The organism is Acinetobacter sp. CIP 102529 (assembly GCF_000368325.1).
Classification (GTDB): domain Bacteria; phylum Pseudomonadota; class Gammaproteobacteria; order Pseudomonadales; family Moraxellaceae; genus Acinetobacter; species Acinetobacter parvus.
Window position 1 is genome coordinate 1,368,989 of record NZ_KB849355.1, and the last position, 57,671, is coordinate 1,426,659.

The following is a 57,671-nucleotide window of genomic DNA, read 5'->3' on the forward strand; positions in this document are numbered from 1 at the left end:
GCTTCTTGATATAGGTCGTGAGGTGTGTAGTCTTCACGCTCTAGAAAGCGATTTACACTATCATGCGAGATATTATAAGTCTCGGCAAGTTGTGTGCAGCTAATAGAGTTCGGTTCTGTCATGAGAAAGCCCATATAAATGGGTAGAGTACAAGTTGCTGTAGAAGCATGTTTAGTTCGTCTGATCACAGATACTTTATAAACTATTTTAATACTTTTTTGAATCCGTCAATGCGTAAGTCCTACTATATTATTCTCGCTATATTCCAAACACCTTAAAGCGTAAAAACATATTTGTCAAATTATGATAATTCAAAATAATAGCCATACACAATCACCCAAACTATTAGAAAAAGTTGCTTATACAGCACGATACAGACATTTAAGCCTATCAACAGAAAGAGCTTATATCCAATGGATTAAACGCTATATCCTTTATCATAACAAACAACACCCGTGCACCTTAAATGAAACACATATAAAAAGTTATCTGGCATTTTTAGTGAATAATAACGGCATAAGCAAATCAACCCACAAACAAGCACTCAGTGCATTACTTTTTCTTTACCACGATGTATTAAATATTACCCTGCCATATATTGATGATATAGAAAGACCTCGGGTCACCGCTAGGCTTCCAGTCGTGCTCTCAAAAGAAGAAATAACATTAATTTTTAGTTATCTCAATACAGAAGATCTATTTAAATGTCAGCTACTATATGGCACAGGTATGCGGCTATTAGAAATGTATCAACTTCGCATCAAAGATATAGATTTTGGTTTGAATCAAATTACCGTGCGTGCGGCAAAAGGCGATAAAGATCGAATCACCGTTTTACCGCAAAAATTGCTCGTACCCTTGCAACAACACATCCAAACTGCAACAGCTATATATCAAACAGATCGGCACTTAAACCGTAACGGTGTGTATCTTCCCGATGCTTTAGAGAAAAAATATCCAACTTATGCAACGCAACTATCATGGTTTTGGTTATTTCCCGCAGCAAAAGAATCGACTGATCCGCGCTCAAAAATCATCCGCCGGCATCATCAACACGAACAAGCATTTTAACGCAGTTTTAAAAAAGCAGTGTCCTTATCTGGCATCAATAAACCCGCAACATTGCATACCTTGCGCCACAGCTTCGCTACACATTTACTACAAAATGGGCAAGACATCCGCACCATACAATCCCTACTAGGTCATAGCAGTGTACAAACCACAATGATTTACACCCATGTACTCAAGATCAACCGACTTGGCATAATTAGCCCATTAGACTTTTAATTTTTAGCACCGAAATAAAAAAACCTCCCAAGGTTAGTTGGGAGGTTTAGTATTTAAAAGCTGGCGATGACTTACTCTCACATGGCAAACGCCACACTACCATCAGCGCGAAGAGGTTTCACTTCTGAGTTCGGGAAGGGATCAGGTGGTTCACTCTTGCTATTGTCGCCAGCAAACTGTTTATGGATACTTGCTTTGGTCTTATCTATGCCAAGGCTTTTTCCAAATGAGTTTAACGGATTAGTTAATTGAGTCGTATTGTAACTAGTTTTGACACTAAATCAAGTTATGTATTGAATTTATCTTGAATACAACAACTGTTTGGGTGTTGTATAGTCAAGCCTCACGAGCAATTAGTATTGGTCAGCTTCACACGTCACCGTGCTTCCACACCCAACCTATCAACGTCCTGGTCTCGAACGGCTCTTTAGAGGACATGAAGTCCTGGGGAAATCTTATCTTGAGGTAGGCTTCCCGCTTAGATGCTTTCAGCGGTTATCCCTTCCGAACATAGCTACCCGGCGATGCCACTGGCGTGACAACCGGTACACCAGAGGTTCGTCCACTCTGGTCCTCTCGTACTAGGAGCAGATCCTCTCAAATTTCCAGCGCCCACGGTAGATAGGGACCGAACTGTCTCACGACGTTCTAAACCCAGCTCGCGTACCTCTTTAAATGGCGAACAGCCATACCCTTGGGACCTGCTTCAGCCCCAGGATGAGATGAGCCGACATCGAGGTGCCAAACACCGCCGTCGATATGAACTCTTGGGCGGTATCAGCCTGTTATCCCCAGAGTACCTTTTATCCGTTGAGCGATGGCCCTTCCATACAGAACCACCGGATCACTAAGACCTACTTTCGTACCTGCTCGACTTGTGGGTCTCGCAGTTAAGCGCGCTTTTGCCTTTATACTCTACGCGTGATTTCCGACCACGCTGAGCGCACCTTCGTACTCCTCCGTTACTCTTTAGGAGGAGACCGCCCCAGTCAAACTACCCACCAGACATGGTCCTCGCCCCGGATTACGGGGCAGAGTTAGAACCTCAACATTACCAGGGTGGTATTTCAAGGACGGCTCCATTGGAACTAGCGTTCCAACTTCAAAGCCTCCCACCTATCCTACACAAGTAAGGTCAAAGTTCAATGTCAAGCTGCAGTAAAGGTTCACGGGGTCTTTCCGTCTAGCCGCGGGTACACTGCATCTTCACAGCGATTTCGATTTCACTGAGCCTCTGCTGGAGACAGCGCCGCCATCATTATGCCATTCGTGCAGGTCGGAACTTACCCGACAAGGAATTTCGCTACCTTAGGACCGTTATAGTTACGGCCGCCGTTTACTGGGGCTTCGATCAAGAGCTTCGCTTACGCTAACCCCATCAATTAACCTTCCAGCACCGGGCAGGCATCACACCCTATACGTCCACTTTCGTGTTTGCAGAGTGCTATGTTTTTAATAAACAGTTGCAGCGGCCTGGTTTCTGCGGCTGCCAACCGCTCAGGGAGCAAGTCCCATCACCGTCAGCAGCGTACCTTCTCCCGAAGTTACGGTACCATTTTGCCTAGTTCCTTCAGCAGAGTTCTCTCAAGCGCTTTGGTCTACTCGACCTGACCACCTGTGTCGGTTTCGGGTACGATTCCTGTGTAACTGAAGCTTAGAGACTTTTCCTGGAAGCATGGTATCAGCCACTTCACTGTACAAGTACAGCTTGCTATCGACTCTCAGCATAGAGTACCCCGGATTTGCCTAAGATGCATGCCTACTGTCTTCCACCTGGACAACCAACGCCAGGCTGACTTAACCTTCTCCGTCCTCTCATCGCATTACACAGAAGTATTGGAATATTAACCCATTTCCCATCGACTACGCCTCTCGGCCTCGCCTTAGGGGTCGACTCACCCAGCCCCGATTAACGTTGGACTGGAACCCTTGGTCTTTCAGCGAACGGGTTTTTCACCCGTTTTGTCGTTACTCACGTCAGCATTCGCACTTCTGATACCTCCAGCATACTTCTCAATACACCTTCTTCGGCTTACAGAACGCTCCCCTACCACGTAACTTAAAAGTTACATCCGCAGCTTCGGCACATAGTTTTAGCCCCGTTACATCTTCCGCGCAGGCCGACTCGACTAGTGAGCTATTACGCTTTCTTTAAAGGGTGGCTGCTTCTAAGCCAACCTCCTAGCTGTCTATGCCTTCCCACATCGTTTCCCACTTAACTATGATTTTGGGGCCTTAGCTGGCGGTCTGGATTGTTTTCCTCTTGACTACGGACGTTAGCACCCGCAGTCTGTCTCCCGGATAGTACTCATTGGTATTCGGAGTTTGCATCGGTTTGGTAAGTCGGGATGACCCCCTAGCCGAAACAGTGCTCTACCCCCAATGGTATTCGTCCGAGGCGCTACCTAAATAGCTTTCGGGGAGAACCAGCTATCACCAGGCTTGATTAGCCTTTCACCCCTATCCACAAGTCATCCCCTGGCTTTTCAACGACAGTGGGTTCGGTCCTCCAGTTAGTGTTACCCAACCTTCAACCTGCTCATGGATAGATCGCCTGGTTTCGGGTCTATACCCAGCAACTAAACGCCCTATTAAGACTCGATTTCTCTACGGCTCCCCTATTCGGTTAACCTCGCTACTGAATATAAGTCGCTGACCCATTATACAAAAGGTACGCAGTCACCGAACATGTCGGCTCCCACTGCTTGTATGCATGCGGTTTCAGGATCTATTTCACTCCCCTCACAGGGGTTCTTTTCGCCTTTCCCTCACGGTACTGGTTCACTATCGGTCAGTCAGGAGTATTTAGCCTTGGAGGATGGTCCCCCCATATTCAGACAAGGTTTCACGTGCCTCGCCCTACTCGTCATCATTATGTGTGCCCTTTCGTGTACGGGAATATCACCCTCTACGTTCGCACTTCCCAGAGCGTTCCACTAAAACACACATAACTTAATGGGCTACTCCCCGTTCGCTCGCCGCTACTAAGGGAATCTCAATTGATTTCTTTTCCTAAGGGTACTGAGATGTTTCACTTCCCCTCGTTCGCCTTGCAACACTATGTATTCATGTTGCAATACCTACCTTATGGTAAGTGGGTTCCCCCATTCAGATATCTCCGGATCACAGGATATTTGCCGCCTCCCCGGAGCTTTTCGCAGGCTATCACGTCTTTCTTCGCCTCTGACTGCCAAGGCATCCACCACATGCACTTAATTACTTGACTATACAACCCCAAACAGTCGCTAACCCTTACAAGTAAGGTTAGGACAGATTGCTATGCTCGTTTTTCAACTTACATCGCTCTCATCCAGTTTGTTGCTTCGTGAATTTAATCACCGTACAGCTTCAATCTAAATTCATATACCAAAACGCTTGATTCAGTGTTTTTGCTAGTTCTCATTTCTAACAACTCAGCTTAAAGAATTAATTCTTCTTGCTTTGTTATTGAATGAGTGAACAATTTATTTCAGACTCAAATTCTAATCTGTTAATGATTAACTACAGCCTCGTCAGCTTGCAGTAAACTGTGATAAATCACAGAAGTTAATAAATCTAAATCAATCTCTTGATTCACCTTATTTATTAAGTTCTATAATTTAAAAATATCTTTCACTACCATATTAGATCAGATACTACGCGCAGCATAGCTGCTTGTCTTGCGCTTCGGCAAAGCGTTGCTTTGCTGATCGAAGCTCTGGTGGAGACTAGGAGAGTCGAACTCCTGACCTCCTGCGTGCAAAGCAGGCGCTCTACCAACTAAGCTAAGTCCCCAGCTTACAATCATAATGAACGATATATCTTCTCATCTAGTAGCTTGTGATTATTCATCACTTCGTCAGTAGTGGTGGGTCTGACAAGACTTGAACTTGTGACCCCACGCTTATCAAGCGTGTGCTCTAACCAACTGAGCTACAGACCCTGAGAAATAAAAGAAGAGATCGTTGATCTCTTCTTTTATTTCGCAAGACAAGCGCAGCGCGTAGTGCACGACTTATCTCTAAAATTAAAAAAGAGAAACAATACTTTTTCTATCTTTCATTCGATATATCTCGAAGAACAACTTGTTGTGGATTCTTACCGATCGTCAATCTTTCGTTAAGGAGGTGATCCAGCCGCAGGTTCCCCTACGGCTACCTTGTTACGACTTCACCCCAGTCATCGGCCACACCGTGGTAAGCGTCCCCCCTAAGGTTAGACTACCTACTTCTGGTGCAACAAACTCCCATGGTGTGACGGGCGGTGTGTACAAGGCCCGGGAACGTATTCACCGCGGCATTCTGATCCGCGATTACTAGCGATTCCGACTTCATGGAGTCGAGTTGCAGACTCCAATCCGGACTACGATCGGCTTTTTGAGATTAGCATCCTATCGCTAGGTAGCAACCCTTTGTACCGACCATTGTAGCACGTGTGTAGCCCTGGCCGTAAGGGCCATGATGACTTGACGTCGTCCCCGCCTTCCTCCAGTTTGTCACTGGCAGTATCCTTAAAGTTCCCATCCGAAATGCTGGCAAGTAAGGAAAAGGGTTGCGCTCGTTGCGGGACTTAACCCAACATCTCACGACACGAGCTGACGACAGCCATGCAGCACCTGTATGTAGATTCCCGAAGGCACCAATCCATCTCTGGAAAGTTTCTACTATGTCAAGGCCAGGTAAGGTTCTTCGCGTTGCATCGAATTAAACCACATGCTCCACCGCTTGTGCGGGCCCCCGTCAATTCATTTGAGTTTTAGTCTTGCGACCGTACTCCCCAGGCGGTCTACTTATCGCGTTAGCTGCGCCACTAAAGCCTCAAAGGCCCCAACGGCTAGTAGACATCGTTTACGGCATGGACTACCAGGGTATCTAATCCTGTTTGCTCCCCATGCTTTCGTACCTCAGCGTCAGTATTAGGCCAGATGGCTGCCTTCGCCATCGGTATTCCTCCAGATCTCTACGCATTTCACCGCTACACCTGGAATTCTACCATCCTCTCCCATACTCTAGCTGACCAGTATCGAATGCAATTCCTAAGTTAAGCTCAGGGATTTCACATCCGACTTAATCAGCCGCCTACGCACGCTTTACGCCCAGTAAATCCGATTAACGCTCGCACCCTCTGTATTACCGCGGCTGCTGGCACAGAGTTAGCCGGTGCTTATTCTGCGAGTAACGTCCACTATCCTAGAGTATTAATCCAGGTAGCCTCCTCCTCGCTTAAAGTGCTTTACAACCAAAAGGCCTTCTTCACACACGCGGCATGGCTGGATCAGGGTTCCCCCCATTGTCCAATATTCCCCACTGCTGCCTCCCGTAGGAGTCTGGGCCGTGTCTCAGTCCCAGTGTGGCGGATCATCCTCTCAGACCCGCTACAGATCGTCGCCTTGGTAGGCCTTTACCCCACCAACTAGCTAATCCGACTTAGGCTCATCATTTAGCGCAAGGTCCGAAGATCCCCTGCTTTCCCCCGTAGGGCGTATGCGGTATTAGCATCCCTTTCGGAATGTTGTCCCCCACTAAATGGCAGATTCCTAAGCATTACTCACCCGTCCGCCGCTAAGATTAGGTGCAAGCACCCAATCCCCGCTCGACTTGCATGTGTTAAGCCTGCCGCCAGCGTTCAATCTGAGCCATGATCAAACTCTTCAGTTTAATATCATTAGTAGCTTATGGCTACAAATCTTGGCTCATCAATTTTCTGACTAAAAATTCGCTCAAATAAACTTCGAGTAATTTTTACCTTCAATCAATGATAATATATCGATCAATCAATCAGTAAAAATCCACACAAGTTGTTCTTCTATTCTCTTAATGATCTTCTCGATGATTCGTCATCATCAAGCTAGGTCGGCTATGTTACCCTAAATCTCTTTAAAGTCAACAGGTAATTTCAACTTTATTTTAAACCACTTTAAGCAACTGATTTAAAAAAACTTTCAATCAACAACACCGACGATGGAGTCGCATTATAGGCAGTTTTATTTCCCACGCAAGCGGTTTTTGGGTTTTAATATTTAATTGGCTATTTTTAAGCCACTTCCTGTCATTTTCACATATTTTTTAGCATAATTCAATAATATCAATGGTGGGTGGCACACGAAACCGAAATGGAACACCCACCATCCCCGTCCCCACCGTCACAAATACATCTGCATGTTCATGTGAGTAAAAGCCTTTTTTGTGCCCCAAAATCGAAACCCGTTTCATAATGTAGCTGGTGACCCACGGCAGTTCAATTTGTCCGCCATGTGTATGTCCAGATAGCATCAGAGGATGGCTTGGCAATTCTGGCACCATATCCACCGTATCAGGATTATGGGATAAAATCAGCCACGGCTTATCCTGTGGCAACTCGGGTAAAAAACGCATATTGGCTTTTCCTGCCCACAAATCCCCGATGCCAACCAGACGGAACTCATCAAATTCAATAATCTTGCCCTCAATATCCATCACATTGTTTTCAGACAGCGCTTTTGCCAATAGTTCCTGAATTGGTGGTCCTGGATACTGTTCATCATGGTTACCTGACACAGAATAAACTGGCATTTGTATTTCCCTTAATACTGCCAGTTCCTGCACCAAACGATTTTCAGGTTCATAGGTCCAGTCTCCAGCCACCACAACAAAATCGGGCTGCTCCTGATTTAATTTTTTGACAATGGTTTTGAGTTGGCGTTCATGTCCTGAAAATAACCCTACATGCATGTCTGCAACCAATGCCACTTTTACAGGTTTGGTAAATTCACGCTGTGGATTTAAACGATATTGATGGTATTTCACATGAATTTGGTGTGGCTCAATAAAACGTGCATAGACCAACACACTGCTTAACAGGAATACAAAAATGGTTTGGTGGGGGGTGTAGTAACCTGACCAACCTGCATAGAGGCTAAAAAACCAAAGGGGCACTAGCAAATAAGACAGATAAAAAGCCAGCAAATGCACGAACGCCTTAAACGGATGGATGGTTTCGGTGCGAGCCTGATGTATCCAGGCCTGAATCAGTGCCCACAGTGCCAGTACCGCAAACAGGAGATAGAAAACTAAAATAACTATATCTGAATTTAACAGTGCAGAGCTCATTCACCTCACCTCAGGGGCAGTTATCACATCTCATATTTATATTTTTCGATGAAATGCTATACTCAAGCCGAACTTTTAATCAGTAATAATTATGACGCAATCTGCCCGTATAAATAACAAACATACAAAAATAAGTACAACTACTTACAATAAAAGTATGCTTGCGATTTATTGCAGTATTGCGATCACTGTAACAGGTTGCAGCACCTTACCCAAACATACAATAGAATCCATTCCTGAAACCGCCTTGCAGGTTGACACCGCCCAGACCACACTGGCACAAATCATTCAACCCTTACAAGAACAGCACCCTGAGCTGACAGGTTATCTGGTGCTGTTTGAGCCGCTGGAGGCCCTGGCGACCCGCCTAAGCCTGATTGACAAGGCGGAGAAAAGGCTGGATTTACAGTATTACATCTGGGATAACGACAAGGTTGGCTCACTGGCCCTGCATGCGCTGATCCGTGCCGCAGACCGTGGCGTCAAGATTCGCCTGCTGATTGATGATAACAATGCCAAATCAACCGAGGGAATTTTTCTGGCATTGGCACAGCACCCCAATATTGAAGTCAAGCTGTTTAACCCCTATCGCTTTCGGAAATATCGTGCGTTCGACATGATTCTGGACCTGAAGCGCATCAACCGACGCATGCACAACAAGAGCTTCATCGCAGACCACCAGGTTGCCCTAATTGGCGGGCGCAACATGACCAATCAATATTACAATGTCAGTGACAACTACCAGTTCTCTGATGTTGATGTGATGCTGGTCGGCACGGCGGTGAAAGATATTTCACATTCCTTTGATGAATACTGGAACCATGAATATGCCTACAAGGTGCAGGAAGTGGTCAAGCAAAGTGCCCATCATCTCAGCTATGAAAGTTTAAAACGGCAGCTTGATGAGCACTACAAGCGGGTTACCGTACAAAACTATCTGGATTTAACCAGCAACTCTCAGGCCATTGACTCACTGATGAGTCGGGATATTCAATTGGATTGGGTCAAGGCGGAAGTAGTCAAGGATTCACCCGACAAGATCAAGTCCAAGGCAAAAAAGAAAGAACACCTCAATTTCCAGCTTATTCAGCATCTCGAACAACCTGAAAAAAACGTTGACCTGATTTCAGCCTATTTTGTTCCTGAAAAAAAAGGGGCAAAAATGCTGACCGATTTGGCAAAGGATGGCGTTAAGGTACGGGTTCTGACCAACTCGTTCAAGGCCAATGATGTCGCGGTGGTCCATGCGTTTTATGGCAAGTATCGGCAGAACTTATTGGAACATGGTGTACAGCTCTATGAATTTTTACCTGCGCTGAATAAAAATGATCTGGACAAAAACACCGAGGATTTGGCGAAAAAGGCCAAGGTCAGCATAAAGGGCTTAAGCCGTTCAAGCCTGCATGCCAAATTGATGGCACTGGATGAAAAACAGGTTTTTATTGGTTCGTTTAATTTTGACCCACGCTCGGCCTATCTCAATACTGAGATTGGTGTACTGCTCAACAGCCCACCACTTGCCCAGGCGGTTCACACCACAATGGATGAGAACCTCAGCAAATATGCCTATAAACTGGTGCTGGATGCCAACAAGAAAATTACCTGGCAGCGTCAGACACCTCAAGGCCCTGTTATTTATACCAAAGAACCACGCATGAAATGGTGGCAAAGGGCTGGCATCAAGATGCTTTCATGGCTACCAATCGAGGGATTTATGTAGCCTCAGTGCCATCTGGCATCACCCTAAGCACCTTGCGCTGCAACTCCAGCAAACCTGCACGCATTTGCTGCTCAACTTCCCTGGTCAAGGTCTCCACGGTATGCCCTGTTACAGGAACTGCGGGCAATGTCAGTAGGTGGGCCGTGACTTTGGGCATTTCCAGAACGCGCTGCACATGCTCCGCAAAAGTCATTTCACCAATAAATGGGGCCACCATGTCCAGCTCACCATTCTGGTTGACATAGCAAATCACGCAGATCTGGACGGGTCGCTGGGCCTCAATAGCGGCTCCAAGCAATCTGCCATGTACTTTTTTAACCTTTGTGCCATCTGTGGTGGTGGCCTCAGGGAAAAACAGCACGGGAATATCCTGTTTTAAAAACTCGGTAATTTGCTCACGAATCCGAATGGAGTCACCTGAACCACGTTTAATGAACAGGGTTCCACCGCCCTTTGCCAGATTTCCCAAAATGGGCCATTTTTCCACTTCGGCTTTCGCCAGAAAGAAAATACGGGCACCTGAACCCAGTACCGCCACATCCAGCCATGAAATATGATTGCTGACCCAAAGTGCAGGTTCACGGGGAATGGCACCATGAACCTGTACCTCAATATTGAAGACTTCACATAAACGACGGCAAAAATACTGCACATAACGGGTATTTACAGGATTATTGGGATCTTTATAGAGGCCATGACGATAGATGAGATAAAAGCCTTCACCAATCGTTTCCAGGCCTGCGGCCAATTTCTTGCTATATAGACTGAACTTAGAGAATAAACTAAATGGCGGGTTGTTTAGCGCTGGTGTTTCTTGTGTCATAAATCATCAAAACCGTATGCATGTATGCATTAAATTAGCAAAGTTATATCATGCCCATATCCACTTATAAATGTAGCATTGATATTAAAAAACGAATGTAAGGATAAATTTTTTCAATTTTAAATGATTTATCAGATCAATTACCATAAATAAATCGAATTTACAGATTTATAGGTGATAAGATGAATCCACATACCAACACATCAGAATCACAGACCACCATTCCTTATGGCTATGCCCTCAGGATGTTTTTGGGCTGGTCAATCCTGTATCTGGCAACATTGATTGGTTTTATTGATCTTTTGCGCCGAAATGTCATCTAGCGACACTTAGTCTTTGCCCTTTGCTTTAAGTTTATTCTAGAATAAGGCTTCAACAACGAAGATATGAGATCGCGTGGAAAATTTTGAGCAGCATCAAGGTGGTGAACGGGCAATTTTAGTCAGTGTGGCTGTACAACTGCTTGACGATCTGGATGCTGAAGAGTTCCGATTGCTCGCTCAATCTGCTGGTGCTGAAATCCTTGAACATATTTCTGTGCAACGCAACAAGCCTGATCCAAAGTTCTTTATTGGCTCAGGCAAGGTTGATGAAATTGCCGAACAGGTCAAAGACCTTGAAGCGGAACTGGTGATTTTTGACCACTCACTCTCCCCTGCCCAGGAACGCAACCTGGAGAAAGTGCTGAAATGTCGGGTGATTGACCGTACAGGTTTGATTCTGGATATTTTCGCCTTACGTGCCCGCACCCATGAGGGGAAGCTACAGGTCGAACTGGCACAGCTTAAACATTTGTCCACCCGTCTGATTCGTGGCTTTACGGGTAATCTGGAACAGCAAAAAGGGGGCATTGGTCTACGTGGGCCAGGTGAATCACAACTGGAAACAGACCGCCGACTGATTCGGGTACGCATTACCCAACTCAAGGAAAAACTGGTTAAGGTTCAACAAACCCGTCTGCAAGGCCGCGCCGCGCGTCAAAAAGCGGCGATTCCAACCATTTCACTGGTGGGATATACCAATGCGGGAAAATCAACCTTATTTAACATCTTGGCAAAAAGTGACGTTTATGCTGCCGACCAACTGTTCGCAACCCTAGACCCCACCTTACGCCGTTTGGACTGGGATGGCATAGGTACAGTTGTTCTGGCGGATACGGTTGGATTCGTTCGAAACTTGCAGCACGATCTAGTCGAGTCATTCAAGGCCACTTTGGAAGAAACGCTGGAAGCAACCTTGCTGCTGCATGTGATTGACAGCAGCAGTCCCAACATGACTGAGCAGATTGAAGCGGTGGATTCGGTACTTAAGGAAATTGGTGCAGATGCCCCAGTTTTGCATGTCTATAATAAAATCGACCTGAGCGGTGATGCCGCAAAAATTATTTATAAGGCACCTGACCAGCCTGACCGTGTCTATGTTTCGGCACATTCTGGGCAGGGTCTGGAACTGCTCAGTCAGGCGGTACAACAATGTCTGATGGGCCAGTTACAACACTTTGATTTAGTGCTGAAACCAGCCTACGGTAAACTGCGTACTCAGCTCTATACCCTGAACGTGATTCAGTCTGAACACCATGATGATCATGGTGACCTGCACCTGTCGGTCTGTATCGCCCCTCATAAACTGGAGCAACTCATTAAACAGGCACATTTACCATTAGACGAAATTCTTGGAAAAAAAGCTTCCTTATTCGAGCGGGCTTTGGAAGAATTCGAACGGAATGACAATTCATCACTATAATGATGATTACACATCGTTCAGATAGACGAGAGTAAAAAAGCACATGAAAGATATTGATTGGTCAGCCTGGTTTTGCACGATTTTATTGATTGTCGTATTTCGTGAGGGTGCCGTCCTGATCACCAAAGTCTTTCATCACCCTGAACTGGGTAATCTGGTGGGGTTGATTGCGCTACTCACCACCCTGCTGATCTGGAGGCGGTTTAAAAAAATCTCCAACCGCCTGATTGATACCAACAATAAAATCATGAAAGAAAGCGCATTTGCGTTTCTGCCGATTTGTGCAGGCTCGCTGATCATGCTGATTCATCTGGGCAAGGAAATTCCTGTGTTTCTGTTTGTGCTCACCCTAAGTACCTTATTGCCCTTATGGATTTACGCCAAAATGGCAAAACGCTGGTTATAGAGGCCTTTATTTATGTTGATGGTTATTTATGGCTTTGTGATCACCCTGATCAGCTATCTGCTTGCAAAACCTTTGAATAAAAAGGTTCCTCAGATTCCGCTGATTGTGTTTGCCATGTTTATCGTGATTGGATTACTGGCAATCCTCGGCATTCCCTATGAACACTACATGAACAACGTCAATGATGTGTTTAACCATCTACTTGGTTATGTCACGGTTGCGCTGGCCATTCCCCTCGCAGCGATGCGCTACGATGACTTGCCCATCAAGTCCATGATCGGGATTTTATGTTTTGCCAGCATCAGTGCGGTTGCCCTGCCAATGGGACTTGCTTATTTACTGCACATGTCTGAACCGACCATCATGGCCTTTGCCACACGTGCGGTGACCACACCGATTGCACTTAACATTGCCACACTGCTACATGCCCCGTTGATGATGGTTTCTCTAATTGTGATCTTATCAGGTGTGATTGGAGCGGCCTTTTCACCGTGGATCTTAAAACATATCCATGATGAACGTGCCTCTGGCCTGGCGCTGGGTCTGGCGGCCCATGCCATTGGCACGGCACAGGCATGGCAGCGTGGTCCTGTCACGGGTCGTTATGCCGCATTTGGCATGGCGGTGAATGGGGTCTTCACAGCCATCTGGCTACCCACTTTTATTTTATCTTTGTCTTAAAATTTGCAGCAAATATCACATAAAGATTGAACTAGTTGTCAAATATCCTACATAATGGAGTTTCAAACGTTAAAAGGATTTTAATGATGGCCAAACAACTCATAGGTGTATTACTCTTATCAGCAGTCAGTAGCTTTTCTTTTGCGGAAGACATTACGGGTCTTTGGCAAAGTATTGATGACAAAACGGGTGCACCTAAAGCGTTAGTCGAGATTCGTAAAGAAGCTGACAATACTTATGCAGGAAAAGTAGTCAAACTTACTCCTCGTGCGGGCTATACTCCAAAGGAAACCTGTGTAGACTGTCCACCACCTTATACCAACAAACCTATTATTGGCATGGATGTGGTGACAGGCTTAAAATACAAGGATGGTCTTAACTATACTAGTGGCCGTATTCTTGATCCAAATACAGGCAAGCTCTACAGCATGAAAGCCAAGTTAAGCTCAAATGGTAAACGCCTGCACTTGCGCGGCTATCTGGGTGTATCTGCATTAGGTCGTAACCAGATCTGGATTCGCGCCGAATAAGCTATGATGCTGTATGCACCCACCATCTTATATTTGATCATTTTTGATCACGGTTTCATCAAAAAAAGCCGCTTCGTTGTCATTCAAACCGAAGTGGTTTTTTCTTAAATCCTCAAAAATTCATTGAAATTTCAATTATTAAAAAAAAGCAAACAATTGTAAAATAATGATTGAATCTTATTAGAAATCCGAAATAATAGAAAGACAATGATAGGCAGCAAGGAGGCTTAAGCATGTACTCAAAACTCATTACCTTTTTTGTGTTATTTGGTCTTGGCCAACTGACCTTTGCTCAAGATATTACGGGTATTTGGCAAAGTATTGATGACGTCACAGGTGCACCTAAAGGCCAGGTCGAAATTACCCAGGAAGCGGATGGCACCTATACAGGCAAAATAACCAAAATCACCCCACGTACAGGTTACACACCGAAAGAGTTCTGTACGGGCTGCCCTGCCCCTTATACCAACAAACCGATTGTCGGTTTAAATGTAATTACCAAGCTTAAGCACAAGAGAGACCTCACCTATACAGGTGGACGAATTCTCGACCCCAATAGTGGCCGTGTATATAGTCTGGCAGCAAAACTCAGCTCAAATGGACAACGCCTACATCTACGGGGCTATGTCGGGGTTTCTGTATTGGGACGCAGCCAGATCTGGATTCGAGTCAATTAAACCTTGAACAATAAAGACTTGGACAATAAAAAAATAGCCCTGCATGACAGGGCTATTTTTTTTAACGGCAAAATCTAAAATTTAACGGCCTTGCAATGCTGCATAGTCCAGTAGCACATTTGCCGCTTCGGTAATAAATGCCTCTTCCTCTGGTAAAGGTGGGCGCAGATGAGCTTTCATCTTGGCACGTGACTCAACTAGAGCGTCAATAGAAGCCTGGTAGCTTTCCCAGTTTGCATAAGGCGGCTGGCCTGTTGCAGCTCGGCGTTGATTTTCAGCATCCAGCGTTTGCTTTTCCAGATCAACCAGTTCAGCACGACGCTGGTCGATATCCAGTACCACCTTTTTCTCATCAGCGCTTTTCTTGGCAAGCGTTTTGCGTGTCTCCAAATACTTAAACTGCGGGTCTGTCGCAACACGCTGTTCAGAGGTCTGGTTCAATTTAGCCAGATAAGGCTGTACTGAACCTTCACGTTTGAATGGCGCTGTTGGAATGGTGTCCCACTTCAATGCATTTTTAGCCTTACGCTCACCAAACTCCTCATTGTAGATATCCACCAGTCTAATGTCGGGAATCACCCCTTTATTCTGGGTACTGCCGCCTGTAACACGATAGAACTTACGCTGTGTCAGCGTTGCCTGACCATGTGCCAAAGAATCCAGTTGAACCTGAGCGGTTCCCTTGCCTGTGGTGGTACTACCAATGATGATGCCGCGTTCATAATCCTGAATTGCCGCAGAATAGATTTCACTTGCCGAAGCAGAGGCCAGGTTCACCAATACCGCCATTGGCCCAGCATAAATCTGTTCACCGCCATCGGTGTCTTCAAACACATTGACATTACCATTGCCATCACGGATCTGAACCACTGGGCCTGACTTAATCACCTGCCCCAGCATACGGGCAACCTCTTCCAGAGAGCCACCTGGGTTATTACGCAAATCAACCATAATGCCTTCGACTTTCTTGGCTTTCAGTTCTTCAAATGCTTTTGCAGTGTCTTCAGACACTGAACGGTACTCAGTACCAGCACGGCGTGAACGATAATCAAAGTAGAATGATGGAATCTCAATCACACCGAAGACATGCTTCTTGCCATCACGCGTGATTTCAACGGTACGTGAACGAACACCCGCATCCTCTTCCTGAATCACATCGCGTGTCAGTGTGACATTACGCGCCTGACTCATGGCTGCGCCAGCACCCAGCAAGCGTACCGTGACTTTGGTACCACGTTTACCACGAATCAGCCCCACAATCTCAGAACTAGGCCAGCCGATGACATCCACCATTTTATCGCCATCCTGGGCAACTCCAATAATGCGATCTCCCGACTTTACTTGACCAGACTTACTGGCTGGACCACCCTCAACGATGGTTTCGATCTTGGTGTAGTCCTCATTACCACGTTCAGGACGAATTGAAACGCCAATCCCTTCAAGCTGCAAGGTGGTCTGACGGTTCAGCTCCATCGCATCAATTGGTGGATAATAATTACTGTGTGGATCATAGGTTGCCAACATTGCATTCAATGTTTTATCCAGCACATCATCACTTTTTACCCGACCAATACGCTCTAGCTGACGTGTATAGCGCTTGGTCAGTGTCTGAACAGGCGTTAAGTCTTCAGGCCCTGTCAAATCTTGACCATTGGCGAGAGAAGGATTTTCCTTTAATGCCTTTTGCTTGGCCTGCTCTTCTTCTTTGCTGATCGTCAAATTGATCAACTGTGAAACTAGCATTTTCTGCCAATGACGCTGTTGCTCGGCAGTCGTTTTGAAATACGGCGCTTTTTCACGATCAATCTCAAGATACACACCTTTCTGATGCAGATTCTGTGGTTTCTTGAGTTCAGCTAGCATGTATTCGTAAAACTGTTTCAAACGCTCACGATATTGCGCATGAATGGCAAAAGGCCCAGTTAAGTTGCCCGCTTTCAATGAGCTACCAAAGGTTGAGCCGTACTTATTCTTATATTCTTCAACTTCACTGCTTAAAAATAAAGAATGATCTGGATCTAAACTATCCAAATACATATCCAGAATACGATTTGAGGTGGCCGCATCTAAACGCATATTTAAATAATGCTGGCGATCAACGAGTGTTGCTAACTGGCGTGCGACTAATGCTTGTTCTTGTGATGGCTTGATCGTTGTTGAAACTACTGGAGCTTCTGTCGCCGCAAATGCCTCATTTATGGTATGAGAGAAAAATAAACCACCAGTCGCAATTGCAACCGCACACGCTATCGTTTGAAGTTTCATAAAATTTTGGTGCTTCCTTGGATATGGCAATTATTACACAGGGACAATGTCAATATGAATGCTATTCAGTCAGCATCTTGGCAACCCGTATAACTTATTCATCAATATCATGTCGTTTTATCATATTCTGTACTGACAAAATGTAGCAAATCATTGCACAATTTATCTATCGTTTTTTTCATCAAATTTTTTATCAAAATTCAAACGGAATCACTATGATCGGCGCATTGATGCTGGATATTGCTGGCACAGAACTTACCCAAGAAGATATTGAACTATTACAGGCTCCGCAAGTCGGCGGCATGATTTTATTTGCCCGCAATATTGAATCCCCTCAACAGGTCCGTGCATTGACAGACCATATGCGGCAGGTGCGCCCTGACATCCTGATTGCTGTTGATCAGGAAGGTGGTCGTGTACAGCGTTTAAGACAGGGTTTTACCTTGCTTCCAGCGATGGGACGACTTGGAGAGCATTATCTGCACAGCCCGCAGCAGGCAATTGAACTGGCTGAACAATGTGGCTGGTTAATGGCAACTGAAGTACTTGCGGTGGGGATTGATTTTAGCTTTGCGCCTGTTTTGGACTTGAATGATATTAGCGATGTGATTGGTGACCGTGGTTTTGCCAAAAATATGCAGGACATCGTGCCACTGGCAGGTGCATTTATGCAGGGCATGAAAAAAGCAGGCATGGCAACCACTGGCAAGCATTTTCCAGGTCATGGTTCAGTCAAGGCAGACTCGCATGTGGCGGCGGCAATTGACAGCCGTCGCTATCAGGAAATTTATGATAAGGATATGCAAAGCTTTATCCAGTTGATGCCTCAGTTGGATGCATTGATGCCAGCCCATGTGATCTATGATCAGGTTGATCCCAACCCAGCAGGCTTCTCTCCTTTCTGGCTGCAAAATGTCTTACGCCAGCAGCTCAGGTTTGATGGGGTTTTGTTTTCGGATGACCTGAGTATGCAGGCTGCATGTGTGGCAGGCGGTGCGGATGCGAGGATTCAGGCTGCATTAAACGCGGGATGTGATATGGGCTTGGTCTGCAATGACCGTGCAGCCGCATGTACCGCGCTGGATGGCATTCAAAACCTTGCCTTGCCAAACCAGCAACGATTGGAGCGTATGCGCGGTAAAATTCCAGAGATTCAGATCGGCACTACCCTCACTTTGGACGAAACTTGGCAAAACGTCAGAAAAGTCATTGAAGACTTTAAGAATTCGTTTTAAGTTGTATCTACGAATAAGTTGGCGCTGCCTTAGAAGCTATATCTAATCAGATACTTTTTATTATAGGTAATGCCTTGCTTTTCAGGGATGAAAAGTAACGAAAATCCTTTTTTGATCAGCTTTGTGTTGTTTTTAAAACAGTTCAGACTGGTCAACGAGGGCATCCATGTCGCTTCATGAGAGTAAATAACAAACTTAAAGTCTTATTTAAATGAAAGGAATCTTCAATTTAAAAAAAGATTTATTTCATTTCGCTAAAATAAGATAAAAACAGAGTCTAGGACAGATGACACAACAACTTTCAAAACATCGCCATATTTCATTTACTGCACATTACACAGGCTATATCTGGTATCAAATGGGAATTTCTCATCCAGCATTGGCAACGGCAAAAGGGAAAACGCTTGCCGCCCTGGTTCATCCGATTGAAAGCTGGGCAGAAAAATATGTGGGTGGCAGTATGCGCACCACGCTAAAACAGCGCCACACTATGCTTGACACTCACTTACAGACATTAATTCAACAGCATCCTGATTTACAGGTGCTTGAGATTGCCTGTGGACTCTCCCCGCGTGGATGGTGGTTTAGACAGCATTATCCAGACATCACTTACCGTGAACTTGACTTACCTGATATGGCTGCGACCAAACAGGCGGCACTACAACAAATTGAAAGCGAAACTGATGAGGTGCTTTCAGTCGATTTATTCACGGACGCTTTTGCTTCTGCCTTTGAGGTATTTGATCCTCAACGTCCATTGGTGGTGATTAGCGAAGGCTTGATTAACTATTTTGAGAAACCATTATTGCAACAACTGATTAAAGCCATTGCTACCTATGGTAAAGACTTTAAAGAACTGCATTATTTAACTGACCTTTATCCAGAACCGACCCAAAATAAACTCGCCACCATCATCTGGAACAGCAGCCGTTTATTGAAGTGGATGTCCCGTAGTGCCTTTAGTTTCCACTTTCAGACTCCTGTTGAAGTCGAACAGTTTTTTCATGAAGCTGGCTTTAAACAGGTAGAGGTTCTACAGCCCAAACAGTTTTTCGATCAAATTTCCCTGCAAAACAGACATCAGCACTTGGGTGATCTGGTCTGGACAATCCAGGCAAGCAATAAATAATCCCTACAAAAAAAGAGAGGTGGTCATACACCACTTCTCTTTTTTAACTTTCCTACACGTTTTTACGAATTAATTAGCCAGTTTCTGACGCTCAATAAAACGGGTTAAACGGTCAGCAATCTCAAAACTACCATGTTTAAACAAGATACGTAGACCTTGCTCGGTGGCATCAAAGATTAAACATTCAATTTTAAATTCGCCCTCTTCATCAACCAAATGCAAGGCTAAATCACGTGGATGCTGGCTAACAAAATCAAGCTGCTCAAGTTGGTGAAGTTTCAGGTACACTCCAAAGAACGTGATATCAACAATCGTGACTGACACTTCGCCATCCAGATGACGGTGGCTAAGCTTGCTTTCTGGCTGTAAAACAGGAATACGCTCTTCACCACGGCGTTCGATCTGCTTCATTTGCTCGCGCGTCATGCTAATGATGCCATCAAGGTTATCGATGGATTCACCTTTCAGGAATGTCGTAAACAGATTCATGGTTTCTTTACGGCGCTGCAGCTGTGGCACATGATCGGCATTGGCGATCAAGGCAAACTGCATGTCTTCACACTGCAAGGCAAAGTCGGCGTTTTCATGCGGCAGGGTGAAACTGTCATACTGCCCAGCAGCAACCAATGTCTTACACTGTGCGACAGGCACATCACTTAGGCGCAGTAAACGGTTGCAATTGATTTCATAGCGCTCGCGCTCAGTTGTGGTGAAATCAGCCATCTGTCTAAAAAACAGACGCTTGGCTGTGGGTGACATACGTGTCTTGTCCAGCTTGGCGTGGTTGACCAGATACAAAATAACCGCCTGCCCAAACTCCTCCATGCGGTCTTCACGCATCAGGTGTAGTGACTCCTCAAGCAGCATGCGCCAGCTTTTACGGGTCTTTTGCATCACACCCATCAGCACCATACGGTCCACCAGTTCTGGACGTTGATATGCAAATGAAGAAGCGACCACTGAACCCAATGACATTCCCATCACTGAAACCTTGTCGATTCCAACAATATCAAGCCATTGACCCAGCATTTTTGATAAATCAGGCAATTCCAGCACTGCTGCGGATTCACCAGTATCCACATTGCGAATCTGTTGATTTGCGCCCATTGAAGGTAAATCAATCAAAATGACAGGACCACTCTCAAAGAGTTGCTCAACACAATACTTATAAGAGTTAAAGTTCTGAAATGCGCCTCCGACAATTACAATTGGCGTGTTGTAGATCGTTTTGGGATCAGCAATTGCCATATATTCAATTTTCCAACCATCTATCCATGTAGTACGCGCTGGTTGTTTAAAACTGTTTTTATTGTAAATGTCGAAAAAACCAAACCCAGTGTAGGTGTGGTTTAAATCCGAGTCCATTTGGATAATGGAATTCATATCCTTCCTCCATCCTTGTTTATTTTTTTGATGCAAGAGTCTCATTTTTTACGATTTCAACTTGCAAGTTAACAAATTTACAAAATTTGTATTACATTTGTCCTATACATTTTCATTCTATACAAATGCATGTTTTATACGCAACGATTTCCTTAACCATTTATCTTGTTTAGTTCAACAATCTTTTGCAAAATATGTAGTCATGTCTTTAAATTCAACAGATTCATTGCATTTCAGCAAAAACACCCACGCAACATAACAGTTTACAATTTGTGAATTAGTCAGTTCAGGCTATTCATTGTTCCGCATTTGACTGTTACTATCTTTATAAATACATGCAATCATCAAAATGCTATGCAAGACTCTATTCAAACTTATATGCAACAGGTCGGGATACAGGCGCGTAAAGCGTCTCGTGTTTTAGTCAGTGCATCGACACATTTGAAAAATCATGCCTTGTCTGCAATTTATACTGCCCTGGAAAATAATCAGGCACAAATTTTAGCAGCCAATCAAATTGATATGGAAAATGGCCGTCAACGCCAACTGGACAGTGCCCTGCTTGACCGTCTGGAACTGACCCCTGCCCGTTTCAAGGGCATGCTACAGGGCTTGAAAGATGTCATCGCATTGGTTGACCCGATTGGCGAAATCACTGATATGACCTACCGTCCGTCTGGTATCCAGTTGGGTAAAATGCGCGTGCCGCTTGGCGTGATTGGAATGATTTATGAGTCACGTCCCAATGTGACGCTTGAGGCGGCATCGCTGGCGCTAAAATCAGGTAACGCGATTATCTTGCGTGGGGGTTCTGAGGCGCTGGAATCGAACAAGGCAATTGCAGCCGCCATTCAACATGGCCTACAGGTTTCAGGCCTGCCTGAACATGCCGTGCAGGTGATTGACACATCTGACCGCGCCGCTGTTGGACATCTGATCACCATGACTGAATATGTTGACGTGATTGTGCCACGTGGTGGAAAAAGCCTGATTGAACGCATCAGCAATGAAGCGCGTATTCCTGTGATCAAGCATCTGGATGGCAATTGCCATATCTTTGTTGAGGCACAGGCTGACCTGCAAAAAGCCTTGCCAATCGCATTGAATGCAAAAACACACCGTTATGGAGTGTGTAATGCCATGGAAAGCCTCTTGGTTGATGAAACGATTGCTGAAGAATTCCTGCCCCGCATTGCTGAACTTTATGCGGAAAAACAGGTTGAGCTTCGTGGCTGTCCAGAAACCCAGCGCATTCTGGGTGAATCTGTCAAAACTGCGACCGAGGAAGACTGGTATACAGAGTATCTGGGGCCGATCCTTGCAGTTAAGGTGGTGAGTGGTATGGATGAGGCGATTGACCATATCAACCAATATGGCTCACACCATACCGATGCGATTATTACCGAAAACTTTAGTCTGGCACGTGAGTTTCTGGCACGTGTTGACTCCAGCTCGGTGATGATCAATGCCTCAACCCGTTTTGCCGATGGCTTTGAATATGGTCTCGGTGCAGAAATCGGGATTTCAACCGATAAAATCCATGCCCGTGGTCCAGTCGGTCTGGAAGGCCTGACCTCACAGAAATGGATTGTTTTCGGTGATGGTCAAATTCGCCAGTAACTGGTTCTATTGGTTTGCTTTTTGGCACGATAAAGCTCATTTATTTGATCTTTATCGTGTTTTTATATATTTTCATACAAAAAACTGTAGCAAAACAAACAGATCACCCAAAATAACTTTTTATTTACACACTATACTGAAATATAAATTTGTTTTACTTATAAATCAGTCGTATAGGCTAAAGTCTATTTTTGTCAATACGGCTTCCCATGTTAAAACATTGCGCTTGATTCTACTGCTCCATGTATTGCAGCAAAATCAAAAGTATTGGTTTATAAAATTTAAAACCTGTTAGGGGTTCAAACGTGGCTATATCTATTCTTGTAATTAACTGTGGTTCGTCATCCATCAAATACGCACTGATCTCTGAACGCCGTGAAGATCGTATCTACGGTCTGGCAGAAAATTTAGGTTCTGCTGATGCACGTATTAAAGGGGTAACAGTGGGTGGCGAACCATTGGAACTTTCAATCCCTCATGCAGATCATGCTAAAGCGCTCGAAACCCTTTTAGCTCGTTTAGCAAATTACAATCCTCAGGCGATTGGTCATCGAGTAGTACACGGTGGAAACTTAACCAAAGCTGAACTATTAACACCCGAAATTGTAAGTCGCATCGAAGCTGCAACACCACTTGCACCTTTGCACAATCCTGCACATTTGATTGGGATTGAAGCAACCATGCGTTTGTTCCCTGAATTACCTCAGGTTGCTGTATTTGACACTGCATTCCATCAAACCATGCCTGAACACGCGTATCGTTATGCTTTACCGCAAAATTTATATACTGAACACCATGTCCGTCGCTATGGTTTTCATGGAACAAGCCACGCTTATGTGACTGAACGTGCAAGTGAACTCGCGGGTGCAAAAAATCAAGGGGGCTGGCTCAGTGCTCACTTAGGCAATGGTAGTTCAACTTGTGCGGTTTGGAATGGTCAAAGTCTTGATACTTCTATGGGCATGACTCCATTAGAAGGTGTAGTGATGGGTACACGTAGTGGTGATGTTGACCCAAGCCTACATTTATTCCTTGCAAGTAATTTAGGCTGGAGTATCCAGAAAATTGACAGTATGCTGAATAAAGAAAGTGGCTTGCTTGGCTTATCTGGCCTGTCAAACGACATGCGTACTTTAGTTGAAGCTTCGGGTAATGGCCATGAAGGGGCAACACTGGCGATTGAAGTATTCTGTTATCGTTTAGCAAAATCATTATCTGCTTTGAGCTGTGGTTTGCCGCGTTTAGATGGATTGGTGTTCACTGGCGGCATTGGTGAAAATTCTGCCTATGTGCGTGAAAAAACGCTCGCTTACCTGCCTCATTTTGGCCTGCAATTCAGCAAGGAAAATAATGATACTTTGACTCGTGGCACAGAGGGACGCATTGATGGAGGAACTGGTCCACAAATCTGGGTGATTCCAACTGATGAAGAAGGTCGTATCGCCAAAGAGACCCGTCAGGTGCTTGCACAAATAGCTTAAACAATCATATTTAGATAATACCAAGGTCATTATGAATACAATTTTACTGATTCCAACAGGTGAAGGGGTTGGTCTTACCTCTGCCTGTTTAGGCATGATCTACGCCCTGGACTGCAAAGGCATCAATGCAGGTTTTCTCAAGCCATTTTCACAAATTGCAGATGCAACGGTTGACCGCACCACCACCCTGTATCGTCATCTATTCCAGCGTCATTCGGTTGAACCGATTGCTTATGAAAGATTGACTCAACTGATTGCATTAGGTGAGACAGATGAACTGCTTGAAGAGGCGGTTGCATTGCATCGCCAGATTGCGGTTGATCATGATGTAATTATTGTCGAGGGCCTTGTTCCCAATGGACAAGACCATTTTGCCAGTGAAATCAATGCTACGCTTGCGCAGGCGCTGGATGCCCAGGTGGTTTTGGTCAGTACCGCCGATCTTGCTGATCCACGCAAGACAGCAGAAAAAGTCGATGCCCATCTACGTCAGTTTGGCGGCGCAGCCTCACCCCGCACTACAGGGGTTCTGTTCATGCGAACCAAGGGGCTTCCAGACGGCACGGCTGAAATTCCTGTCACACTTGACCCAAGCCTACGTCTGGACCAGCAAATTGCCGAATTTTCATTAGAGCTGCAACGCTATAACCGCTTTATGGGAACAGATGAATTGCCAATTATCGGTCTGGTTCCATTCAGCAATATCCTGAGTGTGCCACGTAGTTTGGATATTGCCCAAATTGTTAACGGAACATGGCTGCATCAGGGCGAGGCAAAGCAACGCCGCATTTTACACACCAGCCTGATTGCCTCAAATATTGAATCTGAACTACACAAGTTTGTTGCAGGTGAACTGATCATCAGCGCCTCACAGCGTACCGACACCCTGCTTGCAGCCAGTCTCGCCAGTAGCAATGGTACACCATTGGCAGGATTGGTTTTAACTGAACAGGCGCCACCCTCAGACAATGTTTTAGAGTTTTGCCAAAGTGCAATTAAGCAAGGTTTGCCAATTCTGCATACTTCACTTGATACACTTGAAACAGCACAACGCTTAAATCGTTTTGGCAATGAAATTCCAATTGATGATATTGAACGCGCTGAGCAGGTTACCCGTTTTGTTTCAAGTCATATTGACAATAACTGGCTGGATCAACATACCCAGAACAACCTACATCCTCGCCTCTCTCCATCAGCTTTCCGTTATGAGCTGGTACAGAAAGCGATTGCAGCGAAAAAACGTATTGTACTCCCAGAGGGTGATGAACCACGTACTGTACAGGCTGCCGTGATTTGCCAGACACGTGGCATTGCCCAATGTATCCTTTTGGCAAAACCAGAGTCTGTTGCCGAGGTTGCCAAGGCACGTGGGATTCAGCTCCCTGCTGATCTACAGATTATTGACCCAGACACTATCCGTGATCAATATATCGAGCCAATGGTTGAGTTACGCAGAGGCAAGCTGGATGCGTTGCAAGCCAAAGCACAATTGCAAGATACTGTTGTACTTGGCACCATGATGTTGGCCTTGGATCAGGTAGATGGTCTGGTTTCGGGAGCGATTCATACCACAGCCAATACGGTGCGACCTGCATTCCAACTCATTAAGACCGCACCGAATTACTCACTGGTATCATCGATTTTCTTTATGCTATTGCCTGATGAAGTGTGTGTCTATGGTGACTGTGCGATCAACCCTGATCCAAATGCGGAACAGCTTGCCGAAATTGCGATTCAATCCGCAGACTCAGCCAAAGCCTTTGGTCTTGACCCACGCATCGCCATGATCAGTTATTCAACAGGGACATCTGGTACAGGTGCAGATGTTGAGAAAGTCGCTGAAGCAACCAAAATCGCACAACAACGCCGTCCAGATTTATTGATTGATGGCCCGTTGCAATACGATGCAGCTTCGGTTGAAAGTGTTGGCCGCCAAAAAGCACCTGACTCGCAAGTTGCAGGTCGTGCCAATGTGTTTATTTTCCCTGACCTCAATACTGGTAACACCACCTATAAAGCAGTACAGCGTGCGGCTAATGTCGTTAGTGTTGGCCCAATGCTGCAAGGTTTGAACAAGCCAGTGAACGACTTGTCTCGCGGTGCTTTGGTCGATGATATTGTGTTTACCATTGCATTGACGGCAATTCAGGCAAAACAGCAAGATTAAACAACTTGCGATAACTATCTGCTTTACATAAAAATGTTTAAGCAGATAAGTTTTACCCGTTGAATCAAATCTTTTTGTTTTGAATGAAGTACTCATAGTACCATGAGTCATCATAAGTTTTTTGTATAGACATTTGCCTTACTTTTGACTGGGCAAAAGTAACAAAACCCCTCTGTTAGACTGATGGTACATCCCTGTAAACCACAGTCTAACAAGGTAGCATCCATGCCACCTATCACGAGAGCAAATGCTCATGAAGTAAAATAAGAAGAATCGAGACCTCTTGTATATCAAACAAGCGGGACCACCTCTTTTCAAGCAATCCATGCACATGCCACCGCATCAATATGTTATGCAACGCCGACTTGAGCTGTCTCATCAGGCACTAGAGTTGACCACAGCAAATTTGACCGAAATTACTACAAATTACGGTTTCAGTTCAAGCAGCCATTTTAGCCATCGCTTTAAAAAGCATTTTGGCTATAGTCCATCTCAACTGAGAAAAAACTAAAATCCAAAGCGCATCTTTTGTTGATGCAATTTAGATCAAAGCTTCGCTTTAGACCTTTAGCCAAATCTAAGCTAAAACTCCCACATTCATTCCTTTTTGTCATATAATTTAGCCCGCCAGCTAATCGCCCGCTCAAGAGAAATTTGATATGACAACGATCATCAAACAAGATGACTTGATTACATCAATCAAGGATGCCCTGCAGTTTATTTCCTACTATCACCCACAGGACTTCATCCAAGCGATGAGCCGTGCCTATGACCGTGAAGAAAACAAGGCTGCAAAAGATGCTATTGCACAGATCCTCATCAACTCACGTATGTGTGCTGAAGGTCATCGACCAATCTGTCAGGATACAGGGATTGTCAACGTTTTCCTTGAAGTTGGCCTAGATGTTAAATTTGATTTAAGCATGAGCCTGGATGATGCGGTCAATGAAGGTGTACGCCAAGGTTACCTAGAGAACTCAAACGTACTCCGTGCTTCTGTGTTGGCCGATCCTGCTTTTGGTCGTAAGAATACTAAAGACAACACCCCTGCCGTGATTCACTACAAGCTCGTGCCAGGAAATAAAGTTGATATTACCGTTGCAGCGAAAGGTGGCGGTTCTGAAAATAAATCTAAACTTGCGATGCTCAACCCATCTGATTCAATCGTAGATTGGGTACTTAAAACTGTTCCAACCATGGGTGCAGGCTGGTGTCCACCAGGTATGCTCGGTATTGGTATCGGTGGTACTGCTGAAAAAGCCATGATGCTTGCTAAAGAAGCACTCATGGAAGAAATCAACATGGACGAATTACTTCGTCGTGGCCCACAAAGCAAGATGGAAGAACTCCGTATCGAGATCTTCGAGAAAGTGAATGCATTGGGTATTGGCGCACAAGGTCTTGGTGGTTTAACCACAGTACTTGATATTAAAATCAAGGATTACCCATGCCATGCGGCAGGTAAGCCAGTCGGTATGATTCCAAACTGTGCTGCGACTCGTCACGCACATTTCCAGTTAGATGGTACAGGTGTTGCGCATATTCAGGCACCTAAACTTGAAGACTACCCTGCTGTAACTTGGGATTCATCTCAATCAAAACGTGTGAATCTTGATACCATTACCCAAGAAGAAATGAATTCATGGAAACCAGGTGACACCTTACTACTTAACGGTACCATTTATACAGGTCGTGATGCTGCACATAAGCGTATGGTCGACATGTTAAATAACGGTGAAGAACTACCTGTTGATCTTAAAGGTAAATTTATTTACTACGTGGGTCCTGTTGATCCTGTTCGTGATGAAGTCGTTGGTCCTGCTGGTCCTACAACTGCAACGCGTATGGATAAATTCACTCGCCAAGTTCTAGAAGCAACTGGCTTGTTCGGCATGATCGGTAAAGCGGATCGTGGTCCAGCGGCTGTTGAAGCAATCAAAGACAATAAAGCAACTTACTTAATGGCTGTGGGTGGCGCTGCTTACCTCGTTTCTAAAGCTGTACGTGAAGCTGAAGTTGTTGCATTTGCTGACCTCGGTATGGAAGCCATCTACAAGTTTGTGGTTGAAGACATGCCTGTATCTGTTGCGGTTGATGTCAATGGTACCTCAATCCATGCGACTGCACCAAAAATCTGGCAAGCGAAGATTGGTAAAATTCCAGTGGTTGATGCTGCTCAATAACGCCTTTATCAGAAAAATAGCCGAATCATTGTATTCGGCTATTTTTTTGCCCAGTGCTTCTGTTAGATTATAAAAAACAAAACAACAATAAGGACAAAAACATGAATAGAAATATATCGAGCGTGCTGGTTGGTTTATGCCTGATCAGCACCATGCAAAGTGTCTTTGCCACACCAGCACGAACCCAGTCTGTAAAAGAGCTGATCAAACTGAGTGAGTTTGAAAATATCCTATATACCTCTTTGGATGAAATGCAGCCGACATTGGATTCAGAAGCTGAAAACATCCTGCTAAGGGTGTTAAACAAGGATAAATTAACCACCACACAGGAACAGCTGGCTGTACTCGAACTCAGCCAATTGTTGAAAGACACCAGTTCAAAAGTGTTTGCCCGACCCGAAACCTTACAGGCCATAGAAAAAATTTATGCCGAGACATTAAGTGAGGAAGAAGTACAGGCTTATTTAAAATTCCTAAAAACGCCTGAGGGTAGATCCATTAATCAAAAAACATTGAAAATCAGCACCAATGTTTTTCAGTATATGAGTCATTTGAGCCAGCAAAGCCTGAATGATCCAGAGCAAAGCTCACAACTAAAGGAACAGTTCCTAACCATCATCAAACCACTGGTTCAACCTGAATAGTCCCTGTTCTGTGTCAGTTTACCAGGTTAAGGGATTCCAGATTTTAAATGGCTTGACCAAAAGCACTTCAGACTTTTCATCATATTTAACGGGCTTGAGCTCCTGAGGCTTGGCACGAACCTCTCCCGATTCATCCTGTGCAACGAAGTTATAGCTCGAAGATTTTAAACGGGTAAACGCGATTTCCTGACGGGCGACCTTGTCAGGCATCACCATCCACGGACCCGTATGCTCACTGCGAGAAATCTTGTTTTCCTCATCATATTTGATGAAATAGGTCTGCGCGGCATCCACCGTCAGGTCCAGGTATTTTGGTTTCTGGAAATGTAATCCTGCCAAGGGACGGCTTACACTTAAACGATAGGTTCCCGCAGGGAGTTCAACCCAGTAATAATGATTATGTAACAGGCTTGGAATACGATGACCATTGATAAACAGGTTGACCGCCGCAATTTCCTGACGGTTCCAGCGCGAATCTGGTCGATACAGATACACAACAGCCGCCTGTTCATTTTGTGGTTTAACTGGTGTGAAGTATTGACCCAACTTTTGATTGACCCAACCGCCTACAGTGAAGCCACCCATATGGTATTGATCAAACAAGCCTGGTTCTTTTTCAGTATCCACTGGTGGTAGCGTTGCAGTCAGTGCTGCTGGTTTTTCCTCAACGGCCTTGTGGCTTTGACAGCCAGCCAATACCCCAGCACAACATAATGACAATATTAAATAACGCATGACATCCCTCAAGGCGTTTTCTTGAATTTATTGTTAACAGCGCAAAACTATGCGGATTTTCCAATTTTTAAGATTAACACCTCACTGACCAATTGCAAATAAAAAAAGCATGAAAAGCTAAACCTTTCATGCTTTTTTAGATGAGTGATAAACCGTTGCAGTTAGGCCGATTTGGAATCAATCACTTTCAGGTCTTTTTTTTCCACCAGTTCAGGCGTGGTCACCTGCGGCAAACGCTCAGCCTTATAGGTTGGTTTTGCGGTGCCATTGATCACGGCTTCATCCACAATCACTGTACCAACGTCTGTACGGCTTGGTAAATCGTACATGGTTTCAAGCAAAACATTTTCCAGAATTGAACGTAGACCACGTGCACCCGTATTGCGTTCCAGCGCTTTCTTCGCCACCGCACGCAATGCAGACTCATCAAACACCAGATCCACATCTTCCATTGTGAACAGGTATTGATATTGGCGTGTCAATGCATTCTTCGGTTCTGTCAGAATCTGCATCAGCGCTTCTTCATCCAGCTCCTCCAAAGTGGCAATCACAGGCAAACGGCCAATGAATTCAGGAATCAAGCCAAACTTGACCAGATCAGTTGCCTCGACCTGACGGAACAATTCAGAGATTTTCTTACGATCATCCTTGTTCTTCACATCAGCGGTAAAGCCGATCCCGCCCTTTTCCTGACGCTGCTGGACAATTTTTTCCAGACCAGAGAATGCGCCACCACAAATAAACAGGATATTTGAGGTATCAATCTGGATAAATTCCTGTTGAGGATGCTTACGTCCACCTTGAGGTGGAATTGAGGCAACAGTACCCTCAATCATTTTCAACAGTGCCTGCTGTACACCCTCACCCGAAACATCACGGGTAATGGATGGATTTTCAGACTTACGGGTGATCTTATCGATCTCATCAATATAGATAATGCCTTTCTGGGCTTTCTCTACATCATAGTCTGCTTTCTGCAATAGCTTCTGCACGATGTTTTCAACATCTTCACCCACATAACCTGCTTCCGTGAGTGTAGTCGCATCTGCCATGGCAAATGGAACATCCAGCAAGCGGGCAAGTGTTTGCGCCAGCAAAGTTTTACCTGAACCTGTTGGTCCAATCAGTAAAATATTACTTTTTGCAATTTCAACATCTTGCGGTGCGTGATGCGACTGTCCTACTTTCAAACGCTTATAGTGGTTGTACACTGCAACAGACAGGGTTTTTTTCGCAATATCCTGTCCAATGACATATTGGTCAAGGGCAGCACGTATTTCATGTGGCTTAGGCAATGCCTTGCTTGCCCAATCCCCCGCTTCAACCTGTTGGCTGGTTTGTACCAGATCCAAGCAGACATCCACACACTCATTACAAATATATGCGTCCTCACCTGCAATCAATTTTCCAACTTCCGATTGCGTCTTACCACAAAATGAACAATGTTTTTGTCCTTGAGGATGTTCGGACATATTTACTCCACAACTTAAATCTTAAACCTAGTTTTCAAAAATCAAGGACGCTTGCTCAGGACCTGATCAACCAAACCATATTCTTTTGCCGCCTGTGCAGTCATAAAGTTGTCACGGTCTGTATCACGTGCGACAGTTTCATAGTTCTGACCACTATGCTCAGCCATCAAACGGTTTAAACGTTCTTTGATAAAGAGAATCTCACGCGCGTGAATTTCAATGTCAGAAGCCTGACCACGGAAACCACCCAACGGCTGGTGAATCATGACACGGGCATTTTCAAGACAATAACGCTTGCCCTTGGCACCCGCATTCAACAGGAATGCACCCATCGATGCCGCCTGCCCCATACAGTAGGTCACCACATCTGGCTTGATGAACTGCATGGTGTCATAAATTGCCATACCCGCAGTCACTGAACCGCCTGGTGAGTTAATATAAAGATGGATATCTTTCTCTGGATTTTCAGCTTCCAGAAACAACATCTGCGCAACGATTAAATTGGCCATGTTGTCTTCAACTTCACCTGTCAAAAAAATCACACGCTCACGTAACAGGCGTGAATAAATATCAAAAGAACGCTCACCACGAGAGGATTGTTCAACGACAACAGGAACTAAAGCATTTTCAATTGTTGGAACATACATAGGTTTATTTATTCCTAAATTATTCTGACTCGATCTATGCCAACAATATGAGGGATAATCGATGAAATTGCAAAAGGTTCAGCCTGAAATATTCGATTATTTATGGCAAAACCGAGTCATTTTTCGACAAATTAACACTTTCATAACACGCATAAAAAAAGGCGCATCAAGCGCCTTTCTTCTAAACTTTTAAAAGATTAGCCACGGCTTGCCTGTTGCTCTTTTAACAAGTCTTCATAACTTATATTTACATCATTTACTTTAGCAGAAGCCAGGATGTGGTCAACAACCTGATCTTCCAGCACAACAGCTTCAATTTGAGCGCGTTGCTGCTTGTCATTTTTGAAGTATTCAACCACTTCTGCTGGGTCTTCATAAGAAGAAGCCATATCGTCGATATAAGCATCAACACGTGCCTGATCAACTTCAAGTTTAGCATCAGCCAATACTTTGCTCACCAACACACCAAGTTTCACTGATTTTTCAGCTTGCTCCTTGAACAACTCATCTGGAAGCATGCTGCTGTCAAATGCGCCTGCACCCTGACCACCAAATTGTTGAGTGAACTGCTGGATCATTTGTTGACGTTGACGGTCAATTTCCTGGGCAACCATAGAAGCTGGAACTTCGATTTCGTTTGCAGCAACAAGGGCATCAAACGCAGCTTGTTTAACCTGGTTACGCAGACCGTTGCGAACTTCACGTTCCATGTTCTTACGAACATCAGCCTTTAACTTGTCCAAGCCTTCTTCTTCAGTCAAGCCAAAGATTTTTAGGAATTCAGCATCGATTTCTGGAAGTTTCTGTTTTTCAACAAGCTTCAGAGTGATCTTGAACTGGGCAGCTTTACCCGCCAGGTTTTCAGCCTGATAGTCTTCAGGGAAAGTCACATCAATCACTTTCTCTTCGCCTTTCTTCATGCCAACGATACCGTCTTCAAAGCCAGGGATCATACGACCTGAACCAAGAACCAGTTTAAAGTCTTCAGCAGAACCGCCCTCAAACTTCTCACCATCAACAGTACCTTCGAAGTCGAAAGTCACCTGCATGTCTTTCTTCGCCATACCCTTGGTTTCAGTCCAAGAAGCGCGTTGCTTTTGCAGGTTCTCAATCATGGTATCAACATCTTTGTCGTTGATTTCTGAAGCCTTGCGTTCAACTTCCAAATCGGCAAAAGTCTTCACTTCCACTTCTGGATAAACTTCAACAATTGCTTCATACACTAAAGCGCCATCTTTGTTTTCAACTTTCTCAATGTTCGGCATACCTACCGCATTGATTTTTTCTTGTTGAATTGCTTCGAACACAGTGTCGCGAATGATTTCATTCACCACTTCCTGATAAATGCCCGCACCATATTCACGGCGAACAACGTTTAAAGGCACCTTACCTGGACGGAAGCCGTTGATCTTCACAGTTTTGGCAGTGCGTTTTAAGCGAGCTTCAAATTGCTCGTTAACACGGCTCGTCGGTACAGAAACATTTAAACGACGGGCAACGCCCGAAACCGCTTCAGTCGTTACTTGCATGGCTTCCTCGATATATAGTTAGTAGTAACAATTTTTAAAGTGCCACATTATATGACAACTTTGCAGATATACAAAATTCGACAAGCATTCTAGCAGTAAAAGTTGATCTGAACATATCAGCAAGTCATCCACGATTTATTATTTTTCATAGTTTATGAATAAACTCGGTTGTTCTTGGGTAATTTCGTGAAGAATTCTATTAGATCAATATATGCTTAATTTTCACCCAATCAATTACAACATAATCTTACATTTCACTACTATTCTATTTCTTTTTCCAAATTTATATGATCTGAGCATCGTTAAATCCAATCGAGAAAAATTGCATATAAGAATAAGAATAATTATTATTTGCATACTAATTTACAACGCTAGAACTAGATTCGTTATGACCTTCATCAAAACACGTAAAAAGCTGGTTTCTTCAGCAATCGCTTCAACACTCTCTGTGGTTGCAGTCAATGCTGTTGCGCAAGATCAAATCGCGCAATTAGAAACAATTCACACGGAAGCGGCAGCAGAACAAAGTTTGAAAGTAGACAAATCTGCAAACAGCAAGTTCGTTGCTCCCCTACTCGACACACCAAAGTCAGTATCTGTTATTTCTAAACAGTTGATTGAAGACACTCAAGTTACAACTTTAAGTGATGCCCTTCGTACGGTTCCTGGTATTACCTTAGGCGCTGGTGAAGGTGGTAACCCGAATGGTGACCGTCCTTTCATTCGTGGTTATAACTCTGAAAGTTCAATGTATGTTGATGGTATTCGCAACTCTACTTCACAAAATCGTGAAATGTTTGCGATTGAGCAAGTCGAAGTTACCAAAGGTTCTGCGTCAGCAATGGGCGGTGCAGGTACAACTGGTGGTAGCATCAACATGATTTCAAAAACCGCTAAAAACGGTGATTTTTTAAAAGGTTCTGTGGGAGCAGGAACGGATGATTACCAACGTATTACTTTAGACGGTAACAAAGATTTTGGTAATGGTATTGCTGCTCGTGTTGCCGTAATGGGTCACCACAACGACAAAGCGGGTCAAGAAGATGGTACTGAATATGCACGTGCAGGTATTGCGCCAAGTATTACGTTTGGTCTAGACAGCGACACGCGTGCAACATTAAGCTACTACTACCTCAAAACTGATGATACGCCTGATTCAGGTGTGCCATACAACAATCCTACGGGCTATTCACAATACTCAGGAAAACCAATTGATGTAAAACAGGGTGTTTACTATGGTTGGAAAGACCGTGATTTCCAAAAACAAGAAAATCAATCAGGAACGATCAAGCTTGAACATGACCTGAGTGATAATCTAACCATTTCAAATACCGCAGTTTATAACAGCTCTAAAAATGATTATCTGTGGACAAACCCAGATGACTCCCAAGGCAACATCTATAAAAGCGGTAATGTATGGGCGCGCGTTAATTCACGTATCGCTGACACAGATACCTTTACTGACCAGCTGGCCCTAACAGGGAAATTCAATACAGGTGCATTAAAACATAGCTTCAACTTAGGCGCTGAGTACTCAGATCAAGAAACAGACCGCACCCAATATATTATTAATGGCGAAAACACAACAGGTTCAATACATAACAAATGCGATCCTATAAAAGATGTTGCGACAGGCTGGTGTACTTCCGTTCAAAACCCTAACCGTGGGCCATGGACAGGCAGTATCAGCACAGATGGTGCAGACCAATACAACACGCAAACCAAATCAACCTCGGTTTATTTCTTAGACAGCATCGAACTTAATCCGCAATGGTTATTAGACCTAGGCGTTCGTTGGGACAAGTTTGATACTGAACAGACCATGACCTATGGCTCAAAAAATGCAGATGTAGCGAATGGTAAATTCAATACTGGCGACAAAGTAAAAACTGAAAGTGATACAGACTTCTTTACCTACCAAACGGGCTTAACATTTAAACCTGTTGAAAATGGCTCAATTTATGCAAGCTATGCAACGTCTGCTAATCCTGTCGGTGTCGATGCCGGTGACGGTTCTGAGGGTATCGGTGCGGCTTACAGCAACCTCGATCCTGAAGAAAGTCGTACTTTTGAAATCGGTACAAAATGGGACCTTTTACAAGATCGCTTGAATTTAACTGCCGCTATTTTCCGTACTGAAAAACAGAATGCACGTATTCAACTGTCTCCTACAACCTATAGCAATATCGGTGAAAGTAAAGTGGATGGTCTTGAACTTGGTTTAAACGGTAAGATTACTGATAAATGGGATATTAGTGCTGGTTATACTTATTTAGACAGTAAAGCGACCAAAAATGGTGTAAGTTGCCGTGGTACAACATGTACAGACCAATCTATATTTAATGGCAACCAAATGCCTAACGTTCCTAAAAACAGTGCTACGCTATGGACAACTTACCAAATTGTGCCACAGTTAACTTTAGGTGCTGGCGCAATTGCCATGGACAAAGTTTATGGTGACTTAGCAAACACAAAATATGTACCAGGTTACGTTCGCTACGATGCTATGGCACGTTACAACGTAAACAAAAATGTTGACCTGCAATTGAATGTCAATAACCTGTCGGACGAACGCTATTTCACTAAAGCGTATGCCTCTCACTACGCCACTGAAGCTGAAGGTCGTAGCGCAGTACTCTCTCTAAACTTTAAATACTAATCCCATATATTAGTTATGGAATTGTGATATAAAAATAGCCTCTGCCTGCAGAGGCTATTTGCATGCATAAGTTATTCTAAATAAAAGGTGTTCGTGTGATTCATCATATCCCCAATGTACTAACAAAAGAGCAAGTTCAATACTTCCGTGATGAAATGGACAAAATTGAATGGGTCAATGGAAAAGTTACCGCAGGCACTTTATCTGCGACAGTAAAACAGAATCAACAACTCCCTGAAGATCACCCGCTCACGCATCATCTTAGTACCATTATTTTAGAATCGCTTGGGCAGCATCCTTTATTCCTTTCTGCAGCTATTCCTTTAGATATTATTCCCCCTCTATTTAACCGTTACGAAAACAATGAATCTTTTGGTTTTCATGTCGACAATTCAATTCGTCGTATTCGTGGCACCAATGAACGCTTGCGTACCGATTTATCCTGTACGGTATTTTTAAGCGAGCCTGACGAATATGAAGGTGGTTATCTCGTGGTTGAGGACACTTATGGCTATCATGAAGTTAAACTTCCTGCAGGGGACATGATCCTCTACCCTTCTACCAGTTTGCATGAAGTAACTGCGGTAACGTCGGGCTGTCGTATTGCTTCCTTCTTTTGGGTACAAAGCATGGTACGCGATGATGCTGATCGTCATATGCTGTTCAATCTTGATCAAACTGTGCAAAACCTACGTATGCAGTTGGGTGATCAACATGAAGAAGTGATTAAGCTCACCAACCTTTACCACAACTTGATGCGCAAATGGGCTGAACTTTAAGGCCTTAAAACCGATTTGAAAATACTTGCTACTGCAGTCGCCCACATCCAAACAGTAGCGAGAAAAATTTAAGTAAATATTGTGATTTACTTTTACAATCATTTAAACAATTACCAATATTCAATAAAAAATACTCATAAATAAATAAAATTAGAAAAAAAATCTCATTATTGTTTTATTCAATCAGATATTCGGAAAACATTCTCAACACAAGCGCGATATGATATGACTATGAACTTAGCACTCATGCAATTTTTCCTAAAAGGTTTGCATAAGTGAAACCTTTGTATTGATCTTGATGGTTACATGATGAAAACGAATGTTATTTTTGCTTTTCCGACTCACGCTCAACCTCAATTGAATCTCCTGATGCTGCGCCACGTGCGCCTATAAAAAATTTGCTTTTCTAAGCAATTTCCTCTGAATATCCCTTTAATTTTGTTTAAATAGACACCATATATTATTAGTAGTACGTTGCATTTAATAAGACCGAGCAACAGGCACTACACAAGGAGTTCCTCATGATGTTGGCAGATCCAAGCAAGAAATACCGTCGTATGTACCAGCGTGTCGACTTACCAGACCGCCAATGGCCAAATAACGAAATTACCAAAGCGCCAATTTGGATGAGTACCGACCTACGTGACGGTAACCAAGCGATCTTTGAGCCAATGAACATCGAACAAAAATTCAAAATGTTCCAAATGCTTGTGAAAATTGGTTTTAAGCATATCGAAATTGGTTTCCCATCTGCATCTCAAGTTGACTTCGATTTCACCCGCAAATTGATTGAAGAAGGTCATATTCCAGATGACGTGTATATTGAAGTCTTGGTACAAGCACGTGACCATTTGATTGCACGTACTTTTGAATCTTTACAAGGTGCAAAACGTGCAATTGTGCATATTTATAATGCCAACTCGCCTACCTTCCGCCAAAAAGTCTTGAATGTAGATATTGCGGGTGCCAAACAATTGGCCATCAACGCTGCAACCAAAGTAAAAGAATACGCAGCGAAGCAACCTGAAACTGAGTGGGTATTCCAGTACAGCCCAGAATGTTTTACTGCAACTGAGTTAGAAGTAGCTAAAGATGTATGTGATGCGGTAACTGAAATTTGGGAAGCATCGCCAACCAATAAAGTCATTTTAAACTTGCCTGCAACAGTGGAAGTATCTACACCAAACGTGTATGCCGACCAAGTGGAATGGATGCACCGCAATATTGAGCGTCGTGATGGCGTGATCATTTCAGTGCACTGTCACAATGACCGTGGTTGTGGTATTGCCGCTTCTGAATTGGCCATCATGGCGGGTGCAGACCGTGTAGAAGGTTGTGTATTTGGTAACGGTGAACGTACCGGTAACGTAGACGTTGCGGCAATTGCCTTAAACATGTACACCCAAGGTGTTGCACCTGAGTTGGATTTCTCAAACATCAACGAAATTATTGCTACAGTTGAAGAATGCACAGGCTTGCCAGTACACCCTCGTCATCCGTATGCAGGTGACTTAGTCTTTACTGCATTCTCTGGCTCACACCAAGACGCAATTAAGAAAGGTTTTGAATTCCAGAAAAACGAAGAAATTTGGGATATGCCTTACTTGCCAATCGACCCGAAAGATTTAGGGCGTGACTATGATGCGGTGATTCGTGTCAATAGCCAATCTGGTAAAGGTGGTATTGCCTATTTGTTAGAGTCAAACTACAACGTTGCTTTACCACGCCGAGTACAAATCGAGTTCAGCCAAATCGTACAGCAACATACTGATGAAAACGGTACAGAAATCAGTGCACATGAAATTTGGACCTTATTCCAAAATACCTATGTGGATGTGAAAAATCGTCATTACCAAACCAAGCATTATCAATTGTCTGATATTAATGGTACACAAATCATTGAATTAGATATTGAAATTGATGGTGAAGTACAACGTTTACGCGGTGAAGGTAATGGCCCAATTTCGGCAATGCTCGATGCGTTACAATTGCCAATTGATGTTGTAAATTATGAAGAGCGCAGCATCGGTTCAGGTGCCAATGCCAAGGCCCTTGCCTTGATTGAGCTTCAGGTCAAAGGCACAGGTAAGAGCGCATTTGGTGCAGGGATTCATGACAATATCGTCACCTCGTCCATTGAAGCGATTATTGCATGTACCAATCGTTTAATTGAACAAGGTGTACTTACAACTAAGCAAGTTGCTGCTGCGGCAGTTTAAGCAAAGCTGAGTTGTAATATCAGAAAAAATGACTTTTGAAAGGATACCTGAATTGGTATCCTTTTATTATTGATCAAAGATTTATACAAGGCGAATCATTCCAGTGTCTTTTCCATCGGATTCAGTGGGTTTAGTCACACCACAAAAATTTCAATTTGAGCAACCATTAGAGCTTGAATGTGGGCGTATCCTGCCACGTTTTGATTTGATGGTTGAAACCTATGGAACACTTAATGCAGATAAATCCAATGCAATCTTAATTTGCCATGCATTATCTGGGCATCATCATGCTGCGGGTTATCATCATGCAGATGATAAAAAAGCAGGTTGGTGGGATAGCTGTATTGGTCCTGGCAAAGCGATTGATACCAATCATTTTTTTATTGTTTCTTTAAATAATATTGGTGGTTGTAATGGTTCAACAGGCCCAACATCGCCAAACCCTGAAAATGAAAATCGTCCTTATGGTCCAGATTTTCCATTAGTCACTGTGCGTGACTGGGTAAAGACCCAAGCCATGCTATCTGATCGCCTCGGAATTGATGTTTGGTTTGCCGTGATTGGTGGTTCGTTAGGTGGCATGCAAGCACTACAATGGTCATTGGACTATGCTGATCGTTTAAAAAAATGTGTCATTATCGCCAGTGCACCAAAATTATCGGCACAAAATATTGCCTTTAATGAAGTTGCTCGCCAATCGATTCTCTCTGATCCAGATTTCCATCATGGGCGTTACTTGGAAAATGACAGTTATCCAAAACGTGGGTTAATTTTGGCGCGTATGGTCGGTCATATTACGTATTTGTCTGAAGAAGCCATGAAACAGAAATTTGGTCGTGATTTGAAATCTGGCAAATTTATGTATGGTTTTGATGTCGAATTCCAAGTTGAAAGTTATTTACGTTATCAAGGCGAACAATTTAGTCGCAATTTTGATGCAAATACTTACTTGATTATGACCAAGGCCTTGGATTATTTTGATCCATCTCGTGAGTATGAACATTCCTTGACTAAAGCAATGAGCAAGCCTAAATGCAAATTCTTGGTGATTTCATTTACGACTGACTGGCGTTTCAGCCCAAGTCGTTCACAAGAATTAGTTGATGCTCTAATTGATAATCATAAGCCCGTCAGTTACTTAGATATTGATGCAGAACAAGGTCATGATTCGTTCTTGTTCCCTATCCCACTCTATGTGAAAACATTAAGAGCCTTTTTAGGTGGAGCGCAACAGTTGCAATCGACCCGTTTGGAGAATATCTAATGCGTATAGATCAACGACTGGCTGAAAGATGGATTAAACCTGATTCCAACGTACTGGATTTAGGCTGTGGTGATGGTGAATTACTGGCGCATATGAGCAAACAGCACAATATTCGTGCTTACGGCTTAGAAATCGATCAAGAAAAGATTGCAATTGCCATCAGTCGAGGGTTAAATATTATCCAACAGGATTTAAACTTGGGTTTAAGCCGTTTTGCCGACCAGTCGTTTGACTCTGTGGTTATGGCACAAGCTTTGCAAGCTGTAGATGCGCCCGATGTATTACTTCGTGATATGGTGCGTGTCGGAAAACAGGCAATTATTACTTTTCCAAACTTTGCGTATTGGAAGACTCGTTCTTTTCTTGCATTGAAAGGGAAAATGCCTGTCTCGGAAGCTTTACCCTATATGTGGTATAACACTCCGAATATTCATTTATGTACTTTCCGTGACTTTGAAGCCCTATGTGCTGAGAATCGGATTAAAATTATTAATCGACTTGCCGTCAATGGTGACCAACAAGGTAGTATGCTCAGTAAGCATATGCCGAACCTATTTGGTGAAGTCGCAATTTATCGAGTGAGCGCTCTATGAAAAAGACATTTATCAGCACATTTTTATTTGGTCTGATCAGTATACAAGCGCACGCTGACTATGTTGCTCAACCACAATCAGTTGCAACACAGGCAGCGCGATATTCAGTGATGGGTATCAGTGAATTACAAAGCGCAGCAAAATCTGGTCAAGCTGGGGCACAATTTTATCTAGCAACACGTTACCAGTTTGGTAAAGAAGTGGCTAAAGATGAAAAACAAGCTTTCACTTTATTCAAGGCAGCAGCAGATCAAGGTTTATCTGCTGCACAGTTAAATGTCGGTCGTATGTATGCAGATGGCATCGGTACGAAGAAAGATGAAGCTTTGGCGCGTAAATATTTCGAGAAAGCTGCGAGTAATGGCGATAACCGTGCCAGCTTCAATCTTGCAATGATGGAAGAGCAAAAGAAAAATTTTGTTGGTGCTTATCAATGGTATGAATTATCTACCCGTGATGGCATGCTGGATACTAAAGTCATCAGCCTATCTGAAGGGAAGAAAACCGCGTTGGCTGCTAACTTGACTCAAGATCAGATTCGTACTGCACGTGACCGTGCTGATAAATGGATTCAAGCGCAATAATCTTGCTTAGATCTATTGAGTAATATAAAAAACCGACTTGTAAGAGTCGGTTTTTTATTGGTTTTATTCCAAATTGATTTAAATGTAGTTCAATTTCTACTTTTACAAAAAGATCTTAAGCTGCTATTTATCTTAAATTGTTCATTTTTTAGTACTCATGTCTCAGATATGTGCGGAACTCACCCAAGATCAATCACATCGTCCGATCTTGGAATATGCACTCCAGTATATTGATGCGACCCTCCCTCGTGTTGCCATTGATTGTGGATGTGGCGCAGGCAATGAAGCAGCCTTCTTACTCAAACATGACTATCGGGTTTATGCCTTTGATCCCTCTGAAGCAGCACAACGGGCATGTCAGTATCGATTTAAAAATCATCCTAAATTCTTTTTCTCAAATCATGTTTTTGAGAATTATCCGTTTCCATCAGCCAGTATTATCATTGCCCTATTCAGTCTGTTCTTTTGCGCCCCTAGCCAAATTGATCATGTACTCGCAAAGATGAAACATGCCTTGCCGCAAGGCGGGATTTTATTAATACAACTTTTAGGTCAAAATGATGCTTGGTTATTACAACAGCCTCAGACCATGCAAGGATTTAATCGCCAGCAAATTAAACAACTGTTCATTGAAGATTATGAAATTTTATTGAATCAAGAAACCAGAACAGAACATCCAAATGCTCACGGAAAAATTAAATTCTGGAATTTCCACACACTGATTTTGAAAAAACTTTAGCATGAAATTTTCTTTTACCGTTACACCCTATTCAGATGGAATTTATGCTGGTCTTAACATGCAGATCATTCCCTATGATTTGCAACAAAATCCAAATTGTGATCATTCAATTGTCATTGATGAAATCGCATTTTCTTTAGTAGAGCACTTATTTTTAAGGGATAAAAAGCCTTGGTCACACTGGGGAAATACATATCTTGATGCAGGAGAAATAGCGCAAGTTATTGCAAAACTTGATACATATAAAGTTTACTTAGAAGCTAAAAAATATTTACGCTATAACGATAATGTTCGTCTTTTATTTAAACAAGAAACAAAATTTTTTAAGAAAAAATATCCAAAATATAAAGTGGAAGTGATCAAAATGATGGATGATCTTATACGTTTCTTAAGCAAACTATTAGAACAAGATGTTGATGGACTTACTATTATCGGTGTTTAATCATAAAGATATACAACCGACTTAGACCACCAAATCGAGTACAATTCATCTGATTTAAAATATTGAGATTTTCAGCATGTCTACCCAAGCATGGCTCAACCAAGGCAGCCTTGTCCTTGCAAGCAATAACAAAGGTAAAGTTGTTGAATTTGAACATCTGTTTCAACAACTGAATCTTCCTGTCGAGATTATTCCGCAAGGCAAACTCGATATTGAAGATGCGATTGAAGATGGTCTTAGCTTTGTTGAAAATGCCATTATCAAAGCACGTCATGCATCTAAACTTTCAGGTAAACCTGCACTGGCAGATGATTCTGGACTATGTGTCCCGATCTTAGGTGGCGCACCTGGGATTTACTCAGCACGTTATGCAGGCGAACATGGCAATGATGCTGCCAATAACCAAAAACTGTTGGCTGATCTTGCACCTTTGCGTAAAGAAGGCGAAACCATTGAAGGCATGTTTGTTTGTGTCTTGGCATTGGTCACCCATGCAGAAGATCCACTCCCACAAATTTTCCAAGGCATTTGGAAAGGTGAGATTTTAGCCGCCGCACGTGGTGAAAACGGTTTTGGTTATGATCCTTTATTTTGGCTACCAGAACTCAATGTTTCGAGTGCTGAACTCAGCAAAGCTGAGAAAAATAAGATCAGTCATCGCGGCCAAGCGATGCAGCTGTTTAAAGCCAGTTTGGTTTAAAACCCTAAAGTGCTCTCCTATATGAGGGCACTTTTTATATGCAGCAATAGACCATAGATCACAATCACCATACAGCTTACGATGGTTCCTGCAGCAATATAGCGAGCTGAAATGCCCGTACCTTGGTAATGCGTTTCCAAAGCAACAATATTAGCGGCAGGCGGCAGACAAAATAAAAAGAACAGCACAGGTATCAAGAATTTAATCTGTGGAATCTCAATGCAATAATAAGTCACGCTACAAATGACCAGACCACACAATAATTTCAGCATCAGTGTGCGCGTATTTAGCCATAAGTCAGCCCGATGCACCCGTGTATATCTGAGCCACATCCCTAAAATACACATCCCTGCAAAACTCATCCCAAATTTGGCAACATCATACAGCCCTTCTAGAACAAGATTCCCCTGTAAACGTTGAATACCACATAGCCATAAAATCAATGCTGCAAACAAGGCCAAGACTGGCGGTGATTGTAAAACTTTCTGGAAAATCACTGAGGCGTTTGATGATTCTTTTGAAACTGCAGTCACTGCCCAAATATTGCCAAATAAAGATCCGCCAATATACAGTGCAATCATCGCTGCACTGACTTGCTCGCCAAATAAGGCTATGGCGAATGGAAAACCAAGCCAACCAATATTGCTATAACTAAAACAAAGTGCCTGCAAACGGTCTTTAGAGAAATAGGCAAATAAGTAAAACAGCAAGATCGATGAAATGAAACTAAATAGAATAAGTGCAAAGCTACCTGCCTGATAGAACACCATATTGTAAATAATCACTACAGGAATAAATAACCGCGCCAATAAAGCAGATAAGATTTTTTTGGTCTGTTCTGAGACTTTGAATTGAGCGATCAAAAGCCCGAAAACAAAGGCGCCTATTGGGAGGATAAAGGTCATGTCAATCTAGTTTTTATCACTTATTTATACGCTGCTTATGCTAGCACTATTTGCAGGAAAACAGCTGCTTTGTCTTAAAACTGCAATATAAGTGTCACATCTTTGTCATGGCCAACTGTTGAGATATAGCAAAGTTTTATAGGAATAGAAGAATGGCTGGCTTATCAATTTGGCATGTACTAATTTTTGCAATTGTCGTAATTTTACTTTTCGGCACATCTAAGCTTAAAAACTTAGGTAAAGATGTCGGTGGTGCAGTAAAAGACTTCAAAAAATCAATGAAAGAAGAAGAAACAGCTGCTCCTTTAAATGAACCTCGCACCATTGATGCTCAAGTTAAAAATACTGAAAACTCAGTAAAAGGCTAAGCGAGCACGACTATGCTGAATTTGGGAATGACCGAGATCTTTTGCTTTGCAGTGATTGCATTGCTGGTGCTTGGCCCGGATAAATTACCAGAAGCTGCCCGGTTCGTAGCGAAATGGTATGGAAAAATTAAAAAATTTATCAACAACATTCAGAACGAAATTGACCGCGAACTCCGCCTTTCTGAGTTCCGTGAAGAAATGCAAAAAGAAATTGATAAAATTACTGAGCTCGAACGCAGGATGCAACAACAACTCGATGCGCTTAAAGGCACACAAACACCGTCAGAGACAGAAGTTGCAGAAACCAAGACTCAGTCACCCGTGATTTATAGCCATTGTTCAGAGCAACGTATTGTCCCTTTCAGTATTGCCTATCAAAAGCATTTACCTCATCAGCTTGAGTCGCCCTTATCGGCACCAAAGTTTGATACAGAATTAAAGATTGCCGTATGAGCCAATTACCATCAACCTCAGCCAGTACTGAAGAATCTCTGCAACAAATGCCGGTGATGCAGCATTTAATTGTGCTGCGACAATATCTGTTTAAGATTGTTGGGGTGACGATTCTTCTTTTCTTCTGCTTATTGCCATTTAGAAATACCACTTATCAGTGGCTCTCTGAACCGTTAAGACAGCAGTTACCCGCAACATCAACCATGATTGCAACCGATGTTACTGCAACATTTATGGCGCCCTTTAAGCTAAATTTATTTGTAGCCTTTATGCTGGCGATGCCCTACATCATTTATCAGATCTGGTCATTTATCAGACCTGCACTATATGAAAAGGAACGCCATCTGGCCATTCCCCTGCTGTTAGGCAGTATCGTGCTGTTTTATCTGGGTGTGGCATTTGCTTATTTTATTACGCTGCCTGCAATTCTGCATTTCTTTATTAGTGTCTCCCCTGAAACTGTTGCACCAATGACCGACATCAATAGTTATTTAAGCTTCTGCTTAAAGCTGTTTTTAGTCTTTGGTTTCACCTTTGAAATCCCGATTATTACCCTTGTCCTGATTTTAATTGGTGTGGTGAGTACCCAGAGTCTGGTGGAAAAACGCCGCTTCATTATTGTGGGCTGCTTCTTTGTGGCCATGTTTGTCACACCACCCGATGCCTTGTCCATGATTATGCTGGCGGTACCCATGTGGATGCTGTTTGAACTTGGTTTACTGTTCGGAAAAATACTGGAAAAAAGAAAAGTAGCCGACTAAAAACAGCCTACAACTCCCTGAAAAACTTCAGGGAGTTTTTTATTTTAATTTCATATTTTTTAGTCACTTATAAAAAACAAATTGTCTTAAAACTGCATTAAAACTGTCAAAAAAATGTCATCTCTGCTTCATAGAATCTATCAGGATTTATTTACCCTATATTAAAGAAATGGATTTACTATGACAGCCAATACCCATCAGCCAAGTCGTCGTGATATTTTAAAATGGTTCGCAGGCGTTCCATTTTTACCCCTCGGAGCAATGAGTACCGCCGCCGTTTTAACAGGCTGCAATGATGACAATAATGACTCTGCTATCACCCCTACACCTCCTGCTGCCAAATTTAAAAATGCAACATTTACCCCTATGGCAGCTCCGAATCTAAGCAACCCTGCTGCAATGGCAACCACCACCGTTGCCTCAACGCTCAGTATCAATTGGGATGATGGTTCAAAAACCGATTACACCCTTGCTTATAAGCCTTTCTTCACCACAGGTGACATGGTAACTGATGGCAAAGGCGGTAAAATCCTTGCTGGAGGTTATGTTGATATCAATAACCAACCGATTATCGATAAATCAAAAGCAGGGCAAGAACGCCAATTCTTTTCAGACTGTCCAGATGGAAGCTCGTTGATTAGCTTTAAACAAGCGACAGGTAAAGATTTTACCGATGCAGATAAAAAAGCCTTAGGTGTTGCAGGAAATCCTGTTTTCCATGTGGTGCAATTTGAATATACCACTCGTGATCAAAGCCTAAGTTCTATGTATGGTCTTTTACCTTCACCAATTGCCATTTTAACTCTGGATCAAGACCCTAAAACAGGTCATTTATCTTTAGTGAAATATCACAATGTGGATACCTCCAAGGTCAATGGCTTATGGATTACTTGTGGTGCCAGCTTATCGCCATGGGGAACACATCTTTCGAGTGAAGAATACGAGCCTGATGCAAATAACGTTGCAGGAAGCTATCTACCTGTATTCAGTAAAAACCTATTTGGCGACAGCAATAAAGGCAATCCTTACCACTACGGTCATTTACCAGAAGTGACGGTTAATACCGATGGTACGGGTTCAATTAAAAAACATTACTGTTTAGGTCGTATTTCACATGAGCTAGTACAAGTCATGCCAGATAACCGCACGGCGTTAATGGGTGATGATGCAACCAATGGCGGCTTGTTTATGTTCGTTGCAGATAAAGAAAAAGATTTATCTGCAGGCACACTCTATGTTGCTAAATGGAAACAAACATCTGGCGTAGGCCCAGGTGCGGGTGATATCAGCTGGATCAATCTTGGTCATGCAACAAGCGATGAAGTAAAAGGCTGGGCTGATCAATATAAAATTTCTGATCTTATGGATGTCAAAACTGCTGATCCTAAAGATGCAAGCTATACCAAGATTCGCTTCAGTGGCAAAGATAACTGGGTGAAATTAGTTGCAGGTAAAGAGCGTGAGGCTGCATTCCTTGAAACCCATCGCTACGCAGCTTTGGTCGGTGCAAGTATGGGATTCACCAAAATGGAAGGTACAACGGTCAACATTAAGGATAAAATTGCTTATTCTGCAATGTCTTATGTTCAGTCTTCTATGATTGACAAAACCACTGATATCCAAGTCCAAGGCCCGAAAGCAGGTGCCGTGTATGCTCACACCTTAAAAGGTAGCCAAGTTGATCAAAAAAACCAGTTGATTAATAGTGAATGGGTATCGATACACATGGAAGCTCCTGCGGCTTTGGTTGGTGAAGACCTTGCTACTGCTGATGCCCTAGGTAACCTTGCCAATGCAGATAAAATTGCAAACCCAGATAACATCAAGTTCTCTGAAAATTTACGTACCCTCTTCATTGGTGAAGATAGTGGCATGCACATCAATAACTTCTTATGGGCTTATAATGTCGATACCAAACAATTAAGCCGTATTTTATCCACCCCTGCTGGTGCTGAATCAACAGGTTTGCATGCTGTAGATGCGGTGAATGGTTGGACTTATATCATGAGCAACTTCCAGCACCCGGGTGACTGGGAATCTCCATTACACGATAAAGTAAAAACGACACTTGATCCTTTAGTCCGTGCAAACTACAAAGACCGTTTTGCTGCTGCGGTGGGTTATATTACTGCAGATCCAATTGCACCTTCAGTAGAAAAGAAAGCTACCACAACGAAATAAGCAAGCATTGAAAATACAAAAGCCGACATCATGTCGGCTTTTGTTTACTTGAAGGAATCCATCAAGATGATGATCATTCAACAGACTTAAGTGCCAGAAGGGTCAACCTGTTGAACTGAGGCTATTAAAAGGTTCTGGATCGCAGTGATCACCCCGCTGACCCTTTTAATGAGTCTTATTATGATAAAGCCCCTTTAAGAAGGGGCTAAATCCAAGCACGCAATTTTAGTTCAGTTAATCCCCAAAATCGGAATAGTCCTTCGTTGTAAACTTACTATATGTTTTCCAAGGTTCGGCAATATTCACCTGTTGAATATTGGCTTTTAGGATGTCGTAACGCAAACCATCCAGACTACGAACTTCAACACGTTTGGCAATGCTATTGCGGTTATCCCACTCAATACTCATTTTATTTTTCTTATTCTGAGTCTCATACCATGTAGTGTTTGCATCCTTTTTCTTCACTGTCATTGCTTTTAGACTTTTAGGGTCGATTAATGAATAAACACATGACCAGCAATTACTTAAGCCTAACATATCAACATCGGCATCCTGTAAATGCACAACTGTTTTATCTTCCATCAACACTAAATTGAGTTTTGGCTGTTTTTTATGATCAATAAAATAATGCTGCGCTGCTTCAGCCAAATCTAAATGTTTATGCCCACCTTTCTCCTGACCATGTTGATGATGTTTAGGCAATACACGCTCAATCCAGATATTCTGTGTATTACGATACATACGCTCCTGAAACACACTGGTACGTGTCACACCATCATTCCCAATGGTTTGAGTCTCGCGCATAATACTGGCACTTAATAAGGGTGCAGCATGCAAAGAAGTCATCCCCAAGCAGAGTAAGACCGAACTAATCACAAGACGCATGTTATTTCCTACATAAAAAAACCTCAGTCATAGTGACTGAGGTTTCTTGCAATATGATGAAAAACTTCAATAAAAGGTTTATTTAAAGCCAAATGCTTCTTTTAATTTGCTAAACACCCATGCATTTTCTCTCGTCCCTTTAAAGACTTGTGAACCTGCGCCTTCAGCAAACAATAAGACATCTCCACCACCATGTGTTTCAGAGCCAGGACTACCAAGTTTTACCCCAACCTCTTGTAAATAATCATCGGCTGCTGCCTCATTGTCAGTAATATCGATGCGTGACGTTGGACGTGGCCCACCACCATTACCAAACACTAAAGTGGTTGAGGTCTTGCCTTTCGCATCAAAGTTAGGGGCATGTTTCTTGCCATCCTCTAATACACGGGTACGCGTATCTGATGCTTTCGCCTCTTGATAACTATAGCTTAAGCCTAAAATACCTGGATTCGTCGCCGTGGTTTTGCCAGTACGTGCGGTATAACCATTAAACGTCATGGTATGGTCATGGTCAGCCGTGACGACGATTAAGGTATTTTTTAACTCAGGATCAGTTTTCTTGATTTTATCCAGTGCGGTCTTGATCGCATTATCAAAGGCAATGGTATCTTGTAAAGCACGTTTGGCATTGGTTCCATGTAATGCATGGTCAATACGTCCGCCTTCAACCATCAAGAAGAAGCCTTTACCAGCAGTATCTTGTGCCTGTAATAAATCAATCGATTTTGCGGTCATTTCAGCCAAACTTGGTTGATTCGGTGCCGTTCTAGGACGATCCAAGTCATATTCCAGATGAGAGGTTGCCGAATAAAGACCGATATATTTTTTATTCAGTGGCGCAGCATCCATTTCTGCTTTTGTCGCACCGACGGTATAATTCTTCGCTTTTAGCTCATCCAGCAAATTACGTCCATCAATACGTCCTCGTTTATTGTCAGTCGCATTATATGGAGTGAAGTGGTTACGACCACCACCCATGAGCACATCTACGCCATCGAGCAGTTTAGGGTTATAACCTGCACCACCAGGAATCACTTGACGCGCAATCTCATATTGCGCATTACGATTACACACATGAGCAAAAGTTGCAGCTGGGGTTGCGTGGGTTAATTCTGTCGTGGTAATCGCCCCCACCTTTTTGCCATTGGCTTTGGCCAATTCAAGAATCGTATCAGCAGGACTGCCTGCTGCTACACTCGAGCCAGGCGTTGGGCAGTTATTCACAGCATTCGACACTTTCGTTCCATCAGGTGCCGTACCTGAACTTGGCTCAACAGCGATCGTTCCCGGTGTCATGCCAATCACATCATTACGGGTTTTTTCCCCTGTCATATAGGCTGCCATTGACGGCGCACTATCAGTGGTTTGACCATCTTCTGAATAAGTCTTGATGCGTACGGTACGGCGCAAGGTGTCCATGGTTAATTTGCCAGATTCACCATAGCCATAAATACGGCTTGCCGTGACCGTAGTTGGCCCCATACCATCACCTAAAAAGAAAATGATATTTTTAGCTTCGCCCGCCGCCTGTACACCTGTACTTGCAGCCAAGAGTGCAACAGTTAAAGCAGATGCTTTCATACCCAACTGACCTAATTTAAATTGTTTTAACATCATCATTCTCCAGTCTGTTGTTATTTATCTAGGCCAATGGCTTTGCGAACTAAATTAAATACTTCGATATTTTCCAGACTGCCGTGGAAGTTGTCTGACCCCACACCAATCGCGCCGAGGAACACATCAGTACCGCCATGCGTTTCACTATCAGCGAAACCAGTCTGCACCACTGCTTCTTGCTGGAAATCATCTGAAGCTGTACCCGTACACCAACCATCTTTATCAATATCCGTCCCACGGCTATCGGTATATTTACCTGCTGGGCCTGCTGCTGGATTACAACTATCGTTATCAGCTAAAACACCACGGGCTTCAATACGGTCATTATCTAAACGTTTTTTACCTGTACCAAAGCCAATAATTGGATATGGATTGCCGTTGACATCGGTTGAGAATCCCGCTTTGTTATAGTTCTTCACTAGGCCCAAGACACTGGTCTCAGCACCTTTCACATATTTACCTGTACGCTTCGCATAACCATTCAAGACCATGGTATGGTCATGGTCAGCAGTCACCACGATCAAGGTATTTTTTAGCTCTGGATCAGTCAGTTTAATTTTATCAATCGCTGCCTTAATCGCATTGTCAAAAGCAACCGTATCCTGCAACGCACGTTTTGCATTGGTGTCATGCAAAGCATGGTCAATACGGCCACCCTCAACCATCAAGAAGAAACTTTTGTTTTTTGCCTGTAGGACATCAATCGCTTTGGTGGTCATATCCGCTAAGCTAGGTTCATCAATCTTCTTATTGGTACGATCCAAGTCATAATTCATATGGCTGGCATTAAAGAGACCCAATAATTTTTTAGTTTTGCTTGGATCAATTTTTGCAAGGTCAGTACCACTTGAAACAAAGTTATAACCTTGATCTTGCATTTCTTTTACTAGGTCTCGGCCGTCAGCACGTTTACCGCCTGCAACAGTCGTCGGTTTAAACTGACGTAAACCACCACCTAACACTACATCTACACCATCTTTAAGCTTGCTGTTATAAGCGCCCCATCCTGTCCCTTTACCTGCAGGAACAAGCTGTGCAGCAATATCATTCTCTGCATCACGATGGCAAACATGAGCATAGGTTGTGGCTGGCGTTGCATGGGTAATACGCGTGGTAGTTACTACCCCTGTGCCCATCCCCTGAGCTTTGGCAAGTTCAAGTAAGGTTTCAACAGGTTTTTTACCTTTATTATCGCTAACATCATCACAGGTACTGGTTCCATCTGCTTTTGGTGCAGATGCAATCGTTCCTGACTGCATGGAAATGACTTCATTTTTCATTTTCACGCCAGTCATATAAGCCGCCATAGACGGCGCGCTATCGGTCACCTGACCATCTTCCGAAAAAGTGCGTACAAAAGCAGTTTCTGGCAGTGTATCAATGGTCAGATCACCATCTTCCCCAACAGAATAAATTCGTGATGCCGTTAAAGTGGTAATCCCCATACCATCACCCAAAAAGAAAATCACATTTTTAGCTTTTGGTGTTGTAGGTACTTCCGTTTTGTCGTTTTTATCACTGTCGTTACACGCAGTCATGCCAGCTGACAGAACTGCCATTAAACTGACCGCCAAGAGCTTTTTGGAAAAGCTCATCTTTGATAAGAACATAAAATATCCCCAGATCTATTTGTTTGGACGTAACTCGATTGGCTACACCTTAACAATGCTGGGTGAACCTTTTATGTCACCTTGATGACAGTATTATTTCATCTTGTTGTTTTATATTGAAATTATGTTATAACATATCATTTTAAGGCACTAATTTTAACTGAAGATCAACAATTGCACCTCGTGACGGCCCTTGCTGGGATTTTTCCAGCCAATGCCACTGTGTCGGGCTAAGTCTTAAAAAATTTGAACAGCGTGTTCCATACACTGGACTCTGAATGAAAGTAGAGGACAATAATTCTTCCATTTCTGTATTGATTCCCGTATCGGGTAACAAATCTGAAATCACCTTTCGCTCATCCTCCAAAATATCCCAAGCGGCGGCGTCGATTGCGGATTCAGTCATTTGTGTTTGCTGCAACATCGGTAAAAATTCTTGGGTAAAACGCTGACGCAAATGTCGGGTTTTCTCCCAATCTTCAGACATGAGGCCATTGGATACCACATACACGCCATTGGCGAGCACTTGCGGCGCTTCACCACGGTTACTCATATATACCGCTTGTGTTCGATCACCCACAAATAAGTTAAAGCCCGCATAGTCCTGCTGCTGTTGCTCCAGCTGCTGGGCAAACCGAATCGGCGCCAAGTCACTTTCTAAAAAGGATTGAATCAAGTACCCACGAGAAGTGGTATAAGCCTTCTGCTCCCGACCATTGCGAAAATTGGTCACAATCGCCCAGCGACCAGAAGCCGTCACCCCCATCCATGTCCCGCCTGACTGTAAATCCTGTCCTGCGACAATGCTGCTATTTTCCCATACATGCAAGGCAGAACTTGGTCGATGGTAAAACTCATCACGATTTGAAATTAAACATAGGGGCATCTCATCCAGTACCTGCCATGCAAAAGCGACAATACACATAAATCCTTTTCTCCCGCCTTTTGGAACCTTGATCTTTCACATTGAATGTACAACATTTTTCACATCATTCCGCTACAATCTGCTCAAAATATAAAATTGAGGAGCAGCGATGCTGACCTATCCAAATATTGATCCAGTTGCACTGAGCTTAGGACCAGTCAAAGTGCACTGGTACGGACTCATGTATCTGTTGGCTTTTCTCTGTGCATGGGGCTTAGCATCGTATCGCGCTAAACAACGTGATGGCTGGACAGCCGACATGGTGTCAGATCTGGTCTTCTACGGTGCATTGGGCGTTGTGCTTGGCGGACGTGTTGGTTATGTGTTGTTCTACGAATTTGGTAAATTCTTAGAAAATCCACTGTGGTTATTTCAAGTCTGGACTGGTGGCATGAGCTTCCACGGCGGCTTCCTCGGTGTCATGATTGCGATGTTATTTTGGTGTAAAAAATACCAAAAAACCTGGTTCCAAACCTTGGACTTTATCGCACCCTGTGTACCAACAGGCTTGATGTTTGGGCGCTTTGGTAACTTTATTGGGGGAGAACTGTATGGTCGCCCAGTACAAGATCCAAGCTATCCATTCGGGATGATTTTCCCAACAGACCCACTGGGCTTGGTTCGTCACCCGTCACAGATTTATCAGGCACTGTGTGAGGGTCTCATCCTGTTTATCGTGCTGTGGTGGTTTAGCTCAAAGCCCCGTCCACGTATGGCAGTTTCAGCTTTATTCCTGATGGGCTATGGTGTGGCACGCTTCTTTATGGAATTCTTCCGCCAACCCGATGCAGATCAGGGCTTTATCCTGTTTGGCTGGATGACCAAAGGGCAAATCCTAAGCTTCCCAATGATTATTATTGGGCTATGGATGATGTGGTATGCCTACCGTAGAAAAATCTATGACTGGCAAGTAACCAAATAAAAATGATGGGAGCTGATGCCCCCATTTTTATGGATTTTTTATTATATAAATTATATTGTTAGCTTAAACAAATATGAGACAACAATATGAGTCACTTTATTTCAACCTATATAGACCGTATTAATCATCGTTATCGACTTGGCAATGCGACAGAACATACCTTTCGTGGCGATCTTGCCCAACTGATTGAATCGATAGTCCCAGATATTACTGCGACCAATGAACCTAAAAGGCAATCTTGTGGCGCACCTGACTATATTTTGACAAAGAAAAATATTCCCATTGGCTTTATTGAAGCAAAAGATATCGGTGATAAAGACTTAGACGGATTGAAAAAGACAGGAAATAAAGAACAATTTGATCGTTACAAAGCATCATTAAACAATCTTATTTTTACGGACTATCTCAATTTTCATATTTATCAGGATGGCGTATTTATCACTAAAATCGCCATTGCTGAGGTGACTGGCAATCATATCCGAGCGCTTCCTGAGAACTTTACTGTCTTTGAAAATCTCATCAAGAATTTTTGTACCCATATTGGACAAACCATTAAAAGTCCTAAAAAACTTGCAGAAATGATGGCAGCAAAAGCGCGTCTACTTTCTGATGTGATTGAAAAAGCCTTAACCAGTGATGAAGATAGCTTTGAGGACAGTACATTAAAAGACCAAAAACAAGCCTTTAAACAAATCCTGATACATGACATTACCCCGAAAGGTTTTGCTGATGTATATGCTCAAACTATTGCTTACGGTATGTTTGCCGCACGTTTACATGACCCGACCTTACCGACTTTTAGCCGACAGGAAGCGGCGGAACTGATTCCTAAAACCAATCCATTTTTACGCAAACTATTTGGCTATATTGCGGGCCCTGATATTGATGACCGTATTAAATGGATTGTCGATAGCTTGGTTGATGTTTTTCTACATTGTAATGTACATGAAATCCTTAAAAATTATGGGCGTTCCACCAAAATGGAAGACCCGATTATTCACTTTTACGAAACTTTCTTGAGTGAATATGACCCCAAATTGCGTAAAGCTCGTGGCGTTTGGTACACCCCTGCCCCAGTGGTCAATTTTATTGTGCGTGCCGTAGATGATATTTTAAAAACCGAATTTGGTTTAGCGCAAGGTTTAGCCGATACCAGTAAAACCACGATTGAAGTAGAAGCAACAGGTACAGCCATTACCAAAGGTAAAGCCAAAGGCAAGCGTATTACCGAAACCAAAGAAGTGCATAAAGTGCAAATTCTTGACCCTGCCACAGGTACAGGGACGTTTCTTGCCGAAGTGGTGAAACATATTCATCAAAAATTTGCAGGGCAGCAAGGCATTTGGAGTAACTATGTCGAAAGCCATTTATTACCACGTTTAAATGGTTTTGAGTTGCTCATGGCAAGTTATGCAATGGCGCATTTGCAACTTGATTTGTTGCTAACCGATACAGGTTATAAACCCAAGCAAGCGCAACGCTTACGAGTGTATTTAACCAACAGTTTAGAAGAAAGTCACCCCGATACAGGCACACTGTTTGCCAATTGGTTAAGTAGCGAAGCCAATGAAGCCAACCACATAAAACGTGATACACCTGTCATGTGTGTGATTGGTAATCCACCGTATAGTGTTAGTAGTAGCAATAAAAGTGATTGGATCCAAAGCCTCATTGCTGACTATAAAAAGAACTTAAATGAGAGGAAAATTAACCTTGATGATGATTACATTAAATTTATCCGCTACGGACAACATTTTATAGATAAAAATGGAGAAGGCATTTTAGCCTACATTTCAAACAATAGTTTTATTGATGGCATTACGCACCGTCAAATGCGTCACGAATTACTTAAAAGTTTCGATAAAATTTATATCATTGATTTACATGGAAATACTAAGAAAAAAGAAACCACACCTGATGGTCATAAAGATGAAAATGTCTTTGACATCATGCAAGGCGTATCGATCAACATCTTTATTAAAACAGGTAAAAAGAAAAAAGATGAACTTGCTAAAGTTCTCCATCACGATTTGTTTGGTAGAAGACAATTCAAATATGAAAGCTTAAATCAATTTTCTATAAACCAAATATCTTGGCAAAACATACACCTAGATGCACCAAATTACTTTTTCGTAAAAAAAGATCTAGAACTTATCAATCATTACTCAAAATGGTTTAGTGTTGCGGAGTTTTTCAAGATTTTTAGCACAGGTATTGAATCAAAATGTGACGACATCGCTATATCTTTTAATAAAACATCTGTTAAAAATATTCTTTCAGATTTTCAAGAATTAAGCTCTCAAGACCTATTAAAAAAATATCAAAGACCAAACTCAAAAGGCTGGTCATATGAGAATGCGAAAATAGATATACAAAACAATAAACCTGAAATCATAAAAATTTCATATCGTCCTTTTGATATTAGATTTTCAGCATATACTGGATTTTCTAGTGGATTTATGGGACGTCCTAGAAATGACACCATGAGACATATGATTCATGAAAATTTAGCAATCAGCTCTACACGAAGTAGGAGAAATGATGCAAGCTGTTATTTCATTACACAAAATATTACCGACAAAAGCATTAGCTCATCGCTGGATAACAATTATATTTTTCCTCTCTATCTTTATAATGACACCACCCAAAATACTTTAGACAAGCAAGCGATCCGCACGCCTAATTTAAATCAAGACATTGTCGAACAGATCGCATCCAAGATCGGCTTAAGCTTTACCGATGAAAAAGAAGACATTCACGGTACATTTGCGCCAATAGACCTACTGGACTATATCTATGCAGTTTTACACTCGCCAAAGTATCGAGAAACCTACAAAGAATTTCTAAAAATCGACTTTCCACGTGTGCCATATCCAACTAACACCAAAACCTTTATTGAATTGGTCAAACTCGGTGGCGAACTACGGCGCATTCACTTGCTCGAAAGTCCAACCGTTGAGCAATACATTACTCAATATCCAGAAGACGGCGGCAATATCGTCGAAAAACCAATCTATAAAGATGGACATGTTTATATTAACGACACGCAATACTTTGCCAATGTGCCTGAAGTGGCATGGACTTTTTATATTGGCGGTTATCAACCTGCTCAAAAATGGCTCAAAGACCGTAAAGATCGGGCTTTAGATTTTGAAGATATTTTGCATTATCAAAAAATCATTGTTGCGTTGACCGAAACAAATCGGATCATGCAAGAAATAGACACCGTATTAGTAGAGATATAAAAATAAAAGCCATAGCGGAAAACTATTCTGCTATGGCTTTTATTTTATCACTTTGCAGCCAACGCCTTGACCACTTCGCCTAAACGCTTACCTTGCGCCTCACATAATGTTTTTTCATCTTGGCTTAAACCTTGATCGTGGCGTGGACCGCTGACATGACTTGCACCATAGGGGGTGCCGCCTGTTTTGGTATTGGATAATGCAGGGATTGAATTGGGTAAGCCCAGTATCATCATGCCATGATGGAATAATGGCGGTAACATGGTCAACAAGGTGCTTTCCTGCCCACCATGCATTGAACCTGAAGAGGTAAACACACAGGCAGGTTTATTGTGCAATGCGCCATTCAGCCACAAACTGGTGGTTTGATCCCAGAAATATTTCATTTCACTGGCC

The 57,671-nt window shown here is 43.1% G+C and carries 43 protein-coding genes, 2 tRNA genes, 3 rRNA genes and 3 pseudogenes (1 of these 51 cut by a window edge); 31 read left to right on the forward strand and 20 right to left on the reverse strand.

Annotation, left to right across the window (positions count from 1 at the left end; all coding sequences use genetic code 11):
* Positions 1 to 188: pseudogene (locus F972_RS15940) on the reverse strand (IS701 family transposase); the annotation flags it as partial.
* Positions 189 to 303: 115 nt separating this feature from the next.
* Here F972_RS15940 and F972_RS11880 point away from each other — a divergent pair.
* Positions 304 to 1,287 (forward strand): annotated as a pseudogene (locus F972_RS11880) (integron integrase).
* A 58-nt stretch (positions 1,288 to 1,345) separates the two neighbouring features.
* On the opposite strand, the gene rrf reads toward F972_RS11880, so the two are convergent.
* The 6 genes from rrf to F972_RS11910 all read right to left on the reverse strand — a co-directional run bounded on the left by rrf (position 1,346) and on the right by F972_RS11910 (position 8,354).
* Positions 1,346 to 1,460 (reverse strand): 5S ribosomal RNA (rrf, locus tag F972_RS11885).
* 159 nt (positions 1,461 to 1,619) lie between these two features.
* Positions 1,620 to 4,513, reverse strand: a 23S ribosomal RNA gene (locus F972_RS11890).
* A gap of 472 nt (positions 4,514 to 4,985) precedes the next feature.
* Positions 4,986 to 5,061 (reverse strand) — tRNA-Ala (locus F972_RS11895).
* 71 nt (positions 5,062 to 5,132) lie between these two features.
* Positions 5,133 to 5,209: transfer RNA gene (locus F972_RS11900), tRNA-Ile, on the reverse strand.
* Between the two features lie 177 nt (positions 5,210 to 5,386).
* A 16S ribosomal RNA gene (locus tag F972_RS11905) occupies positions 5,387 to 6,923 on the reverse strand.
* Together the 16S, 23S and 5S rRNA genes with 2 tRNA genes alongside form the textbook arrangement of a ribosomal RNA operon.
* 408 nt (positions 6,924 to 7,331) lie before the next feature.
* Entirely contained in the window at positions 7,332 to 8,354 is a 1,023-nt protein-coding gene (locus F972_RS11910; protein ID WP_004683199.1) for a metallophosphoesterase, read from the reverse strand.
* 157 nt (positions 8,355 to 8,511) lie between these two features.
* On the opposite strand from F972_RS11910, the gene F972_RS11915 reads away from it, so the two are divergent.
* Positions 8,512 to 10,074 (forward strand): phospholipase D family protein, encoded by a 1,563-nt coding sequence (locus tag F972_RS11915; protein ID WP_416201950.1) that lies wholly within the window; start codon positions 8,512 to 8,514, stop codon positions 10,072 to 10,074.
* On the opposite strand, the gene F972_RS11920 is transcribed toward F972_RS11915, so the two are convergent.
* A complete protein-coding gene (locus tag F972_RS11920) occupies positions 10,067 to 10,897 on the reverse strand; it encodes a lysophospholipid acyltransferase family protein (RefSeq protein ID WP_004769856.1) in 831 nt (276 codons plus the stop codon). The two genes, F972_RS11915 and F972_RS11920, sit on opposite strands and share 8 nt — an antisense overlap.
* Positions 10,898 to 11,079: 182 nt before the next feature.
* On the opposite strand from F972_RS11920, the gene F972_RS16065 reads away from it, so the two are divergent.
* The 6 genes from F972_RS16065 (at position 11,080) to F972_RS11945 (ending at position 14,934) form a co-directional block, all read left to right on the forward strand.
* Complete coding sequence (locus F972_RS16065) at positions 11,080 to 11,220, forward strand: hypothetical protein (protein WP_004757144.1); 141 nt, start codon at positions 11,080 to 11,082, stop codon at positions 11,218 to 11,220.
* 73 nt (positions 11,221 to 11,293) lie between these two features.
* Positions 11,294 to 12,640: a ribosome rescue GTPase HflX gene (gene hflX / locus F972_RS11925; RefSeq protein WP_004757143.1), complete on the forward strand. Its 1,347-nt coding sequence runs from the start codon at positions 11,294 to 11,296 to the stop codon at positions 12,638 to 12,640.
* Positions 12,641 to 12,683: 43 nt separating this feature from the next.
* Complete coding sequence (locus F972_RS11930) at positions 12,684 to 13,046, forward strand: hypothetical protein (protein ID WP_004678474.1); 363 nt, start codon at positions 12,684 to 12,686, stop codon at positions 13,044 to 13,046.
* 12 nt (positions 13,047 to 13,058) lie between these two features.
* Positions 13,059 to 13,727 (forward strand): LrgB family protein, encoded by a 669-nt coding sequence (locus F972_RS11935; protein WP_004683206.1) that lies wholly within the window; start codon positions 13,059 to 13,061, stop codon positions 13,725 to 13,727.
* 83 nt (positions 13,728 to 13,810) lie between these two features.
* Positions 13,811 to 14,257, forward strand: coding sequence for a DUF2147 domain-containing protein (locus F972_RS11940; protein WP_004757141.1), 447 nt, complete (start codon positions 13,811 to 13,813; stop codon positions 14,255 to 14,257).
* A 233-nt stretch (positions 14,258 to 14,490) separates the two neighbouring features.
* Entirely contained in the window at positions 14,491 to 14,934 is a 444-nt protein-coding gene (locus F972_RS11945; protein ID WP_004757140.1) for a DUF2147 domain-containing protein, read from the forward strand.
* 81 nt (positions 14,935 to 15,015) lie between these two features.
* Here the strand turns inward: F972_RS11945 and F972_RS11950 are convergent, their stop codons facing one another.
* Complete coding sequence (locus tag F972_RS11950; protein ID WP_004769859.1) at positions 15,016 to 17,199, reverse strand: carboxy terminal-processing peptidase; 2,184 nt, start codon at positions 17,197 to 17,199, stop codon at positions 15,016 to 15,018.
* Between the two features lie 215 nt (positions 17,200 to 17,414).
* On the opposite strand from F972_RS11950, the gene nagZ reads away from it, so the two are divergent.
* Both nagZ and F972_RS11960 read left to right on the forward strand, forming a co-directional pair.
* Positions 17,415 to 18,434 (forward strand): beta-N-acetylhexosaminidase, encoded by a 1,020-nt coding sequence (nagZ, locus tag F972_RS11955; protein WP_004683210.1) that lies wholly within the window; start codon positions 17,415 to 17,417, stop codon positions 18,432 to 18,434.
* 286 nt (positions 18,435 to 18,720) lie between these two features.
* Positions 18,721 to 19,563: a class I SAM-dependent methyltransferase gene (locus F972_RS11960; protein WP_004678487.1), complete on the forward strand. Its 843-nt coding sequence runs from the start codon at positions 18,721 to 18,723 to the stop codon at positions 19,561 to 19,563.
* 69 nt (positions 19,564 to 19,632) lie between these two features.
* Here the strand turns inward: F972_RS11960 and F972_RS11965 are convergent, their stop codons facing one another.
* Positions 19,633 to 20,946 carry an alpha/beta fold hydrolase gene (locus F972_RS11965; protein WP_004683212.1) on the reverse strand — a complete coding sequence of 438 codons (1,314 nt, stop codon included), beginning with the start codon at positions 20,944 to 20,946 and terminating at the stop codon, positions 19,633 to 19,635.
* A 354-nt stretch (positions 20,947 to 21,300) separates the two neighbouring features.
* Between F972_RS11965 and F972_RS11970 the strand changes: the two genes are divergently transcribed.
* The 6 genes and pseudogenes from F972_RS11970 to F972_RS11995 all read left to right on the forward strand — a co-directional run bounded on the left by F972_RS11970 (position 21,301) and on the right by F972_RS11995 (position 29,041).
* Positions 21,301 to 22,566, forward strand: a complete 1,266-nt coding sequence (locus tag F972_RS11970) for a glutamate-5-semialdehyde dehydrogenase (protein WP_004757138.1) — start codon at positions 21,301 to 21,303, stop codon at positions 22,564 to 22,566.
* A 305-nt stretch (positions 22,567 to 22,871) separates the two neighbouring features.
* Positions 22,872 to 24,047: an acetate/propionate family kinase gene (locus F972_RS11980; protein WP_004757137.1), complete on the forward strand. Its 1,176-nt coding sequence runs from the start codon at positions 22,872 to 22,874 to the stop codon at positions 24,045 to 24,047.
* A 31-nt stretch (positions 24,048 to 24,078) separates the two neighbouring features.
* The gene (gene pta / locus F972_RS11985) at positions 24,079 to 26,214 is read left to right on the forward strand and encodes a phosphate acetyltransferase (protein ID WP_004769861.1); all 2,136 of its coding nucleotides are present in this window, start codon (positions 24,079 to 24,081) and stop codon (positions 26,212 to 26,214) included.
* 310 nt (positions 26,215 to 26,524) lie between these two features.
* Positions 26,525 to 26,725, forward strand: a pseudogene (locus tag F972_RS15525) (helix-turn-helix domain-containing protein); the annotation flags it as partial.
* Between the two features lie 148 nt (positions 26,726 to 26,873).
* Positions 26,874 to 28,397: a fumarate hydratase gene (locus F972_RS11990; protein ID WP_004757135.1), complete on the forward strand. Its 1,524-nt coding sequence runs from the start codon at positions 26,874 to 26,876 to the stop codon at positions 28,395 to 28,397.
* Between the two features lie 101 nt (positions 28,398 to 28,498).
* On the forward strand, positions 28,499 to 29,041 hold the full coding sequence (locus F972_RS11995) for a DUF2059 domain-containing protein (RefSeq protein WP_004678494.1): 543 nt from the start codon (positions 28,499 to 28,501) through the stop codon (positions 29,039 to 29,041).
* Between the two features lie 18 nt (positions 29,042 to 29,059).
* Here the strand turns inward: F972_RS11995 and F972_RS12000 are convergent, their stop codons facing one another.
* From F972_RS12000 to tig, 4 genes are all read right to left on the reverse strand, one after another.
* Positions 29,060 to 29,776: a DUF2846 domain-containing protein gene (locus F972_RS12000; protein ID WP_004757134.1), complete on the reverse strand. Its 717-nt coding sequence runs from the start codon at positions 29,774 to 29,776 to the stop codon at positions 29,060 to 29,062.
* A gap of 161 nt (positions 29,777 to 29,937) precedes the next feature.
* Positions 29,938 to 31,248, reverse strand: a complete 1,311-nt coding sequence (gene clpX, locus F972_RS12005; RefSeq protein ID WP_004757133.1) for an ATP-dependent Clp protease ATP-binding subunit ClpX — start codon at positions 31,246 to 31,248, stop codon at positions 29,938 to 29,940.
* 41 nt (positions 31,249 to 31,289) lie between these two features.
* Positions 31,290 to 31,895 (reverse strand): ATP-dependent Clp endopeptidase proteolytic subunit ClpP, encoded by a 606-nt coding sequence (gene clpP / locus F972_RS12010; protein WP_004678498.1) that lies wholly within the window; start codon positions 31,893 to 31,895, stop codon positions 31,290 to 31,292.
* 197 nt (positions 31,896 to 32,092) lie between these two features.
* Positions 32,093 to 33,424, reverse strand: a complete 1,332-nt coding sequence (gene tig, locus F972_RS12015) for a trigger factor (protein WP_004769863.1) — start codon at positions 33,422 to 33,424, stop codon at positions 32,093 to 32,095.
* Between the two features lie 388 nt (positions 33,425 to 33,812).
* Between tig and F972_RS12020 the strand changes: the two genes are divergently transcribed.
* The 9 genes from F972_RS12020 to rdgB all read left to right on the forward strand — a co-directional run bounded on the left by F972_RS12020 (position 33,813) and on the right by rdgB (position 43,403).
* Positions 33,813 to 36,083 (forward strand): TonB-dependent receptor, encoded by a 2,271-nt coding sequence (locus F972_RS12020; RefSeq protein ID WP_004757132.1) that lies wholly within the window; start codon positions 33,813 to 33,815, stop codon positions 36,081 to 36,083.
* Between the two features lie 95 nt (positions 36,084 to 36,178).
* Positions 36,179 to 36,862 (forward strand): Fe2+-dependent dioxygenase, encoded by a 684-nt coding sequence (locus F972_RS12025; protein ID WP_004757131.1) that lies wholly within the window; start codon positions 36,179 to 36,181, stop codon positions 36,860 to 36,862.
* Positions 36,863 to 37,383: 521 nt separating this feature from the next.
* Complete coding sequence (gene leuA, locus F972_RS12030) at positions 37,384 to 39,081, forward strand: 2-isopropylmalate synthase (protein ID WP_004757130.1); 1,698 nt, start codon at positions 37,384 to 37,386, stop codon at positions 39,079 to 39,081.
* Positions 39,082 to 39,184: 103 nt separating this feature from the next.
* Positions 39,185 to 40,345: a homoserine O-succinyltransferase MetX gene (gene metX, locus F972_RS12035; RefSeq protein WP_004683221.1), complete on the forward strand. Its 1,161-nt coding sequence runs from the start codon at positions 39,185 to 39,187 to the stop codon at positions 40,343 to 40,345.
* Entirely contained in the window at positions 40,345 to 40,938 is a 594-nt protein-coding gene (gene metW / locus F972_RS12040) for a methionine biosynthesis protein MetW (RefSeq protein WP_004678509.1), read from the forward strand. Before metX ends, metW begins: the two co-directional genes overlap by 1 nt.
* Complete coding sequence (locus F972_RS12045) at positions 40,935 to 41,522, forward strand: tetratricopeptide repeat protein (protein ID WP_004757129.1); 588 nt, start codon at positions 40,935 to 40,937, stop codon at positions 41,520 to 41,522. Before metW ends, F972_RS12045 begins: the two co-directional genes overlap by 4 nt.
* Before the next feature lie 157 nt (positions 41,523 to 41,679).
* Positions 41,680 to 42,261, forward strand: a complete 582-nt coding sequence (locus tag F972_RS12050) for a class I SAM-dependent methyltransferase (RefSeq protein ID WP_004757128.1) — start codon at positions 41,680 to 41,682, stop codon at positions 42,259 to 42,261.
* Between the two features lies 1 nt (position 42,262).
* Positions 42,263 to 42,703, forward strand: a complete 441-nt coding sequence (locus F972_RS12055; protein WP_004757127.1) for a hypothetical protein — start codon at positions 42,263 to 42,265, stop codon at positions 42,701 to 42,703.
* A 76-nt stretch (positions 42,704 to 42,779) separates the two neighbouring features.
* The gene (rdgB, locus tag F972_RS12060; RefSeq protein ID WP_004757126.1) at positions 42,780 to 43,403 is read left to right on the forward strand and encodes an RdgB/HAM1 family non-canonical purine NTP pyrophosphatase; all 624 of its coding nucleotides are present in this window, start codon (positions 42,780 to 42,782) and stop codon (positions 43,401 to 43,403) included.
* Positions 43,404 to 43,420: 17 nt separating this feature from the next.
* On the opposite strand, the gene F972_RS12065 is transcribed toward rdgB, so the two are convergent.
* Positions 43,421 to 44,308 carry an AEC family transporter gene (locus F972_RS12065; RefSeq protein WP_004757124.1) on the reverse strand — a complete coding sequence of 296 codons (888 nt, stop codon included), beginning with the start codon at positions 44,306 to 44,308 and terminating at the stop codon, positions 43,421 to 43,423.
* A gap of 152 nt (positions 44,309 to 44,460) precedes the next feature.
* Between F972_RS12065 and tatA the strand changes: the two genes are divergently transcribed.
* The 4 genes from tatA to F972_RS12085 all read left to right on the forward strand — a co-directional run bounded on the left by tatA (position 44,461) and on the right by F972_RS12085 (position 48,071).
* Positions 44,461 to 44,676 carry a Sec-independent protein translocase subunit TatA gene (gene tatA, locus F972_RS12070; RefSeq protein WP_004757122.1) on the forward strand — a complete coding sequence of 72 codons (216 nt, stop codon included), beginning with the start codon at positions 44,461 to 44,463 and terminating at the stop codon, positions 44,674 to 44,676.
* 12 nt (positions 44,677 to 44,688) lie between these two features.
* Positions 44,689 to 45,129, forward strand: a complete 441-nt coding sequence (gene tatB, locus F972_RS12075) for a Sec-independent protein translocase protein TatB (RefSeq protein WP_004757120.1) — start codon at positions 44,689 to 44,691, stop codon at positions 45,127 to 45,129.
* A complete protein-coding gene (tatC, locus tag F972_RS12080) occupies positions 45,126 to 45,890 on the forward strand; it encodes a twin-arginine translocase subunit TatC (protein ID WP_004757118.1) in 765 nt (254 codons plus the stop codon). The genes tatB and tatC overlap by 4 nt, the downstream gene beginning before the upstream one ends.
* Before the next feature lie 180 nt (positions 45,891 to 46,070).
* Entirely contained in the window at positions 46,071 to 48,071 is a 2,001-nt protein-coding gene (locus tag F972_RS12085) for a PhoX family protein (protein WP_004757116.1), read from the forward strand.
* A gap of 234 nt (positions 48,072 to 48,305) precedes the next feature.
* Here F972_RS12085 and F972_RS12090 read toward each other — a convergent pair whose 3' ends face one another.
* From F972_RS12090 to F972_RS12105, 4 genes are all read right to left on the reverse strand, one after another.
* Positions 48,306 to 48,956, reverse strand: a complete 651-nt coding sequence (locus F972_RS12090; RefSeq protein WP_004769867.1) for a hypothetical protein — start codon at positions 48,954 to 48,956, stop codon at positions 48,306 to 48,308.
* Between the two features lie 78 nt (positions 48,957 to 49,034).
* On the reverse strand, positions 49,035 to 50,570 hold the full coding sequence (locus F972_RS12095) for an alkaline phosphatase (RefSeq protein WP_004757112.1): 1,536 nt from the start codon (positions 50,568 to 50,570) through the stop codon (positions 49,035 to 49,037).
* Positions 50,571 to 50,590: 20 nt separating this feature from the next.
* The gene (locus F972_RS12100) at positions 50,591 to 52,183 is read right to left on the reverse strand and encodes an alkaline phosphatase (protein WP_004757110.1); all 1,593 of its coding nucleotides are present in this window, start codon (positions 52,181 to 52,183) and stop codon (positions 50,591 to 50,593) included.
* Positions 52,184 to 52,325: 142 nt separating this feature from the next.
* Entirely contained in the window at positions 52,326 to 53,108 is a 783-nt protein-coding gene (locus F972_RS12105; RefSeq protein ID WP_004757109.1) for an NRDE family protein, read from the reverse strand.
* Positions 53,109 to 53,217: 109 nt separating this feature from the next.
* Between F972_RS12105 and lgt the strand changes: the two genes are divergently transcribed.
* Entirely contained in the window at positions 53,218 to 54,030 is an 813-nt protein-coding gene (gene lgt / locus F972_RS12110; protein WP_004757107.1) for a prolipoprotein diacylglyceryl transferase, read from the forward strand.
* A gap of 86 nt (positions 54,031 to 54,116) precedes the next feature.
* On the forward strand, positions 54,117 to 57,275 hold the full coding sequence (locus F972_RS12115) for a type ISP restriction/modification enzyme (protein ID WP_004769869.1): 3,159 nt from the start codon (positions 54,117 to 54,119) through the stop codon (positions 57,273 to 57,275).
* Positions 57,276 to 57,322: 47 nt separating this feature from the next.
* Here F972_RS12115 and wrbA read toward each other — a convergent pair whose 3' ends face one another.
* A protein-coding gene (gene wrbA / locus F972_RS12120; RefSeq protein ID WP_004757105.1) for an NAD(P)H:quinone oxidoreductase crosses the window boundary here: on the reverse strand, positions 57,323 to 57,671 show its 3' portion. Its footprint extends 248 nt past the window's final position; only the last 349 of its 597 coding nucleotides appear in the window; its start codon lies beyond the right edge, outside the window — the gene reads right to left on this strand; its stop codon occupies positions 57,323 to 57,325.

Coding starts and splice junctions, on each gene's coding strand:
- metW (WP_004678509.1), top strand. CDS start 40,345: ATGCGTATAGATCAACGACTGGCTGAAAGATGGATTAAACCTGATTCC.
- tatC (WP_004757118.1), top strand. CDS start 45,126: ATGAGCCAATTACCATCAACCTCAGCCAGTACTGAAGAATCTCTGCAA.
- F972_RS11945 (WP_004757140.1), top strand. CDS start 14,491: ATGTACTCAAAACTCATTACCTTTTTTGTGTTATTTGGTCTTGGCCAA.
- F972_RS11990 (WP_004757135.1), top strand. CDS start 26,874: ATGACAACGATCATCAAACAAGATGACTTGATTACATCAATCAAGGAT.
- F972_RS12105 (WP_004757109.1), bottom strand. CDS start 53,108: ATGTGTATTGTCGCTTTTGCATGGCAGGTACTGGATGAGATGCCCCTA.
- F972_RS11970 (WP_004757138.1), top strand. CDS start 21,301: ATGCAAGACTCTATTCAAACTTATATGCAACAGGTCGGGATACAGGCG.
- F972_RS11930 (WP_004678474.1), top strand. CDS start 12,684: ATGAAAGATATTGATTGGTCAGCCTGGTTTTGCACGATTTTATTGATT.
- F972_RS12115 (WP_004769869.1), top strand. CDS start 54,117: ATGAGTCACTTTATTTCAACCTATATAGACCGTATTAATCATCGTTAT.
- clpX (WP_004757133.1), bottom strand. CDS start 31,248: ATGTCCGAACATCCTCAAGGACAAAAACATTGTTCATTTTGTGGTAAG.
- rdgB (WP_004757126.1), top strand. CDS start 42,780: ATGTCTACCCAAGCATGGCTCAACCAAGGCAGCCTTGTCCTTGCAAGC.
- tatA (WP_004757122.1), top strand. CDS start 44,461: ATGGCTGGCTTATCAATTTGGCATGTACTAATTTTTGCAATTGTCGTA.
- leuA (WP_004757130.1), top strand. CDS start 37,384: ATGATGTTGGCAGATCCAAGCAAGAAATACCGTCGTATGTACCAGCGT.
- F972_RS11950 (WP_004769859.1), bottom strand. CDS start 17,199: ATGAAACTTCAAACGATAGCGTGTGCGGTTGCAATTGCGACTGGTGGT.
- tatB (WP_004757120.1), top strand. CDS start 44,689: ATGCTGAATTTGGGAATGACCGAGATCTTTTGCTTTGCAGTGATTGCA.
- F972_RS11965 (WP_004683212.1), bottom strand. CDS start 20,946: ATGAATTCCATTATCCAAATGGACTCGGATTTAAACCACACCTACACT.
- F972_RS12050 (WP_004757128.1), top strand. CDS start 41,680: ATGTCTCAGATATGTGCGGAACTCACCCAAGATCAATCACATCGTCCG.
- F972_RS11920 (WP_004769856.1), bottom strand. CDS start 10,897: ATGACACAAGAAACACCAGCGCTAAACAACCCGCCATTTAGTTTATTC.
- F972_RS11915 (WP_416201950.1), top strand. CDS start 8,512: ATGCTTGCGATTTATTGCAGTATTGCGATCACTGTAACAGGTTGCAGC.
- nagZ (WP_004683210.1), top strand. CDS start 17,415: ATGATCGGCGCATTGATGCTGGATATTGCTGGCACAGAACTTACCCAA.
- pta (WP_004769861.1), top strand. CDS start 24,079: ATGAATACAATTTTACTGATTCCAACAGGTGAAGGGGTTGGTCTTACC.
- F972_RS16065 (WP_004757144.1), top strand. CDS start 11,080: ATGAATCCACATACCAACACATCAGAATCACAGACCACCATTCCTTAT.
- F972_RS11960 (WP_004678487.1), top strand. CDS start 18,721: ATGACACAACAACTTTCAAAACATCGCCATATTTCATTTACTGCACAT.
- F972_RS12095 (WP_004757112.1), bottom strand. CDS start 50,570: ATGTTAAAACAATTTAAATTAGGTCAGTTGGGTATGAAAGCATCTGCT.
- tig (WP_004769863.1), bottom strand. CDS start 33,424: ATGCAAGTAACGACTGAAGCGGTTTCGGGCGTTGCCCGTCGTTTAAAT.
- clpP (WP_004678498.1), bottom strand. CDS start 31,895: ATGTATGTTCCAACAATTGAAAATGCTTTAGTTCCTGTTGTCGTTGAA.
- F972_RS11935 (WP_004683206.1), top strand. CDS start 13,059: ATGTTGATGGTTATTTATGGCTTTGTGATCACCCTGATCAGCTATCTG.
- F972_RS12090 (WP_004769867.1), bottom strand. CDS start 48,956: ATGCGTCTTGTGATTAGTTCGGTCTTACTCTGCTTGGGGATGACTTCT.
- F972_RS12020 (WP_004757132.1), top strand. CDS start 33,813: ATGACCTTCATCAAAACACGTAAAAAGCTGGTTTCTTCAGCAATCGCT.
- F972_RS12085 (WP_004757116.1), top strand. CDS start 46,071: ATGACAGCCAATACCCATCAGCCAAGTCGTCGTGATATTTTAAAATGG.
- F972_RS12000 (WP_004757134.1), bottom strand. CDS start 29,776: ATGCGTTATTTAATATTGTCATTATGTTGTGCTGGGGTATTGGCTGGC.
- F972_RS11995 (WP_004678494.1), top strand. CDS start 28,499: ATGAATAGAAATATATCGAGCGTGCTGGTTGGTTTATGCCTGATCAGC.
- F972_RS12045 (WP_004757129.1), top strand. CDS start 40,935: ATGAAAAAGACATTTATCAGCACATTTTTATTTGGTCTGATCAGTATA.
- F972_RS11910 (WP_004683199.1), bottom strand. CDS start 8,354: ATGAGCTCTGCACTGTTAAATTCAGATATAGTTATTTTAGTTTTCTAT.
- F972_RS12100 (WP_004757110.1), bottom strand. CDS start 52,183: ATGTTCTTATCAAAGATGAGCTTTTCCAAAAAGCTCTTGGCGGTCAGT.
- lgt (WP_004757107.1), top strand. CDS start 53,218: ATGCTGACCTATCCAAATATTGATCCAGTTGCACTGAGCTTAGGACCA.
- F972_RS12065 (WP_004757124.1), bottom strand. CDS start 44,308: ATGACCTTTATCCTCCCAATAGGCGCCTTTGTTTTCGGGCTTTTGATC.
- F972_RS12055 (WP_004757127.1), top strand. CDS start 42,263: ATGAAATTTTCTTTTACCGTTACACCCTATTCAGATGGAATTTATGCT.
- F972_RS11940 (WP_004757141.1), top strand. CDS start 13,811: ATGATGGCCAAACAACTCATAGGTGTATTACTCTTATCAGCAGTCAGT.